Annotated in this window: 52 protein-coding genes and 1 pseudogene (1 of these 53 running past the window's edge); 29 read left to right on the plus strand and 24 right to left on the minus strand. The window is 64.2% G+C overall.

All coding sequences use genetic code 11. The features are described from left to right. Together MPARV_RS0119385 and MPARV_RS0119390 are read right to left on the minus strand one after the other, a co-directional pair. Positions 1–1,372, minus strand: partial view of an ammonium transporter gene (locus MPARV_RS0119385; protein WP_012227899.1) — the 5' portion only. 89 nt of this gene lie to the left of the window's left edge; the window shows 1,372 of its 1,461 coding nt (coding positions 1–1,372); its start codon is at positions 1,370–1,372; its stop codon lies beyond the left edge, outside the window. Between the two features lie 229 nt (positions 1,373–1,601). After that, positions 1,602–2,249: a DedA family protein gene (locus tag MPARV_RS0119390; protein ID WP_012227896.1), complete on the minus strand. Its 648-nt coding sequence runs from the start codon at positions 2,247–2,249 to the stop codon at positions 1,602–1,604. Between the two features lie 215 nt (positions 2,250–2,464). On the opposite strand from MPARV_RS0119390, the gene MPARV_RS23225 reads away from it, so the two are divergent. From MPARV_RS23225 to MPARV_RS0119440, 12 genes are all read left to right on the plus strand, one after another. Then, complete coding sequence (locus tag MPARV_RS23225) at positions 2,465–3,166, plus strand: DedA family protein (RefSeq protein WP_012227892.1); 702 nt, start codon at positions 2,465–2,467, stop codon at positions 3,164–3,166. Between the two features lie 3 nt (positions 3,167–3,169). Further along, positions 3,170–3,841, plus strand: a complete 672-nt coding sequence (locus tag MPARV_RS0119400) for a response regulator transcription factor (protein WP_012227890.1) — start codon at positions 3,170–3,172, stop codon at positions 3,839–3,841. After that, positions 3,838–4,962 carry a HAMP domain-containing protein gene (locus MPARV_RS21780; RefSeq protein ID WP_051012069.1) on the plus strand — a complete coding sequence of 375 codons (1,125 nt, stop codon included), beginning with the start codon at positions 3,838–3,840 and terminating at the stop codon, positions 4,960–4,962. The genes MPARV_RS0119400 and MPARV_RS21780 overlap by 4 nt, the downstream gene beginning before the upstream one ends. After that, on the plus strand, positions 4,959–5,210 hold the full coding sequence (locus MPARV_RS23230) for an ATP-binding protein (RefSeq protein ID WP_020379435.1): 252 nt from the start codon (positions 4,959–4,961) through the stop codon (positions 5,208–5,210). The genes MPARV_RS21780 and MPARV_RS23230 overlap by 4 nt, the downstream gene beginning before the upstream one ends. Positions 5,211–5,241: 31 nt before the next feature. Continuing rightward, positions 5,242–5,670 carry a DUF1003 domain-containing protein gene (locus MPARV_RS21785; RefSeq protein ID WP_012227886.1) on the plus strand — a complete coding sequence of 143 codons (429 nt, stop codon included), beginning with the start codon at positions 5,242–5,244 and terminating at the stop codon, positions 5,668–5,670. A gap of 65 nt (positions 5,671–5,735) precedes the next feature. Further along, a complete protein-coding gene (locus MPARV_RS25870; RefSeq protein WP_268744059.1) occupies positions 5,736–5,858 on the plus strand; it encodes a hypothetical protein in 123 nt (40 codons plus the stop codon). 9 nt (positions 5,859–5,867) lie between these two features. Further along, positions 5,868–6,110 carry a hypothetical protein gene (locus MPARV_RS25745; protein WP_031279440.1) on the plus strand — a complete coding sequence of 81 codons (243 nt, stop codon included), beginning with the start codon at positions 5,868–5,870 and terminating at the stop codon, positions 6,108–6,110. Then, positions 6,059–6,406 (plus strand): DUF4913 domain-containing protein, encoded by a 348-nt coding sequence (locus MPARV_RS26210; RefSeq protein WP_420886294.1) that lies wholly within the window; start codon positions 6,059–6,061, stop codon positions 6,404–6,406. The genes MPARV_RS25745 and MPARV_RS26210 overlap by 52 nt, the downstream gene beginning before the upstream one ends. Positions 6,407–7,394: 988 nt before the next feature. Beyond that, positions 7,395–7,652: a type II toxin-antitoxin system Phd/YefM family antitoxin gene (locus tag MPARV_RS24005; RefSeq protein WP_081582461.1), complete on the plus strand. Its 258-nt coding sequence runs from the start codon at positions 7,395–7,397 to the stop codon at positions 7,650–7,652. Continuing rightward, positions 7,649–8,074 carry a type II toxin-antitoxin system VapC family toxin gene (locus tag MPARV_RS0119430; RefSeq protein WP_020379440.1) on the plus strand — a complete coding sequence of 142 codons (426 nt, stop codon included), beginning with the start codon at positions 7,649–7,651 and terminating at the stop codon, positions 8,072–8,074. Before MPARV_RS24005 ends, MPARV_RS0119430 begins: the two co-directional genes overlap by 4 nt. A gap of 307 nt (positions 8,075–8,381) precedes the next feature. After that, the gene (locus MPARV_RS0119435; RefSeq protein WP_020379441.1) at positions 8,382–9,149 is read left to right on the plus strand and encodes a hypothetical protein; all 768 of its coding nucleotides are present in this window, start codon (positions 8,382–8,384) and stop codon (positions 9,147–9,149) included. 423 nt (positions 9,150–9,572) lie between these two features. Continuing rightward, the gene (locus MPARV_RS0119440; RefSeq protein ID WP_100221377.1) at positions 9,573–9,836 is read left to right on the plus strand and encodes an AsnC family transcriptional regulator; all 264 of its coding nucleotides are present in this window, start codon (positions 9,573–9,575) and stop codon (positions 9,834–9,836) included. A gap of 75 nt (positions 9,837–9,911) precedes the next feature. Here MPARV_RS0119440 and MPARV_RS21790 read toward each other — a convergent pair whose 3' ends face one another. After that, a complete protein-coding gene (locus MPARV_RS21790; protein WP_157789745.1) occupies positions 9,912–10,847 on the minus strand; it encodes a tyrosine-type recombinase/integrase in 936 nt (311 codons plus the stop codon). Positions 10,848–11,219: 372 nt separating this feature from the next. Here MPARV_RS21790 and MPARV_RS26215 point away from each other — a divergent pair, with 372 nt between their 5' ends. Continuing rightward, positions 11,220–11,567 (plus strand): GntR family transcriptional regulator, encoded by a 348-nt coding sequence (locus MPARV_RS26215; protein ID WP_031279445.1) that lies wholly within the window; start codon positions 11,220–11,222, stop codon positions 11,565–11,567. A gap of 392 nt (positions 11,568–11,959) precedes the next feature. Continuing rightward, the gene (locus MPARV_RS25060; RefSeq protein ID WP_157789746.1) at positions 11,960–12,577 is read left to right on the plus strand and encodes a hypothetical protein; all 618 of its coding nucleotides are present in this window, start codon (positions 11,960–11,962) and stop codon (positions 12,575–12,577) included. Between the two features lie 243 nt (positions 12,578–12,820). Here the strand turns inward: MPARV_RS25060 and MPARV_RS0119460 are convergent, their stop codons facing one another. Further along, positions 12,821–13,627 (minus strand): SDR family NAD(P)-dependent oxidoreductase, encoded by an 807-nt coding sequence (locus MPARV_RS0119460; RefSeq protein WP_020379446.1) that lies wholly within the window; start codon positions 13,625–13,627, stop codon positions 12,821–12,823. 309 nt (positions 13,628–13,936) lie between these two features. On the opposite strand from MPARV_RS0119460, the gene MPARV_RS0119465 reads away from it, so the two are divergent. After that, positions 13,937–14,239 carry a nucleotidyltransferase family protein gene (locus tag MPARV_RS0119465; protein WP_020379447.1) on the plus strand — a complete coding sequence of 101 codons (303 nt, stop codon included), beginning with the start codon at positions 13,937–13,939 and terminating at the stop codon, positions 14,237–14,239. Between the two features lie 74 nt (positions 14,240–14,313). Here the strand turns inward: MPARV_RS0119465 and MPARV_RS21795 are convergent, their stop codons facing one another. Then, positions 14,314–15,390 (minus strand): IS3 family transposase, encoded by a 1,077-nt coding sequence (locus MPARV_RS21795; protein WP_081582462.1) that lies wholly within the window; start codon positions 15,388–15,390, stop codon positions 14,314–14,316. Next, positions 15,330–15,641, minus strand: coding sequence for a hypothetical protein (locus tag MPARV_RS23235; RefSeq protein ID WP_020379449.1), 312 nt, complete (start codon positions 15,639–15,641; stop codon positions 15,330–15,332). The genes MPARV_RS21795 and MPARV_RS23235 overlap by 61 nt, the downstream gene beginning before the upstream one ends. Before the next feature lie 212 nt (positions 15,642–15,853). Between MPARV_RS23235 and MPARV_RS0119480 the strand changes: the two genes are divergently transcribed. The 6 genes from MPARV_RS0119480 (at position 15,854) to MPARV_RS0119505 (ending at position 19,635) form a co-directional block, all read left to right on the plus strand. Next, positions 15,854–16,519, plus strand: coding sequence for a hypothetical protein (locus MPARV_RS0119480; protein WP_020379450.1), 666 nt, complete (start codon positions 15,854–15,856; stop codon positions 16,517–16,519). A gap of 287 nt (positions 16,520–16,806) precedes the next feature. Continuing rightward, positions 16,807–17,034, plus strand: a complete 228-nt coding sequence (locus MPARV_RS0119485; protein ID WP_031279452.1) for a DUF433 domain-containing protein — start codon at positions 16,807–16,809, stop codon at positions 17,032–17,034. Further along, entirely contained in the window at positions 17,031–17,408 is a 378-nt protein-coding gene (locus tag MPARV_RS0119490; RefSeq protein WP_020379452.1) for a DUF5615 family PIN-like protein, read from the plus strand. Before MPARV_RS0119485 ends, MPARV_RS0119490 begins: the two co-directional genes overlap by 4 nt. A gap of 78 nt (positions 17,409–17,486) precedes the next feature. Continuing rightward, positions 17,487–18,704: an IS4 family transposase gene (locus MPARV_RS0119495; RefSeq protein WP_012231293.1), complete on the plus strand. Its 1,218-nt coding sequence runs from the start codon at positions 17,487–17,489 to the stop codon at positions 18,702–18,704. A gap of 387 nt (positions 18,705–19,091) precedes the next feature. Continuing rightward, on the plus strand, positions 19,092–19,343 hold the full coding sequence (locus MPARV_RS0119500) for a ribbon-helix-helix protein, CopG family (RefSeq protein ID WP_020379453.1): 252 nt from the start codon (positions 19,092–19,094) through the stop codon (positions 19,341–19,343). Then, positions 19,330–19,635, plus strand: a complete 306-nt coding sequence (locus tag MPARV_RS0119505) for a type II toxin-antitoxin system PemK/MazF family toxin (RefSeq protein WP_020379454.1) — start codon at positions 19,330–19,332, stop codon at positions 19,633–19,635. The genes MPARV_RS0119500 and MPARV_RS0119505 overlap by 14 nt, the downstream gene beginning before the upstream one ends. A gap of 325 nt (positions 19,636–19,960) precedes the next feature. On the opposite strand, the gene MPARV_RS0119510 is transcribed toward MPARV_RS0119505, so the two are convergent. Together MPARV_RS0119510 and MPARV_RS0119515 are read right to left on the minus strand one after the other, a co-directional pair. Then, complete coding sequence (locus MPARV_RS0119510) at positions 19,961–20,149, minus strand: hypothetical protein (RefSeq protein WP_020379455.1); 189 nt, start codon at positions 20,147–20,149, stop codon at positions 19,961–19,963. Then, entirely contained in the window at positions 20,146–20,409 is a 264-nt protein-coding gene (locus MPARV_RS0119515; protein ID WP_020379456.1) for a hypothetical protein, read from the minus strand. The genes MPARV_RS0119510 and MPARV_RS0119515 overlap by 4 nt, the downstream gene beginning before the upstream one ends. A 399-nt stretch (positions 20,410–20,808) precedes the next feature. On the opposite strand from MPARV_RS0119515, the gene MPARV_RS24015 reads away from it, so the two are divergent. Beyond that, entirely contained in the window at positions 20,809–21,411 is a 603-nt protein-coding gene (locus MPARV_RS24015) for an ABC transporter ATP-binding protein (protein ID WP_157789747.1), read from the plus strand. Further along, a complete protein-coding gene (locus MPARV_RS0119525; RefSeq protein ID WP_020379458.1) occupies positions 21,408–23,729 on the plus strand; it encodes a hypothetical protein in 2,322 nt (773 codons plus the stop codon). The genes MPARV_RS24015 and MPARV_RS0119525 overlap by 4 nt, the downstream gene beginning before the upstream one ends. Before the next feature lie 699 nt (positions 23,730–24,428). Here MPARV_RS0119525 and MPARV_RS23245 read toward each other — a convergent pair. From MPARV_RS23245 to MPARV_RS25065, 3 genes are all read right to left on the minus strand, one after another. Further along, positions 24,429–26,198 carry an S-layer homology domain-containing protein gene (locus tag MPARV_RS23245; RefSeq protein ID WP_020379459.1) on the minus strand — a complete coding sequence of 590 codons (1,770 nt, stop codon included), beginning with the start codon at positions 26,196–26,198 and terminating at the stop codon, positions 24,429–24,431. A 378-nt stretch (positions 26,199–26,576) separates the two neighbouring features. Then, positions 26,577–27,014: a response regulator gene (locus MPARV_RS0119535; RefSeq protein WP_081582464.1), complete on the minus strand. Its 438-nt coding sequence runs from the start codon at positions 27,012–27,014 to the stop codon at positions 26,577–26,579. After that, entirely contained in the window at positions 26,977–27,189 is a 213-nt protein-coding gene (locus tag MPARV_RS25065) for a response regulator transcription factor (protein WP_031279460.1), read from the minus strand. The genes MPARV_RS0119535 and MPARV_RS25065 overlap by 38 nt, the downstream gene beginning before the upstream one ends. Before the next feature lie 112 nt (positions 27,190–27,301). On the opposite strand from MPARV_RS25065, the gene MPARV_RS0119545 reads away from it, so the two are divergent. Next, positions 27,302–30,085, plus strand: coding sequence for a DEAD/DEAH box helicase (locus MPARV_RS0119545; protein ID WP_020379461.1), 2,784 nt, complete (start codon positions 27,302–27,304; stop codon positions 30,083–30,085). Next, the gene (locus MPARV_RS21805) at positions 30,085–30,921 is read left to right on the plus strand and encodes an SWIM zinc finger family protein (protein WP_020379462.1); all 837 of its coding nucleotides are present in this window, start codon (positions 30,085–30,087) and stop codon (positions 30,919–30,921) included. Before MPARV_RS0119545 ends, MPARV_RS21805 begins: the two co-directional genes overlap by 1 nt. A gap of 18 nt (positions 30,922–30,939) precedes the next feature. Here the strand turns inward: MPARV_RS21805 and MPARV_RS0119555 are convergent, their stop codons facing one another. The 7 genes from MPARV_RS0119555 to MPARV_RS0119590 form a co-directional block, all read right to left on the minus strand. After that, the gene (locus tag MPARV_RS0119555; protein ID WP_012227853.1) at positions 30,940–31,800 is read right to left on the minus strand and encodes an ABC transporter permease; all 861 of its coding nucleotides are present in this window, start codon (positions 31,798–31,800) and stop codon (positions 30,940–30,942) included. Continuing rightward, complete coding sequence (locus MPARV_RS0119560) at positions 31,797–32,771, minus strand: daunorubicin resistance protein DrrA family ABC transporter ATP-binding protein (protein ID WP_012227852.1); 975 nt, start codon at positions 32,769–32,771, stop codon at positions 31,797–31,799. The genes MPARV_RS0119555 and MPARV_RS0119560 overlap by 4 nt, the downstream gene beginning before the upstream one ends. A gap of 46 nt (positions 32,772–32,817) precedes the next feature. Beyond that, positions 32,818–33,465: a PadR family transcriptional regulator gene (locus MPARV_RS0119565; protein WP_020379463.1), complete on the minus strand. Its 648-nt coding sequence runs from the start codon at positions 33,463–33,465 to the stop codon at positions 32,818–32,820. A 172-nt stretch (positions 33,466–33,637) separates the two neighbouring features. Then, positions 33,638–34,153 carry a PepSY domain-containing protein gene (locus tag MPARV_RS23250; RefSeq protein ID WP_020379464.1) on the minus strand — a complete coding sequence of 172 codons (516 nt, stop codon included), beginning with the start codon at positions 34,151–34,153 and terminating at the stop codon, positions 33,638–33,640. Between the two features lie 269 nt (positions 34,154–34,422). Beyond that, a complete protein-coding gene (locus MPARV_RS0119575; RefSeq protein WP_020379465.1) occupies positions 34,423–36,189 on the minus strand; it encodes a molybdopterin-dependent oxidoreductase in 1,767 nt (588 codons plus the stop codon). Between the two features lie 265 nt (positions 36,190–36,454). Next, positions 36,455–38,335 (minus strand): APC family permease, encoded by a 1,881-nt coding sequence (locus MPARV_RS0119585; protein WP_012227845.1) that lies wholly within the window; start codon positions 38,333–38,335, stop codon positions 36,455–36,457. Positions 38,336–38,508: 173 nt separating this feature from the next. After that, the gene (locus MPARV_RS0119590; RefSeq protein ID WP_012227843.1) at positions 38,509–39,831 is read right to left on the minus strand and encodes a cation:proton antiporter; all 1,323 of its coding nucleotides are present in this window, start codon (positions 39,829–39,831) and stop codon (positions 38,509–38,511) included. 66 nt (positions 39,832–39,897) lie between these two features. Between MPARV_RS0119590 and MPARV_RS0119595 the strand changes: the two genes are divergently transcribed. Together MPARV_RS0119595 and MPARV_RS0119600 are read left to right on the plus strand one after the other, a co-directional pair. Beyond that, positions 39,898–40,548, plus strand: a complete 651-nt coding sequence (locus tag MPARV_RS0119595) for a DUF3109 family protein (RefSeq protein WP_020379468.1) — start codon at positions 39,898–39,900, stop codon at positions 40,546–40,548. Between the two features lie 147 nt (positions 40,549–40,695). Continuing rightward, a complete protein-coding gene (locus MPARV_RS0119600) occupies positions 40,696–42,579 on the plus strand; it encodes a phospholipase D-like domain-containing protein (protein ID WP_100221379.1) in 1,884 nt (627 codons plus the stop codon). 310 nt (positions 42,580–42,889) lie between these two features. Here MPARV_RS0119600 and MPARV_RS0119605 read toward each other — a convergent pair whose 3' ends face one another. The 6 genes from MPARV_RS0119605 to MPARV_RS24030 form a co-directional block, all read right to left on the minus strand. Beyond that, a complete protein-coding gene (locus MPARV_RS0119605; RefSeq protein ID WP_012227837.1) occupies positions 42,890–43,705 on the minus strand; it encodes an ABC transporter permease in 816 nt (271 codons plus the stop codon). Then, on the minus strand, positions 43,702–44,487 hold the full coding sequence (locus tag MPARV_RS0119610) for an ATP-binding cassette domain-containing protein (RefSeq protein ID WP_020379470.1): 786 nt from the start codon (positions 44,485–44,487) through the stop codon (positions 43,702–43,704). The genes MPARV_RS0119605 and MPARV_RS0119610 overlap by 4 nt, the downstream gene beginning before the upstream one ends. Next, on the minus strand, positions 44,484–44,855 hold the full coding sequence (locus tag MPARV_RS24025) for an ArsR/SmtB family transcription factor (protein ID WP_420886295.1): 372 nt from the start codon (positions 44,853–44,855) through the stop codon (positions 44,484–44,486). Before MPARV_RS24025 ends, MPARV_RS0119610 begins: the two co-directional genes overlap by 4 nt. A 532-nt stretch (positions 44,856–45,387) precedes the next feature. Then, positions 45,388–45,828 carry a type II toxin-antitoxin system VapC family toxin gene (locus MPARV_RS0119625; RefSeq protein ID WP_012227828.1) on the minus strand — a complete coding sequence of 147 codons (441 nt, stop codon included), beginning with the start codon at positions 45,826–45,828 and terminating at the stop codon, positions 45,388–45,390. Then, entirely contained in the window at positions 45,791–46,045 is a 255-nt protein-coding gene (locus MPARV_RS0119630) for a type II toxin-antitoxin system Phd/YefM family antitoxin (RefSeq protein WP_020379473.1), read from the minus strand. Before MPARV_RS0119630 ends, MPARV_RS0119625 begins: the two co-directional genes overlap by 38 nt. Before the next feature lie 332 nt (positions 46,046–46,377). Beyond that, positions 46,378–46,983 carry a pentapeptide repeat-containing protein gene (locus MPARV_RS24030; protein ID WP_202948868.1) on the minus strand — a complete coding sequence of 202 codons (606 nt, stop codon included), beginning with the start codon at positions 46,981–46,983 and terminating at the stop codon, positions 46,378–46,380. A 427-nt stretch (positions 46,984–47,410) separates the two neighbouring features. Between MPARV_RS24030 and MPARV_RS0119640 the strand changes: the two are divergent. Next, positions 47,411–47,650, plus strand: a pseudogene (locus MPARV_RS0119640) (hypothetical protein); the annotation flags it as partial. 383 nt (positions 47,651–48,033) lie between these two features. Next, positions 48,034–48,430 (plus strand): S-layer homology domain-containing protein (locus MPARV_RS23255; RefSeq protein ID WP_020379476.1); only part of this gene is annotated, 397 nt, incomplete at its 3' end.

Genomic DNA, 48,430 nt, shown 5'->3' on the forward strand with positions numbered 1-48,430 from the left:
AGCGGATACCACCCGAGGTGAAGCGGTCCTGAAGCTTGAAGAAGGCGTAGGAGATGCCGAAGATCACGGTGCACAAGACAACGCATCCAAGCAGCTGCGCCCCAAACTGGCCCACGTCACCGGCGATCAGCCCTTTCACGCCGCTCACATCAGAGCCGTTCCAGCCCGCCCCATAGCTGCCGTTGGCGAAAATGCCCACGCTGAGCACGCCGAACAACCCACACACGCCGTGCACCGAGATGGCGCCGACCGGATCGTCAAGGTGCAGCGTGCGTTCAACGAAGAACACCGACTCGATCACCAACACCCCGGCGATGGCACCGATCACGGCCGCGGCCCACGGGGCCACGAACGCACACGGCGCCGTGATGGCGACCAAGCCGGCCAGCATGCCGTTGACCATCATCGCCGGGTCGGGTTTGCCCGTCCGCCGGGTGATCCATCCGATGGATGCCACCGCACCAAACGCCGCCGCGATCGCGGTGTTGGCCGCCACGGTGGCGAACTGAATGTCGGTGGCTGCCAAGGTGGAGGCGGCATTGAAACCAAACCATCCGAACAGCAGGATGAACGTGCCCAGCATGGCCATGGGGATGTGGTGGCCGGGGATCGCCTGGGGTTTGCCATCGACGAACTTGCCGATTCGAGGCCCCAACACAATCGCACCTGCCAAGGCCGCCACGCCACCCACTGCGTGCACGACGCCGGACCCGGCGAAATCGGCATACCCGGCACCCAGGTGCATCGAGTGCCAACTTTGGGCCAGCCATCCACCGCCCCACGTCCACGCAGCGAACAGCGGGTAGTAGAACGCCCCGCAGAACAGTCCCCACACGCAGAAACTGCCCCACTTCCAACGTTCGGCCATCGAACCGGTGGGGATGGTTGCCGTGGTGTCCATGAAGGCCACCATGTAGAGGAAGAGGCCGAACAAGGCTGCGCCCCCCGTAGCGGCGGATTGGCCCGATAGGAACCAACCGCCCTGGTGCAGGAACGTCCAATCTCCCGACCCGACCAATGCACCCCCAACCGGGTTGTCCAAGCCAATCGTCGGGGCGGAGAAGCTGCCAAAGGCCAACGGAAACCCGACGGCGAAGAACGCCACGAAACCCAGGCCGAACACTGCGAAGTTGGTGCTGACCACGTGGGCGGCGTGCTTGGCCCGACAGAACCCGGTTTCCACCATGGCGAACCCGGCCTGCATGAAGATCACCATCGCGGCCCCGATGACCACCCAGAGGAGGTTGACCTGGGTGCCCAGAACCTCCACCGGGTCGGTGACGCTTTGAGCGCCGGCCACTTGCGGGAACAGCGCCACAACGGCGCCGCCAACCGCGGCGGCTGCGCTAAAGCGAAGGAGTAATCGACGCATGGAGTGTCTCCTGACCTTGGGCACCGGGGGTGCTGCCGTAGCCGGCGAATGCCGACCACACTCCGTGCGAACAAGTTCGCGTGACGAAGTAGCCGTACGCTCGCATCGCCGTGTTTCGGTTCGACGACCCGAATGTTGCCGGTCGATGAACAGGTGGAACCTTCAGGTGCGGGTCGTTCCGGGGCGCGCACAAGGAAGCCTCACCCTTGTGACGGCCCGGTCGGTGAACCTACGCCTGTGGGGTCGGTTGGGGAACGCTGGGCTCGTCTGGCGAGCGAAAGCGTTCCTGAGCCACGGCAAACACGGCGGGCAACACCGAAATGCCCACGATGACCAGGAGGGTCAGTTCCAGGTGATCGCGAACGACCGCCATGTTGCCGAAGCGGTAGCCGATCAGGGTGACCCCCGCCCCCCACAACACGCCGCCGACCACGTTGAAGCGGGCAAACGACCGGTAGGGCATGTCGCCCACACCGGCCACCACGGGGCAGAGGGTCCGCACGATGGGCACGAAGCGGGCCAGCACGATGGCCTTCGGTCCATGTCGATCGAAGAAGGCAATGGTGCGGTCCCGATGCTCAGCCTTCAAAACCCGCCGGTCGGAGCGCTTGAACAACGCAGGACCCGCGCGGCGTCCCAGGAGATAACCGGTTTGGTCCCCAGCGACGGCGGCAACGACCACCACCAGGATCAACACCCAGATGTTGGGGTTGAACGACAGCCGGGGCAAAGCCCCCGCAGCCGCAGCTCCGGCGGTGAACAACAGCGAGTCGCCGGGGAGAAAGAACCCAATGAGCAGGCCGGTCTCGGCGAAGATGACGGCGGCGATGCCGATCAGCCCGAAGGCATCGATCAGATGGCTGGGCGAGAGATTCATCAGTGTGGTTCCGGCCCATTCGCGTGCACGATCTCAGACGATCACGTCACCATGGCCGGACGGGCTTCCAGCTCGGCCACGAACGAAAGCGTATCCACATTCGTGCCCGACCGGGCGCGGCCCGACGCCTTGGCGCCGTCACCGACGGGTTCGACGCCGCCCGTAGGATCGGGAGGTCGGGGTTGGCGTCGCCACGCCCGACGGGCGGAGCCTGCATGAACAGCCTGATCGAGCACCTCACCGGCCTTGCGGCCCCATGGCTGTACGTCGCCGTGGGCACCCTCGCAGCGGCCGAGGCGGCCATCCTGGTTGGGCTGGTGTTTCCGGGCGAGACCGCGTTGCTGATCGGAGGCTTCGCCGCATCCCAGGGGCGGGTGAACCTGGCGGTGATGGTGGCGGTGGCGGTCGGCGCGGCCATCGTTGGCGATTCGATCGGCTATGAGGTGGGACGGCACTTTGGGCCGCGCATTCGCGACACCCGGGTCGGTCGCTGGGTGGGCCAGGACCGCTGGGAGCGTGCAGAACGCTCGCTTCAGCATCGTGGCGGACCGGCGGTGATGTTTGGCCGCTGGGTGGGCATTCTTCGGGCCATCGTTCCCGGGGTTGCCGGTATGACCCGCATGCCCTATCGCCGGTTTCTGATCTGGAATGTGATCGGCGCTCTGGTGTGGGCCCCCACCATGGTGATCGGCGGGTACCTGGCGGGCAGCAGCTACCGGGCGCTTGAAAGCTGGTTGGGACGGGCAGGTTTGGTGATCTTCGTGGTGTTGCTGGTTGGCGTTGCCGGGTGGCGGTGGCTCAGATGGGCGGCGGCCCGCCAAGAACCGCGAGGCGACGGCCACTCTTCAGCTGAACCACAGGTTGAGCGGTCACACTCCACGGGCACGACCTCACAACACCGGCAGGAACCCGGGTAGAACATGCGAATTCTGGTGGTTGACGACGAGCCACGCCTGGCCGCGGCAGTGCAGCGCGGGCTGGAGGCGGAGGGGTTCGCCGTCGACGTCGCCTCCACCGGCGACGAGGGGCTGTCGATGGCCACCGAGGTGACCTACGACGTGATCGTGTTGGACATCATGTTGCCCGGCATAAGCGGTTACACCGTCTGCGGTCGCCTTCGGGAGGCCCAGGTGTGGACGCCCATCATCATGCTGACCGCCAAGAGCGGCGAGTGGGACGAGGCCGAGGCGCTCGACACCGGTGCCGATGACTACCTGTCGAAGCCGTTTTCGTTCGTGGTGCTCGTCGCCCACATCCGAGCGTTGCTGCGGCGGGGAGCGGCAGAGCGGCCGGCCAAGCTCAGCATTGGCGATCTGGTGTTGGATCCGGCCGCCCGCTCGTGCGTCCGGGGCGATGTCGTCATCGAGTTGACCGCCAAGGAGTTCTCGGTGCTCGAGTTCCTCATGCGTTCGCGGGGCGACGTGGTGACCAAGTCGCGGATCGTCGACCACGTGTGGGATGCGGCCTACGACGGCGACCTCAATGTGGTCGAAGTGCACGTCAGTGCGCTGCGCCGCAAGATCGATGCACCCTTTGGCACCGACACCATCCGAACCGTCCGCGGGGCCGGTTATCAGCTCGTCACGCCATGATGCGGCTGCCGAAGGCCGGCTCGGTTCGAACCCGAACCACGTTGGTGGCCGCCGGCGTGGTCGGGCTGGCACTGATGGTGTCGGGGCTTGGCCTGACCGGACTGGTTCGACACCGCCTCATCGACGCCGAACGGGTTGCAGCCCGGGTGCGCGCCGACGATGTTGTGGCACTCGCTCAAACCGGCACGCTGCCCAACCCGCTCTCGTATCCCGGCGAGGAGTCGGGCGCCACCCAGGTGCTCGACGCCAACGGCAAGGTCATCGATACCACCGACAACCTGGAAGATGACTCGCCACTCAGCAGCCTTCGTCCGCCGGTCGGGGAACACGCTTCCGAGGTCCGCACCGACGTTTCGCTGGAAGACGACGATCGGTACCTCATCGTTGCCACCACCGCCGTGGTGTCGGGCCAACGCCTCACCGTCCAGGCCGCGGCCTCACTGGCGGCGGCCGACGCCACGGTGGCCACGCTGGTGGGCACGTTGTCATGGGGTATTCCGCTGCTGATCCTGCTGGTGGCCGCCACCACCAGGTTGCTGGTTGGGCGAGCCCTCCGGCCGGTGGGTGCCATCACCAGGGAGGTCGCCGACATCTCCCAGGTCGACCTGCATCGTCGGGTGCCCGAACCGACCACCAAGGATGAGATCGCACGGTTGGCCATCACCATGAACCAGATGCTGGCCCGACTCGAATCGTCGTCGGCCCGCCAGCAACGGTTTGTGGCTGACGCGTCTCACGAGATGCGCAGTCCGCTGGCTTCGTCGCGCGCTGTGCTGGAGGTGGCCGCCCTGCACCCCGGATCCGCCAACGACCTGGTTGCAGCCATCAACGATTCGCTGATCGATCACCGGCGCCTCGAAGCGCTGGTGGCCGACCTGTTGCTGCTCGCCCGCCTCGATGGTTCGCAAACCACCACTCGACGAGCGCCGACCGACGTGGTTGCACTCGCTCGCGAAGTGGTCGAGCGCAGGATCGAGACCGACGTCACCCTGGTCTCGCACAGCACCAACATCGGTGACATCGGTGATGCGATCGTGATGGCCGACCGGCCGCAGGTCGATCGGGTGCTGACCAACCTGCTGGACAACGCCGCCCGCCATCTCGTTCACGTACAGAAGTGACCGTTGACCGCCATGGAGCGACGGTCGACATCACGGTGGACGACGACGGGCCGGGTATCCCCGAGATCGATCGCAAGCGGGTGTTTCAACCGTTTACACGGCTCGACGAGGCCCGCACCGCCGAGTTGGGCACGGGCTTGGGCCTGGCCATCGTCGCCGAGATCGTCAGCGACCTCGAAGGCCGGGTTCGGGTGGATGACAGCCCGCTCGGCGGTGCGCGGTTCGTGGTCTGCCTGCCGGCCCCATAACGCCCGGTCTTCACCGACGCATACTGGGGTGATGGCAGAACGACGAAGCGGCAGAATCCACACCCCAAGCTGGCGCCGTCACCCGGCCGTGCGCTCCGGCAACCAACTCACCCGCGGTGAACGCTGGGCCGACCGACTGCGAAACGGCATGGGCTCGTGGGGTTTCGTCATTGCCGCCCTGGTATTTCTGGCCGGGTGGATGCTGGGCAACCGCGGCGGCGGCTTCGACCCGTACCCGTTCATCCTCCTCAACCTGGTGTTGTCATGTTTGGCAGCAATGCAGGGCGCCATCCTGCTGATCGCCGCCAAACGCGAAGACCAGATCAGCAGCGAACTGGCGCGACACGACTATGAGACCAATCTCGACGCCATGAACGACATCAAGGCCATCCTCGTCCTCACTTCGGACATCCACCGCCAGACCGTTCAGCCCGTGGTGCCGCCCTCAAGCCAGGCCTGAACACTCAGCTGCTGGGGGTTGAGGTTTGGGGCACCCTCGTCTGACCGGACGACGTGGTCAAGCCGGTGTCGGAAGCCACGGGCGAGCTGTCAACGACCGGGTTGACGGTTGCCGTCACCGGGGTATCGGCAATCGGGGTGGCCGTCGTTGGCGTCACGCCATCGGCCGTGCCCACGATCGAGGATTGACCATCACCGATGATCAAGGTGCCAAGGGCATCCGAAGCGTCAGCAACGCCGACCGGGGCAGACCTGTTTGCCGACGACGACTCGCTGGAAGCGGCTGCCGCCACCCGTGGTTGGGCGGCCCCGGCGCGGCGGTCGGGCCGGGGCGGCGGTCGGGCCGGGGCGGCGGTCGGGCCGGTGCCATCGGTACCCGCCGTCAGCCCGTGCAAGGTGGCCAGGCCAAACAGCGGAAAGCCGGCGAAGCGAGTCAGCTAGCACCGATCGCGCTCCGCCCGTCCAACTCGCGAGCGGCGTGGTGCGCCGACTGGTGGGCACACCCAGATGCAGTGTCACGTCTCGGCACTGCGTGGATGGCATGGGAGGCCGCTTGGGCCGAAGGCGGCACAGCACCATCACGGTGGTGGGCGGTGGACTGGGCCGAACGCTGGCTGGCACCGTCCAACAAGTCCGGCACCTTCAGCGGATGCTCCAGCGGCGGACACCGCGACGTTTCACCACCATGCCCCATCACCCCCGTCCCCGAAAGGCATAAGCAAAATGTCCAGCCCTGACGCCACGGCGACACCTCCCGGGTGGGCTGTCGGTCGGGTCAGGTGCCGGTCGGGTCCAGTGACGGTTGCTGTCTGCCGGGGCCGGTGCGGAGCGGACGCCCGGTAATAGGGTCGGCTGGTGGAAACTCGGATCTTGTTTCTTGACGACTCCGGGAAACCGGACGTGGCCCACGCCTCGGGAGCGGTTGTCATCGGGGGCTTCGCGATCGATTCGTCTGCGTAGCCCACGTTCTCGCGGCGGCTGCTCGGAGCGAAGCGGGCGTTCTAGCCAGGACGGGGCCAGGCGCAGGCGTGGGAGCTGAAATCGTCATCTGTGGTGAAACCGAACCCGTGGAAGCGCCGCAAGAACCGTGACTTCGTCGCAGAGCTCTGCCGGCTGATCGAGTCGGCGGGCGGGACTGCGTTCTCTGTTGCGATCGTGAAGAAGAAACCGAAGCGGAGCGGAAGTGCGGTACGACGAGGGCCCGAAACTCCACCCCTCGCTAGATCAACTCTACGTTTGCGACCTCGATGGAACCCTGCTCCGGTCGGACGCCAGCCTTTCGGCTCATGCGCAACGATCTTTGTTGGCGATGCTGGAGGCGGGGTGCGACACACGCCACGTAACCGGCCATATGTGCGTGACCCGGTCGGCTTCGGCGACGCCCATAACGGCTCATTCGTTCGAAACTCCGCCGCCGGGTGTCTCAAATACGAAGGTCTGAGAGACGGTCCAAGGCCCGGCCGTTCGGCCCAACTACGGCTCCGGGGACGGCGCAATCGGGCTGCTGCAGGCCGGGACTATGCAGCGTGCGACTGGGGCCGAAGTGCTGCGCCGTGGTTGTCACCAAGGTCGTGATTATGCGGAGCGTTGTCGAGCAGATCACCGACGCAGCAGCGATTGCTTTGCGTGCGGCCGCTGGACAGGCTCGGCAACTCACAACAGCGGCCCGTGCCCCTTCACCACATGTGGCTAGATTTCCTCTCTGAAAAGCGCCACAATCGCGGGATGGAAGCCGGCGTGAGAGAACTCAGAGACAACCTCAGTCGCTATCTCAGCATCGTGCGGGACGGCCACGATGTGACCGTGACTGACCACGGCAAGGCCGTAGCCCGTCTCGTGCCGCTGGATCAGCCGCGCACGATCGACCGCCTCATCAGCGAAGGTCTGATTTCGCCGCCAGTTCACGAAAAGCGCCCACGCACCGCTCCGCCCGTGAGCGGCAGCGGAACCGTGAGCGATCTGGTCGCTGAGCAGCGTCGGTGATTGCATACTTCGACACCTCTGCACTCGTTCCGCTGTTGGTCAGCGAACCTGCATCATCGACGTGCGGACGATTGTGGAACGAAGCGACGCTCGTCATCAGCACGCGCCTGATCTATCCCGAAGCGCGAGCAGCGCTGGCCCAGGCTCGACGAATGAGTCGATTGACCGTCGCGGGTTTGGAACAAGCTGTAGACGACCTGGACTCGATCGCCCTGGAGATCGGCTACATCGAGGTCTCGGCCGAGCTAGCGGCATCCGCAGGCGATCTCGCACAGGCCCACGGGCTCCGAGGCTACGACGCAGTACACCTTGCCTCGGCGGCGCTCGCCAACGATGGGGAACTAGCCCTCATGACGGGCGATCGCAAACTCGGAGCGGCAGCTCAGGCGATCGGAATCTCCGTCGCATTGACGACGCCATGACCTGGGAAACTCGTCCGGCCTGACGGCGGTCGGTCGTGCTCGGCACTGACTGGGAAAGTCTGACCCCACGTCGATCGCTGCGTACCGGGAACTGTGCGGTGTCACGTCCTGGCGGGCGTTTGCCAGTGAAACTGCGGCACGGCATAAGGGCCGATACGTGCTGCGGCATCCGATCGAAGAGGCCGAGTTATCGAGCGGCGATATCGGGGCCCGGCGTCGGGCGCACCGGTTGGCGTCGTTCGGATCGTCAAGCCGTGCAGAGGCTGCGCATCGTCGCAGGTGCGGTGCAACGTGTCACGATGGGTTCGTGTCACATTTCGCGTTCGAGGGGTTGGTTCCGGCTGAGGACAACACGGGCGCAGAGTGGGTCGTTGGCGGCCTGAGAGAGCCCCCCGGCGTCGGCTTCCGGGTTCCAACCGGTTTCGACTCGATTGCTCGGATTCATCACCCACTCGCCGACGGCCGTCGGTTGAGCGAGCTGCCCTCTGGTGTTGTCGGGAACATGGAGAGCGAGGAAATCGGCGATGCCACTGACGCCGAGGAGGGGTGCCTCGACGCCAAGATCCTCGACAGGCTGGTGCCGTTGTTGTCGGTTGCCACATCGACACCCAGCGAAACGCACTTCGGCCTCTGGGTCGGCTGGGGTGAACTCAGGTCAGGCTCCAGCACCGTGGCCTACTCCAGCGGTCTGCGCGGTCGACCATGGTCCGCGCTGTCATCTCGACGGGCGCGGTCCATGATCGCTCGTGCTCATACAGCTGAGCTTCGCCCAGTCGAGGCGTTCATAGATCGTTGTGCCCGATTGGACTGGTGGGGAGGCCCCGAGATGCTGTTGTTCGATGGGCCAGTGGATGCTGTGCAGGCGATTGGAACACCGACACCGCTTAGCGGTGCCGCGTCCGGCAGCTTGTGCCGCCGGAGCCCGCAGTGGTGGTGGCCATCAGATCGCGCATGGTTCCTTTCCAGTGAGATCGACGACAAATGGACCTATGTCGCTGGCCCGACAGCTCTCACCGAAGCAGTACTTCACCTTGATCTGGACGCTGTGATCGTCGCGCACCACGACACGTGGTAACCCGGCGCCTCGACAACGCTCGGCGTCGGAGCCCCGCTCGATAATCCCAGCTACCTCTGCGGAGCACCGCGCCACGTAACCGGCGCGGTGCGTGGGCCTGCCGCAGCACTCAACAACGTCCTCGTCAATGGATAGCGTCCTCGTCAATGGATGTTGACGGCTGTTGATCGAGTCCATATTCTGAGCAGGTGGACATTGGGGCGAGCGCCCGCAAGCACGGTGTCCCTTCGATGACGACATGCTCCACGCACTTCGACACCACTGGCGAGGATTCGAGACCGACGATCCTGACGTCACAATATTCATCGGACCATCCGCGAATGCTGTGCCACTTGAAATCGGGGTCGTCGACGATGCAGATGGAGTTGCGATCATTCACGCGATGCCAGCACGATCCAAGTTCCTGAAAGGGTGGTGGACACCATGACCACGACACGAGCACACCGAGCCGACGCACTCGAACGGTGGGCCGACAAGGTGGACATCAACGACCTTGTCGAGGCCCAGACAGCGGCTCTTCGAACGATTGCGGAGTTGGTTGAACAACGAGACGGTGTCGACACAGCGCTGCTGGACGCAATTCGCAACGCACGCGAAGCCGACCGTTCCTGGTCCGAAATCGGAGCGATGCTGGGAGTCTCCAAACAGGCCGCTCAGCGAAAGTACGCAGCCAAGCTCGCTTCGTAGCTCGCCTCCCCCGGCCAGGCCTGGGGCAAGCTTGGGTTCGGGCGATCTCATTCAGTGATCGCCTGGGTGGGCGATCTATCCCTGGCGAGTCGCGCCGGCAACGAAGGTGGACACGATGTAGGTGGCGTGCCGGTCGAGGCTGCGCCTGGCCCGGTCGTAACGCATCGTGGTTCTCGGGTCGGCGTGACTGGCTGCTTCCTGAACATCCCGCAGCGGCACACCGGCGTCGAGGGCGGCGGTGATGAACGAGTGCCGGAGACTGTGAGGTGAGATCCGTTTGGTGATCCCAGCCTGGCGGGTCAGCCGTTTGATCATCCGATCAGCGCAGTAGCGGTCCATACGACCACCCTGAACTCCAAGGAAGATCGGCCCGATCGTCCGGTCACCGATGTACAGATCGAGAGCCCGGCCGGTCCGTGGTGCGATGGGGATGGTGACGTGCTTGGAGCCCGTGCGGACGATCGCCAGGGTCCGGTGGCCACGTTCGGTCGACATGTCCTCAATGTCGGCGTTGAGCGCTTCGGAGATCCGCAGCCCGTTCAACGCCAACAAGGTCATGAGGGCACCATCACGGACATCACCGAGACCGGCCTGCACCAGCAGCGCACCCAGTTCGTTGCGGTCAAGGCCAAGGGTGCGGGACTCGCAGTCAACCTTGGGACGACGGACGTTGGCTGCCGGGTTCTTCGTGATGATGTCTTCGATCTGGCAGTACTTGTAGAAGGACGACAACGTCGACAGGCGTCGGGCGATCGTGGAGGCCATCCGGCCTTGTTGTTCCATCCACCGGCCAAACAACTCCAGATGTGCGCGTTTGAGGTTGAACAGGTTGAGATCGTGGTCGTGGCACCATCCGGCGAAGATCCGAAGGTCAGTGGTGTAGCTGACGCGGGTGCCACCGGAGTAGCCAGCCAGGAACGCCGCGACCGCGACTCGTTCCGACACCAGGAGCGGGTCCTCAGGTTGGAAGATCTCTGCCGGTAGCGCATGGGTGTGAACGGTGTCGGCCATGATGGCCTCCTTGGTGACCCAGCCTCCTAAAGAGGCGGGATCAACCCTCCCACCACCAACCCGCACAAACACCCAGAAACCGCCCACCCGGCGACCAGAGGCGGCGTTATCGGGTGCCCCAGGAAGGGCCGAAGTAGAGCGGGTCGTGCGGACCAACGGTGGGTATTACGTGGCGTCGATATGTGCTGCCTGGATCGCTGGTCCATGATGCGGCGAGGACCGGGAATGCAGGATCTGGGCGCTGTATTGGGCCGTTGGCGTTGAACGATTTGGCTAAGTTCCGCCACCAAAGAGAGTGGTCCGCCGTCCACGTTTGGGTAGGCAGATTCAAGGTCTACTTGACCCCAGCATAGTTTGAGTTAGAGTAGAATTATGCTTCTGAAGGTGGACTCCACGTCAACGCAGTCCATTCACGACCAACTCGCCGGTCAACTCCGCCACGCGATCGCCGTAGGTGACCTCAATCCCGGTGAGAAGTTGGCGCCAGCACACCAGTTGGCCGCAAGTCTCGACGTCAACGTGCACACGTTGCTGCGAGCGTTCAAAACTCTCCGCAGCGAAGGCCTCCTCGAGGTTCGACGTGGGCGCGGTACCACCGTCACTGCAGACGCTCCTCAACAAGCCCAATTCGTGGCCAGAGCTCGCGAACTTGTGGCCGAAGCCCGTCATGCTGGCCTGACCAATCATGAAATTCGCCAAACCGTGGAGGCACAGCTGTGAACGGCTCGATGCCACAGTCCATCGGCTCGAACCCCAATACTCCGGATCAGACCAGAGCCCGATTCTGGCTCGGCGTCGGGCTACCCGCAGCCATTCTGGCCGCCAGCTACATCCCGTTCCTGCTGCTGCGGTCTGAGCTACCCGATCGAGTAGCCAGCCACTACGACAGCGCTGGACGCGCGGATGACTCCATGACGATCGGGGCATTCCTCGTCGTCACCGGTGTGATGGTCGTGTTCGGGCTCAGCCTCTGTATCGGCTTGGCATGGAGTCGCCGCCCAGTCCCTGCCCGTCTCGGTGCGACCGTCGGCCTCCTTGGCCCGTTCATCGCAACGCTCGGCGGAGCGATTCTGGCGACAACCGCGGTGTCACAACGCGGCATCGACAGCTGGATGGACGCACCCAACGCGTGGTGGGGCCTGCCGATTGTTCTCATAAGCGCGATTGCCGTCGGAACCGCCGGCGCCCGGCTCGGATCGCACCTCATCACTGCCGCCGCCGACCCGAGCGCGAGAAACGCGCCCGTCATGGATCTGGCCGACGGCGAACAGGCGGTCTGGACGACGTCGCTGCACAACGCGCCACTATTTCTGGTGGGAATCGCAGTCGCAGCCGTCGGCTTCGTCCTCCTTGCCTCAACCCCGCTGTGGTTCGGCACCGTGGTCCTAATGTCGTCTGTCCCGCTGATGGCATTGGCAACACTGCACGTGGGCATCGACCGCAACGGCCTTCAAGTGAGGTACGGCCATCTCCTGTGGCCCAAGACCCTCGTGGCGGTCGACCGAATCGATACGGCGTCGACGATCGATGTGCGGCCGCAGGAATGGGGCGGCTGGGGCTACCGCGGCAGCCTCAAACTGACGCATCAAGCAGCGGTCGTTCAGCGTGCCGGTCCCGGCATCCGTCTCGACCTCAAAGACGGCAAGGTCTTTGTCGTAACTGTTGACGACCCCGAAACAGGCGTCGCGTTGCTCAACTCCCAGATCCATCGTGGCGTCACCACCGAGTGAACCCGACCAGCTTTGCCCCGCCGCCGCCCACTCATACCTCCGAGGTCCGTTAGCCAGCCCGGAACCGGACGACCTCAGCGCACAATCACGAGATTCAAGTAAGGAATCCGCGCTGCATATCCGGCAATCGGTTGTCTTGATCGGGATTATGCGGTGTTCAGGAAGGGCCGTTCTGTGGCGCGTGTCGGCTGGATGAGACAGGGATTCTGCGTGTCGATATGTGGCGCCCGTCGCTCCTGATGACTACCGGAGCCGGATGACGTTCCCGGTGACGATGCGGCCTGCTTCGCCGCACAGCCATCCAATGACCTCAGCGACCTCGGATGGTTCCGCAACGTGATGATGGTCAAAGTCGTTGGCTACGAATGCGCGAACCTCGTCGGTGATCCAGCCGGTATCGGTGACTGGTGGATAGACGACGTTGGCGGTGACCCCGCTGTCTGCCATCTCTGCTGCTGCGGACAGCGTGTAGCTGATCAGTGCGGCTTTGCCAGCGCCGTAGGACACCTCTCCCGGGAAATGTTTGCCTTCGCCCGAGGTAAGCGTCACGACTCGACCCCACCGCGCATTGCGGGCTCGGTGTCGGGTTATGAACTCTGCCATGAGGAGGGCACCCGCTCGGGCGTCGATGTGGAGTTGGGAGTCGATCGATTTTGGGTTGACCATGACGCTGGTTCGGCCGACGGCATCGCCTCGATCGGGCGAGAAGCTGTCCTTGTGCCAGCCGCTCGCGTTGTGGACCAACACTGACACGGGACCGAGGGCCGCCTCAGCCTCGTCGAAGAGGCGTGCCGGCACGTCCGGGTCTGAAAGATCAGCTTCGATACCTACGGCTCGTTGGCCGAGTGTCTCGATGGCGCCGATGACATTCTCGGCGTTACGGGCTCGTGCGAGGTTGTAGTCGTCGGTCCGTCCTTGGTCAGCGGTGCGCAGAAACGAGACGGCAATGTCGGCGCCTCGTTCGGCCAGTTCGATCGCTGTTGCGGCGCCGATTCCGTGGTTTGCGCCAGTGACGAGGGCGACTGTTCCTGTAAGTGGTTGCGTGGGCATGACAAATGACCCCTTCGTTGAACGATGAAATTCGGACGAAGTCTCAGATGCCTGCCATTCGGAGATACTACCGCAGCCACCCTGCTGTCGAGCCGCCATTCCGTGACACCACGAAGGGGTCGAAGTGTTGCGCTGCCCACTCAAGCGGACCTGGACAATCTGGGCACATTGTGTGTGGGGCTGGCCGCGCGGCTTTCGGTCGGCACGGCGGCAGCGCGCGGCTTGTCACCCCGGGTGGAGATGATGACATCGACCGGGCTTTTGCTGAATTCCTTCCTGCAAGGTCAGGCGGTGGCGTAGGTTCTGACCATGGACGCCGCTTCCGTGACCTTGCCGTCGTTGGTCAGCGCCCACCGTGCCGACATCGAGAACCTCGTCCGCCGACACCGGGGTCGTTCGATCTCGTTATTCGGATCTGTCGCTCGGGGTGAGGCCAACGCTGAGAGCGACATTGATTTCCTGGTCGAGTTCGAGCCGACGAGTTCGTTGCTCGATTTGATCCATCTCGAAGAAGCGCTGGGCGATCTGCTCGGCGTCGAAGTCGACGTGGTATCAGCGGGTGCTCTGTTGGATCGCGACGACGAGATACGGCGCGACGCGCTGCCGTTGTGAGTCGGTCCGACGACCAACTCATCGGAGCCTGTCAATAGTTGATTGCCGGTTTTCTTGGTTGTCGGTTGGGTGGTTCAGCGGGTGTGTAGTTCGGTGGGGTTGATCCACACCCGTTCGGGCTGGTGGGGCGGGTGTGGCCGCCCGTTGGGGAACCGCTCCGGGTGCGCCTGGAAGGCGGCATCAAGGACGGCCTGACGGGCGATGTCGATCCGTTGACCGTGCCCGCCGTGACGATCAGCGGGGGTAAGCATCCCGATGCCCGAATGATGATGCTCGTTGTTATACCAGCCAAAGAACTGTTCGCAGTGAGCGGTCACCTCCGCGAGCGTCTCAAACGTTGTGGGCCAGTCCGGCCGGTACTTCAACGTTTTGAACGCAGCCTCCGCGTGGGGGTTGTCGTTGGACACCCGCGGTCGTGACAACGACCGGCGCACACCGAGAGTGTCGTACAGCTCGGCGAGCGTCCCCGAGGTCATCTGGGCGCCCCGATCCGAATGGACCTCCAACTGGTGACGTTCGATCCCTTCCCGGGCTGCGATGGTGGCGATCAGCTTCTCGGCGATGGCAGCGGTTTCCTCGATGTCGACACACCAGCCAACCGCTTTACGGGACCACAAGTCCATCACCAGATACAGGTAGAACCACACCCCCTTGGCCGGGCCCGGGATCCGGCTGATGTCCCATACCCACACCATGTTCGGTGCGGTCGCGACCACCCTCGGCCGAGGGTGGCCCTGACGGGGGTTCCCTTGGCGGCGTTGCCCATTGAGGCCACGATCCCTCAGGATCCGGTGCATCGTGGACGGTGAGCACAAGTAGATACCGTCATCGAGAATGGTGACGAACACCTCGTCGACACCAACATCCACAAACTCCTCCGAACACAACGTGTCGACCACCTCCTGTTCCTCCTCGTCGGTGAGTTTCGCCGGGTGCGGACGTCTGGGTTTCCCGGTCGCCCTCGATGGGCGCTCGGGCAGTTCGCCCCGCTGTTTCTGGGCGTGGTGACGCCACGTTCTCGGGGCCACACCAAACGCTTTCGCAGCCAACTCGGCCCCGACCCTCTCGGCCCACCCTTCGATGTTGGTGACTAGAACTTCGGGGAGTTCGCGCTGCCGTGGACACTCACGTCGACGTGCAGCGCCAAGCATTTTCCCTGGGTCACCACCAGCTCCTCGAGGGCGCGGTTCCGGTCCTTGGCCCGCTCCAGCTGCGCTTCGAGTTCCCGCACCCGGATCTTCGCCTTGTCCTTCCCCGTCGCTTTCGGGCCAGGACGTTTGGTGCCCAACGTGCCGGCGTCGATCTGTTGGCCCCACCGCCACACCAACGACTGATACACACCCTCACGGCGCATCACCTCACCCCGCCCGGTCGGGGTGTCAGCAGCCCGATAGGCCGCCACAATCCTCTCCTTCTCTGCCACCGGCCACGACCGGCGGGACCTCACATCAACACGAGTCGATTCTGTTGCCATAATGCTTCCTCCTGGGAGCGTCTCTCCCGGCAACACCTATTCTCCCTCATAACGCTTGGGAGGCATCGCAGGAGAAGCCACTACCTCTCAATCCGCGCCAAGCTGATCAAACGAAAGCAGCTCTTGAGTCCGGCGCGGAGGTGTACACAAAGGTTGGGTACGAGGGAGGTGAGGTCAACGTCTCTATTGCCACCGTTGCGTTCCTTGATGGCGAGTTCGCGTTCGTCGGTGAATGCAAGTTCGGGATGGTCACGGCTCCCTTCCAAGGGCGATTTGGGGAGCGGTCCACCGACGTCGCTCGAGCCATCGTGGGAGTGGACAGTCAAACAACCGAGTCACTTCTTGCAGACCCCTCCGCACCACCAGAGCAGGTGACGATATTGAACCCGGCGAGGACCGACCCAAGCGTGCTCGCAACCTTGGAGCTGGCGAGTTTCAACATCCCGGATCTGCCCGAGAGCTGGGTCGGCCCGTACACCGTGTGCACTCGAATCGAGCTGGGGTGGTCAGACTGCGTTGGCCTGTCCTCGCCCGACCTGGCAGCGGTGCCAGTCGCTGCCTACATCGATCCGACTAACCCGAGAGTCGAGACGTTCCTTGTTGATGAGAGCGCCAACTTGCAGGCACCAATTTCCCAACTGGCTGCGATTGATGTGCCTTTAGAGCTTCTCGGTACCGTCGGTGATGGCCGCACTGCCCAACTGAGTCTCGAACTACCGATTGGGTCGAGTGTTGCGGCGGTAATGGACCGTCCGGAAAGCGGTGTCGAAGGGGCCTCGATAGTTGCCAAAGCGACGGGATCATGAGTGAAGACCCGACCGGTCCGTAGGGCCGACTGGCCAACGCAACCCCCAATGTTGCCGTGAAATTGCGGCGCCACGATGGGGCCGAATTGTGACACCTATCGTCTCAGTTGTTGGAGGTTCTGTTGCGCTGTAGACGGGTACTGCTCGTGGACGCTGCCCTTGTTAGCCAGCGCTGATTGCCGGAAGCCGGACGGCACGTCCCCGAAGTGATCGTTCTTCTGATCTGGGTATCGAGCCTTCGCCCCGGTGCGGGGCCACAGGAGCGAGGGTCGGAGTAGCCTGAGCGCATGGTCTTCACCAGGATCACCTCAGACCCAACCACGATGGCTGGCGTCCCTTGCATTCGAGGTTTGCGTTTTCCCGTAGCGACTGTCATCGCGATGGTTGCCGATGGCATGACCAACGAAGAGATCCTCGCTGAGCATCCTGATCTTGAGGCCGGGGACATCACCGAAGCGCTCAAGTTCGCAGGGCTTGCTGTGCAGGAACGTCAGTTGCCACTCCTCTCGGCGTGAGGTTTCTGCTCGACCAGAACGTCTCACCGGTCCTAGTCGGCTTGCTGGCCGAAGCCGGGCATTCCGCTGAGCATCTGCGAGATCTGGGTTTGAGCCGGGCTCCAGACCACGAGGTGCTCGCCACGGCAACAACGACAGGCGCTGTGCTCGTCTCATCAGACACCGACTTTGGTGAGCTGCTTGCTCGTTCCAACGCAGCAGGGCCGTCGGTGATTCTGTTAAGACGTCAGGAAGACCGCCGAGCCGACGACATCGCCGCGCTGATCATCGCCAACCTCGACGCGGTGGCCGACGATCTCTCGGCCGGAGCTCTCGTCGTCCTCGACAACGAGCGAATCCGGATTCGGAGTCTTCCGTTCCGACCTGAGAACTAGCTGCCCGCCAGCGCGTCGCGCTGAGGGGGCTACCCCCAATACCGTCCAGTTAGGGTCACATTGGTGTAGTTTGGGTGGATGCCACGTGCTGGACAGTTGAAGCCCGAGTCGGATCGTCGTTTGTCGGATTTGGTGTCGGTGGGGGTGTTGATGAGGGCGTTCCCGCCAGATGCTGTTGATCGGGTGATCTTGGAGGCGGGTGCGAAGGAGCAACGCCACCGGGCGTTACCGGCGTGGGTGATGGCCTATTACTCGATGGGCATGGCCCTCTACGCGGACGGCTCGTATGTGGATGTGTTGGCGTTGTTGACCGACGGGTTGTCGTGGACTTCGGGGTGGGAGGACGCCTGGAAGTTGCCGACGAAGTCGGCGATCTCCCAGGCCCGTCAACGTCTTGGGTCCGCGCCGGTGGAGCAGTTGTTCCGTCAGGTGACCGGCCCGCTCGCAACGGTTGATACGCCGGGGTCGTTTTTGGCTGGCCGTCGTTTGGTCGCGATTGATGGGACCACGTTCGATCTTGATGACAGCCCGGCCAACGACGGGTTCTTTGGGCGGCCGGGGGTGAACAAAGGCGAACGGTCCGCGTTCCCCCAGGCCCGGGTTGTTGCGGTCGCTGAGTGTGGCACCCACGCGATGTTCGACGCGGAGATCGGTGTGTACTCGGCTGGTGAACGCGAACTGGCCGGGCCGTTGATCGACCGGCTGGCCCCGGACATGATGCTGCTCGCAGATCGCGGTTTCTACAGTGCTGCGTTGTGGCAACAGGCCGCATCGACCGGTGCGGATCTGTTGTGGCGGGTCTCGAAATCGATCAAACCCCGCCCGGTTGAGGAACTCTGCGACGGGTCGTGGGTCGTGGAGATCCGCCCACCGAAAACCCCTGGGATCAGCCGGGGCAAGGCGTTCCGGGTTCGGCTGATCGATTACACCGTCGACAACCATACCGGCCAAGAACCCTCGGAGATCCGGCTGTTCACCACCGTGATGGACCCGGGCGACATCGGAGCCCAAGAACTCGCTGTGGCGTACACCCAACGATGGGAGATCGAAACAGCTTTCGACGAGTTGAAAACCCATCAGCGCGGAGCGAGGGTGGTCCTCCGGTCGAGGTCGCCGGACATGGTCCACCAAGAGATCTGGGGGCACCTGTGTTGCCACTACGCCATCAGAACGTTGATGTGTGAAGCCGCCCACCACGCCGGCCGAGACCCGGACCGGGTCTCTTTCGTTGCTGCCATCAACATCGCTCGTGCCACCATCGCTCAACCGGGCGACTTTCCCCCCTCAGCACACTGAAAGCCGCTGGACCCAAGCAATCCGCAGGCTCGCCCACCGGCTCAACCCGCCCCGACGGCTCCGCACCAACCCACGGGTCGTCAAACGCAAATACGTCAGCTGGCACGTCAAACGCGTCCGCCACGCACTCTGGCCCCAACCCGACGGCCCACCCCTCATCACCATCCTCCCTTAACTGGACGGTATTGGGGCTACCCCCCCTTTCGAGAACCGCACACCCGTGAATGGGTGCCCCCGGCCGCGGGTTCCCCACCGCATAACCGCGAGCCTGAATGGAGAAGCCCGCGCCGCATAGCCGGCGATATGTCCGGTTTGGGTGCTCGGTATCACCGATTCTGGGTGGACGGGAACCTTGCAGCGCCCCGTCATACGCTATACCCTGGACGTATGACAATGATCAGCTTCAGAGTTGACGACAACGAAGCAGACGCAGCGCAGCGATGGGCCGACGAACTGCGCATCGACAAATCTGAGCTTCTCCGCGAGGCACTTCATCGTCACCTCAGCCGGCTCGCCTCCGAACATGATGCCGAAAGATGGTTGGAGACTCCACTGTCAGCCGACGAGTCGGCAATCGGCCAGGTGGCCGATTGGGGACCCGCCGAGGACTTCTCGGACTGGGCCGATGCAACACGGTGAGATCTGGTTCGCAGAAACGCCCGGCGGGGACCGCCCGGTGTTGGTACTCACCCGAGATCCAGTGGCTGATCGCATTGGGTCAGTCGTGGTGGCGGCCATCACGCGAACCGTCCGCGGCCTGGTCTCTGAGCTCGACCTGAACCCCGGCGACGGCGTCCCAACCGACTGCGTCGTCAACTTCGACAACATCCACACCATTCCGCGTTCCGCATTCCGACGACAGATCACCCAGCTCGAGCCATCACGGCTGAGGCAGGCATGCCAAACGTTGCGCGACGCCACCGGGTGTTGACCCAGCCGATGGGCACCCGGTAATTCCGGTCCGGGTCACCTGGCGTGCCACCCGGGAACCGGCGAGTGTTGCGCCGCCGGTCAAGTGAGCGGCCCCTCATAACGCTCACCGGTCCCGAACCTCCGCCCTTCACCGGTGTCTCAAATACGAAGGTTTTTGAGACAGGCCAAGGTCCGGCCGTTCGGCCCAACTATGGCGCCGCCGAACCGGCGCATTCTGGCTGCTGGCGACTGGGACTATGCAGTGTTAGGGAATGGCTGTTCATCGCACGTCCGGCGACAATGCTGCGCCGCCTGTGTAGCGACGGTCCCTCGTCAAAGTGCGGTCAGAGTCCCGTTTCGCAGTCGTCGGCTGCTGCGTCGAGTTCGGTGGTGGTGAGCTGGCGGCCTTTGAGGGTGACGGCTGTGCCGTCGGTGTCGTAGAGGTACCCGTTGGCGTCGGCCAGCATTGTTCCGTAGGGGTACAGCGGCGTTTCGGGTGTCGGCCTGGGTGCTGTTGGTGCGGTGGTGCTCATAGGTATTTGGCCCGTGTGCCCGGGCGGAGCCTCATCGAGTGGATCACTCGGTATGCAGTATCGGTCGGAATGTGGACGATTTCCAGTAGCGATCCGCTGCGGTCGGGTCCGATGACGAGTATCCGATTGTGAGGGCGTCGGGGTGGTTCGGCGTCGAGATGAAACTCGTAGAGCGCGTTGTTGATGGCGTGGAGGGTGTCGTCGATGTCGATGTGGTGCCGGAGTGCAGAGGGGGCGAGTTCGTAACGCGGATCGGTCATAACGGGTGCTCAGCTGACCATACGGGCGAACATGGGGGCGAGTTGCCTGCACCTATCGACCAAGGTCGGCTGGCGACCCTTCTGGCAACGGTACTGACCGATCACGGGTGATCGTGTTCGTGCGCCGACCCTGGCTCAGCCTCGGTGAGGTCCGTGTCAGGCTAATCCCGAACCTCGATTTCGGTCTGAGTCTCGGCGACGACGTCGCCGGTGCTGCTATCGGTTGCGGTGATCCGAACTGTGGTTGTTCAGTCCTAGAGTGGATTGCCTGGCGCCTTCTGCAAGGAAGACGACCCCTGGCTTGGAGGGAAACCCATCGGTCGTTCATGTGTGGTAGTCGCTCGGGGGCTTCGAGCTGATTTCGGCAAGGCGCACGTTCTCGCTGGGTGTGATCTCGTTGTGGGCGCTGGTGAGTCCGTTGCTGTTCGGGGGCCGTCCGGGAGCGGTAAGTCGACGTTGTTGAATGCATTGGCCGGTCTTGTTCCGAGTTCTGCCGACGAGCTTGTCGTCTGCGGCATGGATGTGAGTCGGTCAACTTCTGCGAAGCTTGATGATTTGCGGCTTCGCAGGATTGGCTACGTGCTGCAGGATGGGGCGTTGTTTGAGGAGCTCAGCCTGACGGCGAACGTGGCATTGCCGCTTCGTCTTCAGGGGGTTGATCGGTCCGAAGCGGATGGCCGGGCCGAGGAGTGGCTCGGTGCGCTTGGGTTGATCGAGGAAACCGTCCGTCTTCCGGGTGAGTGTTCGGGCGGCGAACGTCAGCGGGCTGCTGTGGCTCGCGCCTTTGTCCACGGTCCGAGTTTGGTGCTGGCCGACGAGCCGACCGGTGCTTTGGACCGTCGAACGAGCGAGCTGGTGGTCGATTCGATGGTGGAACAGCAACGACGATCGGGTGCGGCCATGGTTGTGGTGACCCATGATGATGCGGTTGCTGAGAGAATGGACCGAATTGTCGATCTGTTTTCGGGGGTGTTGACGGCCAGGTCGGAGTCGGCGGGGTGACCGATCCGACAGGTGTGAAGGGTCGCCTCAACAGGGTGCCGGTTGGGGGCCGCTATTTTGTTCGGTGGGGTTGGCGTTCCGGTTGGCATCAGTTGGCTGTGCGGTCGTCGTCGGCGTGGACAACGGTGCTAGCGGCGTTTCTGGTGGCCTTGGCGATAGCTGCGCTGGCGGTGATCCCAGGCGCTGTTTCGGAGCGGAGTGCCCGCTCTGTTGCTCGTACTCCAGGCGAGAACGCTGGAGCGGTCGCCGAGCCACCATTGTTCCGCTTTCAAATCGTGACGACGATCGACGACGACGAACCGGTCACGGTCGTGACGCTGGCCGGACTGAGTGACGATGCTCCGAGTCCTCCCGGGCTGGTGCGGTTCCCTCGTCCGGGAGAGGTGTTTGTTTCTCCTGGTCTGGCCGAGCGAAAGACTTCTGATCGGTGGGGACCCGCAGCGGGGGTGATCCAGCCCGAGGGGCTGGTGTCACCCAATGAGCTGTTCGTCTACCGAGGAGTCGAACCGGAATCGCTTGTCGATACGAGCCAGGTGGCGGTCTTGGTCGACGAGGGTGCCGTGTCGGACGGGCACGGTTTCGGCAACGCTGCGAGCAGCAATCCAGGGGAAGGGCCCGACGCTGTAGGAATCGCGATCGGCTGGTGTGTGGCGATCGGCGCGCTTCTGATGATTCCGTTGATGGGCGTCTTGATCTCGACAATGCGTCTCGACGCCGACCGGCGAGACCGAAGAACCGCAACGCTTCGAATCATGGGGCTGAGCAGCCGACGAATCATGACGATGCAAACGGCGGAGCAATTCCCCGCGCTGGGTCTCGGAACGGCAGCGGCAGCGCTGACAGTCCTCGTCTGCGGCCGCCTACTCGGGCCGTTGGGCATCAGCGGGGTGAGCTGGTACCCCAGCGACGTGCTCGGGTCGCCAGCCGCTCTCGTGCTCATGGGGGTGTTCACGCTGTGCACTGCAGCGACCATGGCCGTCGCGTTCGCTGTCACGCTGGTCCCAGCGATATCGAACCCGCTGCGAGCACGTCGCAACCAACGAAACGTCCGAAGAATTGGGCCGCGGCTGCTGCTCCTCGGGCTCAGCGTGACCGGAATCATCATGTTCCTCGCGCTGACTTCGGGAACCAACAAACGCGGTCTGGCCGTGATCAAGGAGTTGGACGAACAACGATTGCTTGCCGTGGTACTTCTCATCGTCCTTGTCGGGATCGGATTCCTTGTCGGCATTCCGGCGGTGCTGACGCTGGTCGGGCGCCGCCTCTCCCGAACCTCACGCCGCTGGTCCTGGCAGATGGCCGGCAGCCAACTTCAAGCAAACCCCTCCGAGGTCTCGAGGCCAGTGGTTTCGCTGGTCTCCCTCGCATGCTGGATAGCACTCACCCAGTCTCTCGGTCTCGTCATCACCGACATCCTCCCCTACCTCAACGACGCTGAACCTGGACAGCTCATCACCTATGGCGACCTACCCACAGAACTCGACCCTGCCCTCTTCAGGACACAGCAGGCGGATTTCACGTTCGCATCGCCGACCTCTCAGAGCTTTGAGGTCGAGCCGACCATCGCCTTTACGACCTGCCGTGCGCTGGCGACGACCGGCACGACCGTTCCGTGCGCAGATCGGGACGTCTTCTGGACTCAACCACCAGAGTTCTTTGGGATCGACCCGACCGGTCCGTCCATCGCTCTTGGGCCAACCGGGACCATCGAACGCCCGACGAAGGTTCTGGTCGATGGCCGCCCAGCGAGCCCGAACCAGAAGTGGATCACCGAACGCTCCAACATCGTCGCAATCATGGCCCCTCCCGAACTACCACCAGCCGATATGACGCTGGAGACGGCCCACATTCTTACGCTCACCGATCTATCGGCCAGGACGGAGACAGCGGCACGCGCACAGATCGAACAATCGGCGATGAAGCGAGACATCTCCTCGGAACGTCTCACCAATGCTCTCTATTGGAGAGGACAGGTACTCCGCCCTAGCGCTCTCACGGCTGCCAAGCTGCTCGGATTTCTGCTCGCCGCAGCGACGGTCCTGATCACTCTCCGCTCAACCAAGACAGCCGACCACGAAACCCGAAACGGGTTGTCAATCCTTGGAGCATCACCCCACCAACGATCCCAGCCACTGCGAGCACGCTGGCTCGTGGTCAGCGTCGTCGCCACCTCCGCCTTGTTCACTACGTTGCTCGTCGACCTCGCCATCGATCGGGTCAACTTCACGCCGCTCGGAATCGAAGCCAGTTCGTTGGCGCTGTATCTCGCCCTCTTCGCATTCATCACGCTGGCGAGCTGGCCGAACAAACGAAATTGACGCTAAGGCAGGGGCGGCGGGCGTCACTGACGTCGCGATGTGCGAAAGCCAATCGGGACGGGCACTGACGGACCGGCTGAGCTAGTAGCCGGCGTCCTTCTACCAACTCGGCGTGGTTCCGGTGATGGTGACGGCTGTGCCGTCAAGCACCCGGGTCGCCATAGCGATGACCGAACCGGGCCGTAGCTTTCGACGCCTGCGCCTCTCTCGTTGTACAGAAACCGACCTTTCCTGTCAGCGCCCCCGTCTCACAAACGAAGGTTTGTGAGACGGTCCAAGGCGCGGCCGCTCGGCCCAACTACGGCACCACGGAACCGGCGCCGCCCGCTCACACCTCGAAGGACTCAGATGGGTCACCAAGCGGGAGCCGCCGGCGGGGGTGGCGCTGCCGGCGGAAGCCAATTGCTGCCACTGGCATTGCAGTCGCTCTCCCACGCAGAGGCCGTTGTGATCGGTGACGTCGCTGGTGTGCTCGCTTCCCTCATCGGCGGGTATCCCTTCGACGGCGGTGCCGTCGAACCCGCTTTTGGTCGTGCCGGGCGCTGCCGAGTGTCGCGCGTGCCTACCAGCTGGTCGCTGGTGGCGGCGGTCTCCGGGCACAACATCGACAACTACCTGGCCGGGAGCTCCTTCATGAGCTCCAACGTTTTGGTGTGCGGCGTGGGGTGCACGGTCTCCTCGGGGTGGTCGACGTCCTGGCTACAGGCCGGTGACGGGTGTCGGGGTGAGGCGTTTGGTGGTGGTGCCGTCACCGAGCTGGCCCTCGACATTGGAGCCCCAGCATTTGGCGGTGTTGTTGGTGATGGTGGCGCAGGTATAGAGCCCGCCGGCTGTGATGGTGGTGACGTCGATGAGCCCGGTGACGGGTTTGGGGGTGGTGCGCTCGGTGTACTCGGTGCCGTCGCCGAGCTGGCCGTACGGGTTCCAGCCCCAGCATTGGGCGCTGCCGTTGTTGATGGTTGCGCAGGTGTGGTCGTTGCCGGCTGCGATGGTGGTGGCGTTGGTGAGGCCGGTGACCTGTGTGGGGGAGGTGCGCATCGAGGTGTCGCCAGATTTGGGGCTGCCGAGTTGGCTGTAGAGGTTGGAGCCCCAGCATTTGGCGGTGTTGTTGGTGAGGGTTGCGCAGGTGTGACGGGCGCCGGCGGAGATGGTGGCGACGTTGGTGAGCCCGGTGACGGTGGTGGGTGTGAGGCGGTTGGTGGTGGTGCCGTCACCGAGCTGACCCTTGCTGTTGTTGCCCCAGCATTTGACGGTGTTGTTGGTGAGGGTTGCGCAGGTGTGCCCCTCAAGGGAGGCCCCGGCGCCGGTGATTGACGTGACGTTGGTGAGCCCGGCGACGGGTGTGGGTGTGAGGCGGTCGGTGGTGGTGTCGTCACCCAGCTGGCCGTACGTGTTGTAGCCCCAGCATTTGACGGTGCCGTTGGTGGTGAGCGCGCAGGTGTGGTTGCCGCCGGCGGTGATGGCGGTGACATTGCGAAGGCCGGCGACGGGTGTGGGTGTGTTGCGGTCGGTCCCGTTGACGTTCTCGAGGCGGGCTGTGCCCCAGCATTTGACGGTGCCGTTGGTGCTGAGAGCGCAGGTGTGGTTGCCGCCGGTGGTGATTTCGGTGACATTGCGGAGGGCGATCACGGGTGTGGGTGTGTTGCGGCCGGTTTTGGTGCCGTCACCGAGCTGACCGTAGTGGTTGTAGCCCCAGCATTTGGCGGTGCGGTTTGGTTTCACAGCACAGGTGTGTTCGTTGCCGGCGTCCATGCTGAGTTTGGGGGTTGGGCTGGACGGTGCGCAGGCGTTGGCCCACAGGAACTGGGCCATCTGGGCACGGGTCACCCTCGCGTTGGGGGAGTACTTGCCAGGGCCGGTGCCTCCGGTGATTTCGGCTTCGACGAGCCATGCGATGGCGGTGTTGGCCCAGTGGCTGGTCGGAACGTCGGTGAACCCGTGGGAGGCTGTGGGTGCGGGTTTGTCGGCGTTGGTCCACAAGAACTGGGCCATTTGGGCACGGGTCACGCCCGCGTTTGGTGAGTACTTGCCAGGGCCGGTGCCTCCGGTGATGCCGGCTGTGACCAGCCATGCGATGGCGGTGTTGGCCCAGTGGCTGGCTGTGACGTCGGTGAACCCGTGGGAGGCTGTGGGTGCGGGCTTGTCGGCGTTGGCCCACAAGAACTGGGCCATTTGGGCACGGGTCACGCCCGCGTTTGGTGAGTACTTGCCAGGGCCGGTGCCTCCGGTGATTTTGGCTTCGACGAGCCATGCGATGGCGGTGTTGGCCCAGTGGCTGGTCGGAACGTCGGAGAACCCGTGTGGAGCCGGCGCAGAACACGATGCGTCGCTCACAACCCGGGATGCTGCCGGAGCAGCCGGAGCGCCTGGAGCCGCTGGAGCAGCGCCGGCCGGCACACCCAGCCCGAAGGCGGCGATGCTGACCAGCAAGGCCATGGACATCCAGATACGAGACAGACCGTCGCTCATGTTGAGCTCCCCTCAAATGTGATGACCCGTATCTCTAGCATCGAACGCAAGTTGTGTCACGTCGTTCATATTTTCGGGTGCTGCCGGCATGGTGGTAACGACTCGGTTCCGGTCCGGATTCTCGGTGAGGATCAGACCTGATCCTCACCTGTCGGCTGTTTCAACTGGTGGTCGTCTCAAATACGACCGTTAACGAACGCTGGTGAAGGCGGCTTCTGAAAGCCGCAGGGGCACCGGCTCGAAGTGTTCATAACTCGTGCGCGGAATCAACGTCTCACTACCCCCCCACCCGACCCGGTATTGATACGGTCGCCCGATGGTCGACGGTCACCTTCTCGGGTACGCACGGGTCTCGACAGCCGGACAAGACGCGACCGGTCAGATCGACGCGCTGAACGCTGCCGGCACGGTATCCACGTCGGTGCCATCGACGATTCCCACGTAGAGCGAGCTCATTGAACGCGATGGAGGCGTCTTGTCGTTGGGGGCCTGATCGTCGGGTCCGCCGGCAGCCCCTCCCGAACGGCCGAAGTCGTCGAAGTCCCGGATCGGGCCCACTGCAGCGGTCAGTTGACGGTCAACCTGGCTCAGCAGGTTGTTCTCGGTGATCTTGGTGATGGCCACCCTGACGACGCCCAGCATGACGGCGATGACTGCGATGCCCGCCCGGGTCACCCGATGGGCGTCGTCATCCAACAACAGGTCGGCACACACCATGATGGAGTCGTCGGCCCGCGCCATGCCGGAGCGGCAAAACAGCACCGGCACCTGCGAGCCGTTAGCCAGCAGGCGGCGGCACAACTCGAAGCCGTCCAATCTCGGGCATCATGACGTCCAGCACCACCAGGTCGGGCCCCAGCATGCCAACCCTGGCCAGCGCGTCACGCCCGTTGTCCACCGGGGTGACATCGAAACCGTTGTGGCTCAGCGCCGCGTCCAGCATCGATCTCAGGCTGTCGTCGTCCACCAGGAGCAGACGCTCAGCACTCATCGCTCGATCCTGCCAACTCGACCTGGGTGTTTCCTGAGAGCCCACCGTGAAGATGCCGACAACCGCAGCCCAATGGGCGTTCGTCAGAAGTCGGGTGCCAGGATGTGAGGTGATGGCGACCAAGGCGACCGGCAGCCACGGTGACGATGACCCAAACCCCGGCGGGAAGGTCAGCGTCGGCGACGGACCATTGAAGCCGAACGACGAACGGGTGGCCGCCGTGGCCCGCTCGCTGGTGGACGCCGGCCGCTTCGTGCCCGCGCTGGAGGCCGACCCCAACGGGGGCGGCCTGGCGACCTGGTGGCCCCTTCCGGGCGTGGGTGACCGGAACATGGTCGCAGCACTGGTGCTTGAGGATTCGATGGAGGGTCACGCTGCGGCGGCTTCGGCGCTGGCCCGGGCCACCGACCTGGAGGTTCGACGCAGGCTCGCGGCCGGCGGGCATGCGCTGGTGCCCCCTCGGCCCGGACGACGCACCGTGCCTCACGCCTGGATTGAGGCGCTCGGCCGCCCCGACCCCGCGTTGCCGAGCGGCATCGATCCGGAGCGGGTCGCAGCGCTGGCCAACCGGATCGACGAGTGGATCGCCACCGGCGCCGACCGCGCCACCCGGGTTCGACTGGCCATCCGGGTGCACGAGCCTCCGACCGGCGCCAGAGGCAACGCCGCAACCGCTTGGCGCCTAGAGCTGCTGGCCCAGGATTCCGAGGAAACCAGCCTGCTGATCTCGTTGGCCGACCTGTGGGATGACCGCTCGGTGTTCGGACCCGATGGCATCACCGAGCTGCTCGGTCAGCTGGGCCGGGCAGTGCGTTTGGCCGTAGAGCTGGCGCCGGTGCTCGACGAGGCCGCCCCGACCGAACTCAGCGTCGACACCGCGGCGGTGCTGGCCATCGCCGAGCGGGTCGAGCCACTGGCCGAGGTGGGCGTGGCGGTGTTGTTGCCGTCGTGGTGGACCACCCGCCCCAAGCTCGGCCTCCGAGCCAAGGCGGCGAGCCCGCCCGGCGTGGTCACCCAGTCGGGGTTCGGCCTCGAGACCCTGGTTTCCTTCCGCTGGGAGGCGGCGCTGGGCACGCTCAAGCTGACCAAGGCCGACCTCAAGCGTTTGGAGGCGGCCGCCGCCGCCAAGTCGGAACTGGTGCGAATACGCGGCCAGTGGGTGCAGGTCGACCCCGACCGGGTGGCCGCCCTGGTGGCAGCGGTCGGCACCGAGGGCCAGGCGGATGCCACCGAGTTGCTGCGGGCTCACCTGGGGCTCAGCAGCCTTGACGCACCCGACGGCATCGAGGTCGACGGCGTGACCGCCACCGGTTGGCTCGGCGAGCTGCTCGACGACGCGTTGGCGGGCACCGTCACGCCGGTGGAGCACCCGCCCGGGTTTCAAGGCACGCTCCGCCCCTACCAGCAGCGGGGGGTGGGCTGGCTGGCGTTCCTCGGGCGGTTGGGCCTCGGTGCCTGTCTGGCCGACGACATGGGGCTGGGCAAGACCGCTCAGCTCATCGCCACCGTGTTGGCCGATCCGGTGCCGGGCCCGACCCTGGTGATCGCACCGGTGTCGGTGTTGGGCAACTGGCAGCGGGAGATCGGACGGTTCGCACCCGAGCTCTCGATACTGTTGCATCACGGCGGCGGGCGTCACGATGACAGCGTCTCGTTCGCCAAGCGGGCGGCGGCCATCGACGTGGTGCTCACCACCTATTCACTGGTGGCCCGAGACGCCGATCATCTGGCTGAGGTCGCGTGGGGGCGGCTGGCGCTCGATGAGGCCCAGCAGGTCAAAAACCCCCGCACCAAGGCTGCCAAAGCGGTTGCGGCCATTCCAGCCACTCGGCGGATCGCCCTCACCGGCACCCCGGTGGAGAACCGCCTGGCCGAGCTGTGGTCGCTGATGAACGTGCTCAACCCTGGCCTGCTGGGCACCATCACCTCGTTCACCAAACGCTTCGCGGGCCCCATCGAGCGCGACGGCGATGAGGAGACCACGGCGCTGTTGCGCCGCATCACCGGACCGTTCGTGCTGCGGCGCCTCAAGTCGGATCGCAGCATCATCGACGACCTGCCGGACAAGATCGAACAGACCGAGCTGTGCACGCTGACCCACGAGCAGGCCACGCTGTACCAGGCGGTGGTCGACGAGCTGTTGGAAGCCGTTGACGAACTGGACAAACGCCTCGATCGCCCAAACCGGCCCACGAAGCCCGGGCGCAGGCATCAGGCGGGCGGCACACCCGGGCAGGCGACCGATGCCGACGACGCCATCGCCCGACGTGGCCTGGTGTTGGCCGGCATCACCAAGCTGAAGCAGATCTGCAATCACCCAGCTCACTTTCTGGGCGATGGCTCGGCACTCGGCGACCGTTCGGGCAAGCTCAACCGCACCGAGGAGTTGCTGGACGAGATCATCGACGTGGGCGACAAGGTGCTGTGCTTCACCCAGTACACGGCCTGGGGCGACCTGCTGGCCGAGCACTTTGCTCGCCGCTACGGGATCGAACCGTTATGGCTCCACGGTGGCGTGCAGCGCAAGCGTCGAGACGAAATGCTCACCGCGTTCGAAGACCTCGACGGCCCTCCGATCTTCCTGTTGTCGCTCAAGGCGGGCGGCACCGGGCTGAACCTCACTGCGGCCAGCCACGTGATCCACCTGGATCGCTGGTGGAACCCGGCCATCGAGGACCAGGCCACCGACCGCGCCTATCGCATCGGGCAGCGTCGTGCGGTCGACGTGCACAAGTTGGTGTCGATGGGCACCATCGAGGAGCGAATCGACGCCATGATCAACGACAAGCGGGCGCTGGCCAAGGCGGTCGTTGGCACCGGCGAGGGTTGGGTGACCGAGCTGAGCACCGAGGACCTACGCGGCGTGATCTCGCTGCGCGACCGGGAGGTCGGCTGATGGCACGCAGGGGTTGGGACGACCGATGGCAGCAGTACCCGGCATCCAAGCCGCTGCCCGCCGATGGCATCGCCACGTCCAAGCAGCGCGGGGCCATGGCCGACAACTGGTGGTCGGAGCGCTTTGTCACCATGCTGGCCGGCTACGGGCTGGGTGGGCGCATGCAACGGGGCCGTCGATATGCCCGCAGCGGACAGGTGCTGTCTGTGGAGGTGAACCCCGGCATGTTGGTGGCGCAGGTTCAGGGGTCGCGCCGCACGCCCTACGCGGTCACCGTGCGTTGTGACGAACCCACCGCCAAGTCGTGGGCTGCGCTTGAGGCCATCCTGGCATCGCAGGTGCGTTTCGCCGCCGGACTGTTGGCCGGGGAGGTGCCGCCCGAGTTGGAGTCGGCGTGCGCCGACGCCGGGTTCGCTCTGTTCCCCGACACCTGGGCCGACCTGCGGGCCACCTGCTCGTGTCCCGACTGGGAGAACCCGTGCAAGCACATCGCCGCGGTGCTGTACGTGTTCGCCGATCAACTCGATGATGACCCGTGGTTGTTGCTGGAGTGGCACGGTCGAGGCCGTGACGAACTGCTGGCCTTCCTGCGACATGGAGTCACCGAAGCAGCTGCGCGTTCCGATGGGCTGCCTCCATGGTGGCCGCTCGTTCCAGGGAGGCTGGGCGTTCGAAGCGGGCCGCTCCACCTGCGAGTCGCGCCGCCGCCCGACCCGGCGCATCGTGTGTTGGCCCGCCTCGGCGAACTCGGCATCGAGGCGGCCGGTACTTCGGTGGACGCACTGCTGGCCGCCGCCTACGAACCAATCGTCACGGCCGACCCGACCGACCCGTGACCCTGGGCGTCCGGGCGTTTAGCGGCGGCGGCCGAAGCGAAGGGTGGCGATGGTGGCGAACACCAAGGCGATTCCAGCGCTCCAGATCAGGCTGAGCACCACCCAGTAGGTGGTGGTGTGGCCGATGCCGATCACACCGGTGCCGCCCACCATCAGCGACCTCACGGCATTGATGATCACCGAGATCGGCTGGTTGGCGGCGAAGGGCTGCAACCACCCCGGCATCGATGACACCGGCACGTTGGCGCTGGAGATGAACGAGAACGGGATGATCAGCATCGACATGCCCTGGGCGGCCTGAGCGTTACCCGACACCAGGCCGAGCACGATGAAGATCCACGAAAACGCCGCTGCCGCCACGATGATCAGCCCAAACCCGGCCAGCACGTGGAGCACCGAACCAGCGGGACGAAACCCGACCGCAAAGCCGATGATGGCGGTGGTGAGAACGCCCCATGCCACCAGGCTGGTGTCGGCGATGGATCGCCCAACCATGATGGCCGAGCGGGGCACGGGCAATGACCGCATGCGGTCGTACACCCCGGAGGCCGAGTCCTCGGCCACGCCTGAGGCGGCGCCCATACCCGTCCAGAGAATCACGGTGACCAGAAAGCCGGGCACCAGGAAGTTCACGTACGAGACGGCACCACCGGTGGAGATGGCACCGCCGAACACGTAACGGAACATGAACAGGAACATGGCACCCTGAACGGTGCCCATAATGAGCACCTGCGGGGTCCGGAAGAACTGCAGCACCGTGCGGCGGGCCGATTCGATCGAGGTCACGCCAAACCCCGCTCCGGTGGTTGCGGGGCGTTCCGTCCGGGGGGCGGTCAGGTTGGCCGACTCGACCGGGGCTGTGGTGGTGGCGACGCTCATGCTGCGGCTCCCTCGTGGGTGGTGGTGGTGTCGTCGGCGGCGGGTCGGCCGGTCATTTCAAGGAACACCTCGTCCAACGTGGGACGGCGTTTGGCGATGTCGTCCAGTTCGATGCCGCTGTCGTTGACCGCCCGAACAACCGCAGCAAACTGGGCGGCCTCGTCCACGGTGGCGGTGACCTGGCGGGCGTTGCCGTCGGTGTTGACGTCGTGGTCGATGATCGACCCGACGATGGCGGCCACTGCGGCCAGGTCCTCCGGACGGGCCGGGTGAATCTCGATGACGTCGCGACCGGCACGACTCTTCAGCTCGTTGGGGGTACCCGAGGCGATCACCTTGCCGTGGTCGATGATGATCACGTCACGGGCAAGGTGATCGGCCTCCTCCAGGTACTGGGTGGTCAGCAGCACGTCGGTGCCGCCTGCCACCAGTTCGCGAATCGCATCCCACAGTTCCAGGCGACTGCCCGGGTCGAGCCCTGTGGTTGGCTCATCCAACAAGAGCAGCCGGGGGCTGCCCACCAGGCTGGCGCCGAGGTCCAGTCGTCGGCGCATCCCGCCCGAATAGGTGCGGACCAACCGATCCGCTGCGTCGGTCAGACCCAGCTTGGCGAGCACATCGGCGGCTGCCGACTTGGCCTCGCTGCGGCTCAGCCCGAAGAGACGGCCCACGTGCACGATGTTCTCCCGGCCGGTCATTGCCGGTTCCACCGAGGCGTACTGCCCGGCCAGACCGAGGATGGGCCTCACCTGCTGGGGATGGGCCACGGCGTCGATGCCACCTACCAACAACGTGCCGGCGTCGGGCTTCACCAGGGTCGCCACCGCCGAGATCAGCGTTGTCTTTCCGGCGCCGTTGGGCCCGAGCAGCGCCGTCAGGCAGCCGCTCTGGGCCACCAGATCCAGCCCGTCCATGGCGTGGGTGTCGCCGTAGGTTTTGCGAAGCCCGGTGGCTTCGATGATTGCGGTCATGTCGTTGTTCGTTTCTGTGGTGGTGGGCGAGGTCGGTGGATGGTGATCAGTGCGACGTATCGGGAAGTTGTTCCTGGGGGATCTCTCCGGCGTGAGACCCTCTGGAGGTGGCCCACTCCCGCCATTGGTCCAGCCCCGGAAAGGTGCCGGTGCTGAGTTCGGCAAGAAGGTTCTCGACGAAAACGAGTTCCGCCTGCTTGAGCGCCTCGACGTACTCGTCTTCCACCAGGAACAGTCGCGGCAGATTGAATGCTTCGGCGGCGGCAGCCCGCCCCGCGGCCAATTTTGCAATGTCACCCTTCAGCGCTCCGATCCGTTGTCGAAACAGACGGATCACGTCGTCAGGATTCATCGCGCCGATCAGCGAGAGCGCCGCCTCGAACCCCACGTACTCCTTCACCGGGCGGGCCACGAGGTCGGCCAGCCAGTCCTGTGCCTCGAAGACGCCGTCGTCGGTGATGCGATACACGGTGCGCTCGGGACGGCGACCCTCCCGCTCCACTTCGACCGCCTCGACATATTCGTTTCGTTCGAGGGTTTTCATGACGGAGTAGAGCGATCCGAAGTTCAGGCGCATGCTTTGGTCGTGACGGCGACACTTCAAGGTCTGGGCAATGTCGTACGGGTGACGGTCCTCGTCAAACAACGTGACCAGGGCTGCGAGCGCCAGGGGGTTGTTTCGACGACGCGCCATAACCGAAGTGTAATACTCGACTTCGGATAGTTCACATGCGGCGCCAGGGAACCGCGCTGAAAGCCGCCGTTCCATGAAACTCCGCTTCGGAAGAGAACCCTCCTCGGCTGGACGCGCCTGACCGGCCGGGCACATGCCCGGCCGGTCATGGTGCAGGAGGAGCAGGTTGCGCTCAGTCGGCTTGCTGGGCGAGGACCCTGCCGTTGCCGGCATCCACGATCACCTCGGTGACGGTGCCGTCCTTGGCGGTCACGTCGACCTCATAGACCACGTTGCCGTGCTCCTCATCCAACTCGGGCTTGGCAGCGGTGCCCGGCACCTTGTCGGTCGCAGCCTTCGACGCGGCCTTCGCGTCGATCTTGGCCACCTTCTCCAACTTGGCCAGCTCGGCCTTGTCGGCCTTGGCCTCGTCGGCCTCGGAACCCTCTGCGCCCTCCGGCGCATCGGGGGTGACCGGAACCGTCACCGAACTGGTGTAGTTGGGCACCTCGTCGGCATCGTGCTGGTCATCCGACTTCGCCCCGACATCAACTCCTTCCGGCTTGGCAGCGGCATCGGGCGTCTCGACCGTGGTCGGGGGTTTTTGCTGATTGGTTGCCGCCGACGCCAATGTGACGCCTCCGGCGGTGAGACCCAGCCCGAAGAGGGACGAGTAGATGACCTTCCTGAACTTGTGAGTGGTTGCCACGATGGCTCCTTTGGGTGATACCGGGAGGTTCCGATGACGCCACCATGCGCCACCCATCCTGTGGCCACGCTGAAGGGACCCCCCGGCATCACCCCGCCTTCAGTCCAGCTTCAGGTTGCCAACCGGCCGGCCTCGCTTGGGGCGGGAACCCCCGTGGCCGCGCGACGGCATTGCTGCCGATCTCGAAGAACGTCACAGACGCTCGATGGGACGCCATGGGGTCGAGTACCCGCTGGGTTCTGCGGCTCAGCCGTTGCTTCGCCGTCCGGTCAGATCGACTGTCGGTAGCCGAAGAATTCATGGTCCTCGTTGTAGCCACCGAAGCCACCGCCCAGGTCTGAGAACTGCGACACAAATTCGATTCCGGCGACCCATTTCACCTGCTTGAACCCGAGTTGGACCTCGTTGCGCAAACGCAGTGGGGCACCATGGCCATAGGACAGCGGCTCATCGTTCATGTCGTAGGCCAGCATCGTGAGGTGGTATCGCATCTGCTCAATCGGGTGAGCGTCGTAGTACAACCCATGTTCGGGACCATCACCGAGGGAATAGAAGACAACCCAACGCGCCTCCGGGAGTGGCTCGACGAGATCCATGACCGAAGCCATGGAGACCCCTCCCCACTTGGCAACCCCCGACCACCCCTGGATGCAGAAATGCTGGGTGATCTGTTCGTGATGGGGCAGGGCTCGCAGTTCGTCGAGACTCAACTTGCGAGGGTGGCTGACCAACCCACCGATCCTCAGTCGATACTCCGCAAACCCGCCCGCCGCCAATGCCTTGTACTCCTCCGAAACGGGATACTCGCCGTTGTGCCAGAAATACGGGGAGATGTCGTGCTCGGTGTATTCACCCGGTGTGGCGTCCACGTGTTCGAACAGCTTCTCGGCTCCCCCGATCAGGGCGTACCCCACCCGCTGAACCACCCGGGGGTGACGCATGGTGAACGGTGACGCCGCCAGCCAGCCGACGATCACGACCACCATGGTTGCGGCGAACACGATGAAGCCGACCCAACTGGAATCGTCACGGAAGGCATAGATGTGATTGAGGTTCCGCAGGAGCCCCGTGGTGAAGACAAACGTCACGTGGACGACGATGAACACCAGGAACCACACGAAGACCAGGAAGTGCAGCGAACGCGCCACCTGGATGCTCATGAACTTGCTGACGCTCTTGAAGCGGGTGGACAGCGCCGGTGACATCCCGAGGCCGGTGATCATGGCGAGCGGCGCCGCTAGAAACACCGTGATGAAGTAGGCGACGAGTTGGAGGCTGTTATAGGCGACCCAACCGTTGTCGAGTGGCCAATCCAGCGACAGGTACTGGATCATCACCGACACCGAGTTGGGGATCACCGCCCACGAGGTGGGAACCAGGCGCCGCCAATGCCCGGTGGCAAACACCAGCACGTAGAAGACCAGGCCGTTGGCCAGCCACAGCGTGTCGATCCCGAGATGCCACCACCGGGCGAGCCCGATCGAGTGACGAATCCCTGGAAGGCCCACATAGGGAGGAAGACCCACCGAGTCGTCCTTGGCGGTCCACAGCGGGTCGGCCGGGACCGGTTTCTGGAACCTGAACCAGTCACGACCCGGCGTGCTGTGCCGGGTCCAGTACAGGCGAGGATGATCGCTCAGGATCTGGATGCCCGACCGGATGATGAAGATCATCAGGAAGAGGTTGAAAAAGTGCTGCACTCCCGCCCAGATCGGGAAGCCAGCACTACGACGCGCCCCCGCAGGTACCACCGTGCCCGGGTTTCGCGTGATGAAGTCCTGCACCGCTTCGGTATGACGCAGACCCTTGGCCGCCGCCACCGCCACGATCAACAGCCCGAACCCGATCGGCAACAACCACAGGAGGACGAACCAACGCTGACGCCCCAACCGCACCCGCGGAGTAATCCCCTTCGCCGTGGGTATCCCGCCTGCCCAGGTGACCGGATCGACGATCTCATCGCCGTGGCTCAACCGAGATCGCAGCGAGGAGGAACCTTCAGCAACCGGCGGTCCGTTGGTGGCGTCCTCAGTCATGATCAGCCATCGCGAAGAGGTCAAGCCTGACCCGCTGCAAGTTCGTTGAGATCACGATGATGGACGCTCCGATCGACCGTGGCCAGACACCCGAGTCGCGGAGCACCTTCGCCAGGATCGACAACGTGATGTGGTGGCTGACGGTCAACCTACCCACGCCCCCGGTTGGCGCGCCATCAATTCTGTTCAAGTCCATGCCTTGCCTCTTGGTGTCGGTGCGCACCGCTGTCGGTGCCACCGTGTCCCAGGCAGGAGCCGCTGCCGATCAGGAGGGCGGCGGCTCGGCCCGCACTCTGCGGGCGTGCACCGGCACGGTGATCACCACGGTTTTGGGCCGATCTCGCAGCCTCCGGGTGAGTGCCAGGGTTGATTGATTGTGCAGCATGTTGTCCCACCAGTGAGCCTCGACGTAGTCGGGGATCACCACGGTGGTCACATCGTCGTGGTCACGGCCCGCGATGCGGTCGAGGTGGGCAATCAACGGTCCGGCCAGCTCACGATACGGCGATGGAATCACCTCAAGGGGGAACTTCGGCCGGCGCTTGTCCCACTCGGCCCGTACCCGCTCGGCGCTCTCATTGTCCATGGAGACGTGCACCGCATGGAGATGGTCGGGCTTGAGCGTTCGGGCGTAGGCCAGCGCATCCAGCGTGCCTCGGTGCACCCCGCCCACCAGCAACACCACCGAGTTGCCGCTGAGTACCGGGGCATACCCGGCCCGCGGGCGGAGGTCCTCCCCCACCCGCCGGTAGTGCTCGTGCACGGTTCGGAAGAACACGACGATCAGCGGGATGAGCACCACGGGAATCCAGGCGCCGATGGTGAATTTGGACACCACCACCACGATCAGCACCACACCGGTCATCACGGCTCCCATACCGTTGATCACCACGTTGCGTTGCCACTTGCCCTCACGCAGCTTGAGGTGGTGGCGCACCATGCCGGTTTGCGACAGGGTGAACCCGGTGAACACGCCCACTGCGTACAGCGGAATCAGCGCCGAGGTGTCACCCTGGAAGACGACCAGCAGAACGACGGCCATCCCGGCCAGCACGATGATGCCGTTGGAGAACACCAGGCGGTCACCGCGGCTGACGAATTGGCGAGGGAGGTACCCATCTTTCGCCACGATGGAGGCCAGCCGGGGAAAGTCGGCGAAGGCGGTGTTGGCCGCCAACACCAAAATGGCGAAGGTGGCGAACTGTAGGAACAGGTAGGAGATCGATCCGTCACCGAACACGGCGCGGCCCATGGTGGAAAACAGCGTCTCGTCGGGCAACAGGGTGGGCTGCAACCGGTGGGCCAACAGCGACGTACCAAAGAATCCGACACCCAGGATGATGCCCATCCAGGTGAGGGTGGTGGCCGCGTTCTTTGCTTCTGGCTTCTTGAACGCCGGCACGCCGTTGGAGATGGCCTCAACGCCGGTCAGCGCCACGGCGCCCGATGAGAACGCTCGCAGCAGGAGCAGCGGGGTGAGCACCCCGAGTGTGGCGCCGTTGTCGGTCAGTTCGTTCAGAGCAGCCTGGTTCGGCGGCATCGGGGGGAGGCTGCCGGTGTAGGACCGGAAGAGTCCTGCGGTGATCAACGCCCCCAGGGCGACGATGTAGGCAAAAGTGGGACCGGCGAAGAGCTTCCCCGACTCGCGCAAGCCTCGCAGGTTACCGACGGCGATCAGCGTGATGAACCCAACGCATATTTCGACCCGATACTGATAGAGCGACGGATAGGCCGACGTGATGGCGGCAACACCCGCCGACACCGACACGGCCGCCGTCAACACGTAGTCGGACAGCAGCGAGGCGCCCGCCACCAACGCCGGCGTGATACCCAGGTTCTCCTTCGACACCACGTACGATCCGCCACCATTGGGGTAGGCATGAATGGTCTGGCGGTACGAAGAGATCACCACCAGCAACAAGATGCACACCACCACGGCGATGGGGATCAGGTCCTCCAGAGCCGCCAGTGCCACCACCGGCACCAGCACCCGGAGAATCTCCTCTCCCGCATAGGCAGTTGATGAGATGGCGTCGGAGGCCAAAACGGCCAGCGCCGTGGGTTTACCCAGGCGTTCGTGGCTTTCGGCGAACGACGCCAACGGCCGCCCGACCAGGCGGCGTTTGAAGGAACTCGGACGAGGCAAGGTGTGACCTCAGATTTTCAGTGGATGCAGGGGGTCCGCATGCGTTGGGAAACGCACACGAGCGGCGCTGCGCGTGAGCAACCAAAACCCTATCGCCGCCGCAGCGATCCACCGAGAGCGGCCGGGCCTTTTTCTGCCCGGTCGCCATCACGTTCCCAACGCAACGGGCGGGTCTACGGCTCGGGCGAAGCAACTTCGGTGCCGGGCACAACCGTGGGGACTCCTTCGCCTTCACTGCCGTAGAGGCGCTTGAGCACCGGCCCGGTCAGCGCCGTGGTCACCAGGGCCATCACCACGATCACCGTGTAGGCACGAGTGTCGATCACCCCGAGGGAGAGCCCAACGGTGGCGACGACGATCTCGAGGGCGCCGCGGGCGTTCAACGAGGCACCCAACCCCAGCGAGTCGCGCCGACCCACACCGCCGACCCGCCCGCCCACGTAGGAGCCCGCCACCTTGGCGACGGTCGCCGCAAGGGTCACGATGACCGCCCAGAACGCCACCTCTGGTTCAACCAGTTGGGTCAGGTCGACACGAACGCCGGCGATGGCGAAGAACAGTGGGGCAAAGATGCCGTTGGTCACCCACTCCAACGAACGAAAGCCCGTGCTGTGTGCCAGTCGGCTACCACCGATGGCGATACCGGCGATGAACGCACCGATCACCACCTCGATGCCGACGGCGTGGGTGATCGTCCCCACCCCGATCAGCGTGAGCACCACCAGGCTCACCTCGGCCGCCGGTCCACCCTCCCGCTCTTCCACAGCTTTGGCCACGCGGTCGAGCAGGGTCGGACCGAAGCGAATCACAACCAGCCCGGTCACCGTCACTGCGAGGACCGCGGTCACCAGCGGCGCCAGTTCAAACGACCCGGATTCGGCAATCCCCACCACCACCCCCAAAAGCAGCCAGCCAACGATGTCGTTCACCGTCGCAACCCCGAGGGCCACCTGAGCGAAGGGCCGATCCATCAAACCGAGGTCCGCAAGGATTCGAGCCGCCACCGGAAGGGACGAGATGGCGAACGCCACGGCAAAGAACATCAGGAAGACGGCCCGCGCTGCGCCTGCACCAACGAAGAAGTCGGGGAGCAGCGAGCCGACCAATGCTCCAACCGCCAGCGGGACACCCAGGCTGCCGACGGTCACCAGGATCGCCGCCCGACCCTGACTTTTGATCGTCGACAAGTCCACCTCGGCACCGGTCGTACCCAGCAGGAACACAATGCCCACCCATGCGAGGCCCAACAGCAGGCCAGACTGCCGCTCGCTCGCCGGGAAGAGCCAGGCAAACCCCCCAGGCCAGACCTGACCCAGCAGGGACGGGCCAAGCACCACCCCGGAAAGCAGCTCGCCGATGACACGAGGCATACCGGAGCGCCGAGCGGCGTAGCCACCGGCTCGGGCGAAGAAGAGCACCACCAGGATCTGACACCACAGAACCAGCAACGAATGCTCGTCCAGCGGGGGCAACGGGGTGACCGCAACCAGATGCATATCCAAGATTAGTGGGGACTGCTGCAGGCCACATCAATGATCGCCCCGCTCGTCTAGTCTCACGGCTTGAGCGAACAACAGCGCGAGCGGTTCGAGGATCCCGTTGACGGGACGATCTGGGATGTCGACGCTGCATTCCTGACGTCGAACTGGACCTGCATCTGGGGTAACGGCTGCAAAGGAATCCTGCCAAGAGACGCAGAGCACCTGAACCAAGGTTGCTGCTCGCACGGCACCAAGTTTCTCGATGAAGAAGAGTCGATGAACACCGGTGCGTTGGCTATGTTCCTCGATCCGTCAGTGTTCCAGTTCCACGCCGAGGCCCACGAAGGCGGCATCTACGCCGACGATGCTCGTACCCTTACGCGGGTGGTCGACGGTGCCTGCATCTTCCACAACCGTCCCGGGTTTGAGGGTGGAGAGGGATGCGCGCTTCACCTCGCCGCAATCGATGCCGGGGAGTCGCCAACCGAATGGAAGCCATCAGTGTGTTGGCAGTTGCCACTTCGCGCGGAGACCCGCTCCGACGGGTCGAAGGTCCTGCGACATTGGGCGCGCAGCGATTGGGACGACGACGACCTGACCATCGCCTGGTGTTGCACCGAAGAACCGGAGCCCTTCATCGGCGAAACAACGGTGGTTCATTCACTCGCCGAGGAACTGACCGCCTTGGTGGGCCCGGAGGTGTACGTCCAGATCAGAGACCGGCTCGGCTGACAAGCGTCAGGCCACGCCGCCGGGCCCACTGATCCTCGATGACGAACGGCGAGGGGCCCACCGTTGTTTCGGCGACCATCGGGTAGGTGGATCATTCGGTTGCAAGCTCGCTTTATCCGTGCGATGTTGGCTTCGGAGGTCGCCACCATGTCAGTGAGCACCGCGAGCACCGGGCCTTTTCGCCTCCGCGCCCGCCAGGGTGACGCCAAGACGTTGCTCTCCTGGGAACTCGACGACGCGGCGACATCGGGGCTCGCCGGATTTACGATCATCGCCCAACCGCCTGGCGGCGCGGCGTACTTCCTGTACAACCGCCTCACCTTCGCCGATCCATCGGCACATGCCCAGGATCCTGCGCAACCGACCAGGGCATCGATCAACTCGCCGTTTCACGCCTTTCGCTGGGTGCACCATCCCGGTCTGGTGCACCAGCGGCTTCAGCCCAACCTGGGTCGGTACTCCTACACCGTGACGCCCCGCTACTTCGTCGACCGGTCGATGGCGCCGATCGACCATGCCCTGGGCGCCAGCCTGACGATCGAGGTGGCGCCGTTTCGCAAGGGCCGTTTGCGGGTCGGCTTCACCCGGGGGTTCGTCCAATCCCAAGCGTACGCCGACCACTTCGGCCCTAAAGCGACGTTTGAGCCCCACGACCCGGAGCTCGTGTGGGACACCTCGCAAATCGCGGGTGTCGCCACCGATGGCACCAGCTTCACCTTCGAGGATCAGCATCGCTGGCTCGGCTTCACCGCACGACCACTGATCCTCGAGCTGTTGGACGAGGTTCGAGCCGACCCGGACATGACGCTGGACGTGTTTGCCTACGACCTGAACGAGCCGGCGATCCTCACGCGCCTTCTCGACCCCACGCTGGCCGCCCGCACCCGCATCATCCTCGACAACGCCGCGCTGCACCACGACGCAAAGCCACCACCGTCGGGCAGGCGTAAGCCCGAAGACGAGTTTGCGGAGCGGTTCGTCGCGCTGCCCGGGAGCCAGATCAAGCGGGGCCACTTCGGGCGCTACAGCCACAACAAGGTGCTGATCGCTTCGCGCAAGAACAGAGCCCGAAAAGTGCTGACCGGCTCGACCAACTTCTCGACCACCGGCCTCTACGTCAACTCCAACCACGTGCTGGTGTTCGACGACCCCAAGGTGGCCACGACCTACCGGACCGTGTTTGACGCTACGTGGGATGGCGACGTGGCCCGACGGTCCTGGCTCGAAACTGGGCTCGATCGGTCGGCCGTGTCGTTCGCCACCGCACACGTCCCCAGCACCGCGATCCACTTCTCACCCCACTCCAACGAGAACGCCACTTCGATCCTCGGCGGGCTCCTCGGACGCCTCGACCATGAGTCGACGGCGGCACCCGCTTCGGGCCGAAGCGTTCTCTTCGCCGTCATGGAGCTGAGCACCCGACGGAAGAAGGGATCGCCGCCGGCGAGCGACGACGAGCGGCGGGCGGGCAACCCCGTCTACTTCGCCCTCAACGAGCTGCATGCTGATCCGGCCTGTTTCAGCTACGGCATCTCGGACAACCCGGACGGCATCAAGCTGTACCGGCCCGGACAACCCGGCGGGGTGCTGGTCACGGGCAAGCCCACCGCGGTTCGGTTACCCCCTCCCTTCAACCAGGTTCCACGCGTGGCCGGGCACCAGATCCACCACAAGTTCGTGGTGTGTGGCTTTAACGGTGAGGCGCCGGTTGTCTACTGCGGATCGTCCAACCTGGCGCTGCGCGGAGAACAAGTCAACGGAGACAACCTCATCGAGATCAACGACCCCGACGTGGCCACCGCATTTGCGATCGAGGCGATCGAACTCGTCGACCACTTCAACTTCCTCAGTCGCTTCAGCACGGATGGATCCTCCCCAAAGATCAACACGGCCAAGCCGGTCGAAGCCGCCGCCAGGATCGGCTGGCACCTGGGCACCACCGACCTCTGGGTACACAAATTTTACGATCCGGACGATCTCCGCTGCCGCGACCGCTGCCTGTTCGCCCAGCAGTTCGCCGCGGAGCCATGAGCACCAGATGACGCCCAGCGGTCGCACACCCGGGGGAGACAACCCCCCGCCCGGTCCTCAGCGGCGTGCGGTCCGGCTCCGCCCAGACGCTCCCTTGGCTCTCAGCCCAACGCCCATCAGAGCCTGCAGGAACCGCAGCGCATCAGTCATCGCTCAACCGAGCAACCCCACGTGATGGGACTCACCCAATGAAGGCCGTATAGGCGCGTGGCCGGCTGTTGAGGGCGGCGCGCCAACAAACCCGCCGGATCGGCTACATCCCAGTCCCCCGTATGGAACCTGGCTTGCAGGGCGGGAGCGATTCGAACTCTCAACCTTCGGGCGACGATGGTGATGGCAGCGCTCGCTTGACGGGCGTCGGCAGTTCGAGTCGATGATCGCTCGTGCTCAGCCGCCGGGCGACGCCGCCACCGATGACGACGGCGGTGATGGCGACTGAGCCGAGGATGAGGAACATCACCGCGGTTTGCACCAGGACGGCATCGACGGGATCGACACCGGCCAACAGGAGCCCGGTCATGGTGCCGGGTAGAGCGATGAGGCCAACGATCTTGGTGGTCTCGATCTGTGGGCCGATTGCGGTGCGTAGGGCCTCTCGTACGTGGGGTCGGACAGCCATGGGTCCGGTCTGGCCAAGCGAGAGGCGAACTTCGATCTGGTCGCGGTGCTCACTGATCTCGGCGAGGGTGCGACGTGCCGCGAGGACGGTGGCCGCGATCGTGTTGCCGAGCAGCATCCCTGCGGTCGGGACGATCGTGCGAGGTTCGACCGGAAAGATCCCGAGGCCGAAGACCACGACCAGACTCACGCCAACCGCAGAGCCGAGGGCCACCATGCTGAGGCTGAAGAGACCGGGGATCTCCTTGGCCCGATTGGCAATGGTGGCTGAGCCGATGACGACCATGGCCGCAACCCAGAGCCATGACCAGACCTGCGGGGTGTCGTCGGCAAGGACGAGTCCGAGGGCACCCCCGATGGCGAGCATCTGCGCCAGGGCTCGGAGACTGGCCCACGCTATGGAGCGCTCAAGGCCGAGGTGCTTGCGCATCGACACCACGATGGCGGCGACGATCAGGATCATCGAAGCTGCGACCCCTTCGATACCAATGGACGAGGCGCTACTCACCTGACCTCACCCTGCAGGAAGCGGTCGACCTCGGGGAGGGGGCGGGCCAGGACGTCACGGACGGTGCCGTGCTGGAGGACTCGCCCGGCGACGACCACCAGGGTGTTACGGGCGACGCGAACGAGTTGGTCGAAATCGTGGGTGACCCAGATGGGGGTGATCCCTTCTACGGTGAGCTTCGCTACGAGTTGTTCGATGTGGGCGGCGCTGTTCGGGTCGAGGGCGCTCGTGCCCTCATCGAGGAGGAGCACGTCAGGGCGGGTGGTGAGCGATCGGGCCAAGCCAAGCCGCTGGAGTTCACCGCCAGAGAGGTCGCGGGCTGAGCGTTTGGCAAGTGCGCCGTCGAGTCCGACTCGGACCAGGGCGACCTCGATGTCGTCGTCGTTTAGGGTCGGGTCTACCTCGCGGAGGTTGTCGGCTGCGCTGCCGTCGAGGGCGGTGGGCCGCTGGAAGACCATGGCCACCCGGCGCCGCAGTTCGGTCGGTTCGATGGTGGAAAGGTCGTTGCCGCGGTAGCGGACCGTGCCGGAACTGGGGGCTTCCAGTCGATTGCAGAGTCGCAGGAGCGTCGACTTCCCCGAGCCCGACGGACCGATGATGGCGGTGGCGCCGTCGATCGGGATGGCGACGCGGTCGAGCTCGAGGATCGTGTGAGCTCCGCGCTCGACGACGACATCCTCGAAGAAGAACAAGGCGCGGGGGTCAGACGCAGCAGACGCTTCGGCGGCCAAGGGTTGCGTCGTCGTTCCCGGTTTCGAGCGTTGGCGAAGGGCGCGAATCACCCGGCAGCTCCATCAGCGGCATCGTCGACGTGAGCGTGGGAGTGGGGGTGGGGGTGGGGGTGGGAGTGGGAGTGTTGACTATCAGGGCGTTGGTGGGGATGGGCCGTTCCTGCGATGTGCTGACTGTTAAACAGAGCCTCGGTTGCAAGTCGCTCGATGTGATCGTTGACCAAGGCGTAGAGGACCCGGGTTCCCTGCCGCTCGGTCCGAACGAGCTTGGCAAGACGCAGCTTTGCCAGGTGCTGGGAAACAGCAGCCGGGTTGGCACCCACATGCTCGGCGAGATCGTTCACTGCGTGGCGGCCGTGCAACAGCGTCCACACGACCCGAAGTCGGGTGGGATCGGCTAGAAGCTTCAAGGTCGCCACTGCAGTTTCCAGCTGATCATCCGACGGGTCCACTGGCTGCGTATCCACGCAGGTAGTGGAGCATACGGGTCTGGGCTCGCACAAGCTGGGAAACGGAGCCCACAGCTGACCGTTCCCCAGCTGTGGCGGCTGGGCGACGCATCTCTGGACCCAGGAGGGACGACGACGAAATGAATGGCTGCGTCTGAGCGCCACCTACATGTGCCGAAGCCCGATGCCGGAGCCCGATGCCGGAGCCATCCGGAAGACGAGAGCTGCCGTTACCGCTGATGACGAGACAGGAGGGGATTGCCGGTCTCGCCGCCGAACTCGGTGTAGCCGAACCAGTTCGAGACGATATCGCCGGGTCGTGGACGCAACGACGGCAGTTCAGCGTCTACGACACCGACCCCGGGGGACCCGCACAAGTGGCCCCTTTCAGCTGGCGCAAGGGTGGTCCCTACCAGGTGGCGCAACCACCCAAAAGTGGTCCCTACCAACTGGCGCACGACAACGGACGATCCACTATCCAGGTAAGCGAGAGGGTGGGCACTCAAATCGCGATGATTTCCACCAGATCGCCCAAAGCTGCGAAGTCCCCGGGGTTCCGCGTGTAAAGCGGTAGCCCTACCGAGCAAGCGATTGCGGCGATCATCAAGTCGACAGCCCGGGTCCCTCGCGCCTTCCGACCAACAGATAGGACCGCTGCATAGATCCGCCCGTACGCCCTCGCCGCTTCGGCATTGAACGGCAAGGGATCGAACGCCGCCTCGGTTCGCTGCAGCCGGTCCTGCCGACGCGCCCGTTCGTTGGAGTCCGTCGCGGCGTGTGGGCCGGCGGCGAGTTCGGCCATCGTGAGTGCGGTGACGGCGACCTCGATGGGCAGCGCGTGCGCCTCAAGTTGATCGAGGTCGATCACTACCGAGGTGTCGAGAATCCCCCGCTTGGGTCGCTCGTCAGCCACGAGGGGTGACGTCTTGGCCGGCAACGGCATCGAGATCTTGACGGAACTTGTGAGCGTCGACTGTCGGTGCGGTTCGGAAGATCTCGGTGACAGACGCTGCGGTCACAAATCGGAGGCGGCGCAGCGGTGTGAGCTCCCCGACTGGCACACCGTTACGGGTGACGACGAAGGACTCGCCTTCGTCGAGGCGACGCATGATCTCGCCACTACCGTTGCGCAGCTCTCGCTGAGTAATGGTCTGCTCCATCCAGTCAAAGTAGCACGCCGTGCTACATCATCTACGGGCAGTGCGTTCCGGCACGTGTGGCCTGACGGTTACCCGCAGCCAGGTGATGGAAGGAGCGAGAAGACCTCGGTCGAGTGCACGACATTGCGGAGTTCGGCTGGCAATCCCAGGGGCCATCACCCCAGCGAAACCGAACCAAGCGTCGAAACCGTCGACACAGCGGAGTCCAAACAGCTCATACCACAGGCCTGACCCAGGGCGGTCCAACCACCAGCATCCACACCCGAACGAACACCCACCCACAGCCACAGTCGCACGCCCACCACCCAATTATCCGTTACCGGCCCACGCTCCTAGGGTCTGTAGGAGTTTTCGGGTGGATCAAACCCTGTCGGCCAGGTAGGTTCACTGCCGGGTTCCCATTGCACACCCTCAAGAATTGTCGACTCCAGATTGGCTCCTGAGAAGTCGACCGAGTCGATCCAGGTTTGCTGCAGGTCGGCTCCAGAAAGGTCGGCGCCCGCCAAGTTTGTTCCGGTTAAATAGGCGCCAGCCATGTCGGCCTGACTAAGGTTGACATTGGACATGTCCGAACCACTCATTCCGATCCCTCGCGTGCTTCCCATCAGGTTCATACCTGACAAATCAATACCTGAGATGTTAACACATCTAAGATAGTTATCATCCTCAAAGTTGCCTTCTTCGGATATACCAACCGAGGCGACCTCTGCCCTCGTCAGTTTGATCAACCCTTCCGGACACACTCCTTGTTGGATTCCACGCCATTCGCGGTTGGTCACTTCGTCGATCCCACTTAGTCCTGTGTCCTGGACACTGTTGTCAGCAGATACTGGAATGGTTCCCGCCGATTCCCCATCACCCGTGGTGCATCCTATGGATAACAGCGTGACAACCAAGATGCTCGCGGACTGGCAAATCGTTGCGATCTTAGCATTCATTTCGAGTCCCTCCATGCGAGATACAGGCGCATGGCACCAACGTTGTGCCCGAACCTTTATCTACAGCAGGATAGTCTACCGGTACACCGACAACAAGGCGGAGTGACGCAGGTGGAGTGTTGGTAACACGATACTGAACCTGGTTTCATTCGTATTTAATAATGCCGAGTCCGCGTGCCCCGCGCTACTTCTACCCTTCTCAAGTGCTGCACTGTTTCCGACACCAGCGACCGGAAGCGCAGGTTCCGTGGCGCATCGAGCACTTACAACGGGCGCGGGATCGTGTGTGCTCTCAAGTGGGGTGTGGGGCATTCGCACAGGAGCACCGTTCGCTGCCGGATGGGACCTTCGCAAAGCTCGTCGACGGTAACAGCTGGCAAGAAGACCGTTCTATGATCGTTGCAATTGATGGCGAAGCGGCGCAGGGAAGTCAACGCTCGCGGCGGCTCTCGCGCAAGGATGCGTCGCTCACGGCGTCACGGTCACGGTGATCGACAACGACGACGTCTATGCCGGCGGCACGGCCGAGAAGTGGGATCGTCTGTCGCCGGAAGAACGAGCCGAGCGAGTGATCGATTGGCGACGACAGCGCCATGTGTTGAGCGACCTTCGCTCCAACGGTAGCGCCAGCTGGCATCCGTTCGACTGGGACGCACCGGACTGTTGAGCGCCACCCGATTGGGATTCCGGTCGTGTTCCCATGCGATCGACGCGCACCTCGTGGACGGCGACCGATGTGGTGATTGTCGAGGGGCCCTTGCGCGTCCAGGACCCGGCCAGCCTCACCACGCCCCACAGCAACGACAACTCCACTGAGGGCCACCCCATCCTCACCCAAGCTGTCCCAAACCCAGGCCCCCATCCTCAACTCAACCTGGGTGGCGTTCAACAGCAACAGAGATCCATCAATCCCCACTACCCCCCTGATACCAGAATCCCACTCAATATAAATCTTGACTTTGTGCTTGCCTGTCTATCTGATCAAAAGGGTATGTTTTCCCAATGGGGCGTCTTCGGGTAGTTCAGCTGATAGCAGGTTGGTTATTTGTGATGGGATTGGTGGCGACCCTTGGGGCGCCGGCCGGGGCGCAGGGCAGTTCCCAACCCGACACACAGGACGTCGCAGACGCGTCGTGTACCGCGCCGGCACCGCATGGCCTCACTGATGTACCCGTCGGTTCCTACTACGACATTGCCGTCGGATGGCTGCTGGAAGCCGGGATCACCCAAGGGACCTCACCGGACAAGTTCTCGCCGTCGGGCAAGGTCACCCGAGCACCAATGGCCCTGTTCTTGTGGCGCGCCGCCGGAGAACCCGCACCTACGGGAGCCCACGGGTTCACCGACATCCCACCCAACAGCTCCTACGAGACCGCGGTCACCTGGCTGATCGAACAACACATCACCTCCGGCACCGGCCCCGGCAAATACTCACCATCAAACCCCA

The organism is Candidatus Microthrix parvicella Bio17-1, assembly GCF_000299415.1.
In the GTDB taxonomy this organism is placed as follows: Bacteria; Actinomycetota; Acidimicrobiia; order Acidimicrobiales; family Microtrichaceae; genus Microthrix; species Microthrix parvicella.

Bases quoted from the DNA above. Each gene is read 5' to 3' on its own strand.
- MPARV_RS0119390 (WP_012227896.1), bottom strand. From the start codon at position 2,249: ATGAATCTCTCGCCCAGCCATCTGATCGATGCCTTCGGGCTGATCGGC.
- MPARV_RS23225 (WP_012227892.1), top strand. From the start codon at position 2,465: ATGAACAGCCTGATCGAGCACCTCACCGGCCTTGCGGCCCCATGGCTG.
- MPARV_RS0119400 (WP_012227890.1), top strand. From the start codon at position 3,170: ATGCGAATTCTGGTGGTTGACGACGAGCCACGCCTGGCCGCGGCAGTG.
- MPARV_RS21780 (WP_051012069.1), top strand. From the start codon at position 3,838: ATGATGCGGCTGCCGAAGGCCGGCTCGGTTCGAACCCGAACCACGTTG.
- MPARV_RS21785 (WP_012227886.1), top strand. From the start codon at position 5,242: ATGGCAGAACGACGAAGCGGCAGAATCCACACCCCAAGCTGGCGCCGT.
- MPARV_RS25745 (WP_031279440.1), top strand. From the start codon at position 5,868: ATGATCAAGGTGCCAAGGGCATCCGAAGCGTCAGCAACGCCGACCGGG.
- MPARV_RS24005 (WP_081582461.1), top strand. From the start codon at position 7,395: ATGGAAGCCGGCGTGAGAGAACTCAGAGACAACCTCAGTCGCTATCTC.
- MPARV_RS0119440 (WP_100221377.1), top strand. From the start codon at position 9,573: ATGACCACGACACGAGCACACCGAGCCGACGCACTCGAACGGTGGGCC.
- MPARV_RS21790 (WP_157789745.1), bottom strand. From the start codon at position 10,847: ATGGCCGACACCGTTCACACCCATGCGCTACCGGCAGAGATCTTCCAA.
- MPARV_RS26215 (WP_031279445.1), top strand. From the start codon at position 11,220: ATGCTTCTGAAGGTGGACTCCACGTCAACGCAGTCCATTCACGACCAA.
- MPARV_RS25060 (WP_157789746.1), top strand. From the start codon at position 11,960: ATGGACGCACCCAACGCGTGGTGGGGCCTGCCGATTGTTCTCATAAGC.
- MPARV_RS0119460 (WP_020379446.1), bottom strand. From the start codon at position 13,627: ATGCCCACGCAACCACTTACAGGAACAGTCGCCCTCGTCACTGGCGCA.
- MPARV_RS0119465 (WP_020379447.1), top strand. From the start codon at position 13,937: ATGGACGCCGCTTCCGTGACCTTGCCGTCGTTGGTCAGCGCCCACCGT.
- MPARV_RS21795 (WP_081582462.1), bottom strand. From the start codon at position 15,390: ATGCTTGGCGCTGCACGTCGACGTGAGTGTCCACGGCAGCGCGAACTC.
- MPARV_RS0119485 (WP_031279452.1), top strand. From the start codon at position 16,807: ATGGTCTTCACCAGGATCACCTCAGACCCAACCACGATGGCTGGCGTC.
- MPARV_RS0119495 (WP_012231293.1), top strand. From the start codon at position 17,487: ATGCCACGTGCTGGACAGTTGAAGCCCGAGTCGGATCGTCGTTTGTCG.
- MPARV_RS0119500 (WP_020379453.1), top strand. From the start codon at position 19,092: ATGACAATGATCAGCTTCAGAGTTGACGACAACGAAGCAGACGCAGCG.
- MPARV_RS0119505 (WP_020379454.1), top strand. From the start codon at position 19,330: ATGCAACACGGTGAGATCTGGTTCGCAGAAACGCCCGGCGGGGACCGC.
- MPARV_RS0119510 (WP_020379455.1), bottom strand. From the start codon at position 20,149: ATGAGCACCACCGCACCAACAGCACCCAGGCCGACACCCGAAACGCCG.
- MPARV_RS0119515 (WP_020379456.1), bottom strand. From the start codon at position 20,409: ATGACCGATCCGCGTTACGAACTCGCCCCCTCTGCACTCCGGCACCAC.
- MPARV_RS23245 (WP_020379459.1), bottom strand. From the start codon at position 26,198: ATGAGCGACGGTCTGTCTCGTATCTGGATGTCCATGGCCTTGCTGGTC.
- MPARV_RS25065 (WP_031279460.1), bottom strand. From the start codon at position 27,189: ATGAGTGCTGAGCGTCTGCTCCTGGTGGACGACGACAGCCTGAGATCG.
- MPARV_RS0119545 (WP_020379461.1), top strand. From the start codon at position 27,302: ATGGCGACCAAGGCGACCGGCAGCCACGGTGACGATGACCCAAACCCC.
- MPARV_RS21805 (WP_020379462.1), top strand. From the start codon at position 30,085: ATGGCACGCAGGGGTTGGGACGACCGATGGCAGCAGTACCCGGCATCC.
- MPARV_RS0119555 (WP_012227853.1), bottom strand. From the start codon at position 31,800: ATGAGCGTCGCCACCACCACAGCCCCGGTCGAGTCGGCCAACCTGACC.
- MPARV_RS0119560 (WP_012227852.1), bottom strand. From the start codon at position 32,771: ATGACCGCAATCATCGAAGCCACCGGGCTTCGCAAAACCTACGGCGAC.
- MPARV_RS0119565 (WP_020379463.1), bottom strand. From the start codon at position 33,465: ATGGCGCGTCGTCGAAACAACCCCCTGGCGCTCGCAGCCCTGGTCACG.
- MPARV_RS0119575 (WP_020379465.1), bottom strand. From the start codon at position 36,189: ATGACTGAGGACGCCACCAACGGACCGCCGGTTGCTGAAGGTTCCTCC.
- MPARV_RS0119590 (WP_012227843.1), bottom strand. From the start codon at position 39,831: ATGCATCTGGTTGCGGTCACCCCGTTGCCCCCGCTGGACGAGCATTCG.
- MPARV_RS0119600 (WP_100221379.1), top strand. From the start codon at position 40,696: ATGTCAGTGAGCACCGCGAGCACCGGGCCTTTTCGCCTCCGCGCCCGC.
- MPARV_RS0119625 (WP_012227828.1), bottom strand. From the start codon at position 45,828: ATGCCGTTGCCGGCCAAGACGTCACCCCTCGTGGCTGACGAGCGACCC.
- MPARV_RS0119630 (WP_020379473.1), bottom strand. From the start codon at position 46,045: ATGGAGCAGACCATTACTCAGCGAGAGCTGCGCAACGGTAGTGGCGAG.
- MPARV_RS24030 (WP_202948868.1), bottom strand. From the start codon at position 46,983: ATGAATGCTAAGATCGCAACGATTTGCCAGTCCGCGAGCATCTTGGTT.